This is a genomic window from Neobacillus sp. BF23-41 (assembly GCF_041106275.1).
The window spans coordinates 384,326-435,538 of the sequence record NZ_JBGBPR010000003.1; the positions used below are offsets into that span (position 1 = coordinate 384,326).

51 protein-coding genes, 1 pseudogene and 2 other annotated features are annotated in these 51,213 nt (G+C 40.1%); of the genes and pseudogenes, 7 read left to right on the plus strand and 45 right to left on the minus strand.

The features are described from left to right. Positions 1–1,026: 1,026 nt before the first annotated feature. The 4 genes and pseudogenes from safA to nadB form a co-directional block, all read right to left on the minus strand. A pseudogene (gene safA / locus AB7942_RS07785) lies at positions 1,027–1,161 on the minus strand (SafA/ExsA family spore coat assembly protein); the annotation flags it as partial. A gap of 163 nt (positions 1,162–1,324) precedes the next feature. Continuing rightward, the gene (gene nadA / locus AB7942_RS07790) at positions 1,325–2,422 is read right to left on the minus strand and encodes a quinolinate synthase NadA (RefSeq protein ID WP_369446393.1); all 1,098 of its coding nucleotides are present in this window, start codon (positions 2,420–2,422) and stop codon (positions 1,325–1,327) included. 1 nt (position 2,423) lies between these two features. After that, the gene (gene nadC, locus AB7942_RS07795; protein ID WP_369446394.1) at positions 2,424–3,272 is read right to left on the minus strand and encodes a carboxylating nicotinate-nucleotide diphosphorylase; all 849 of its coding nucleotides are present in this window, start codon (positions 3,270–3,272) and stop codon (positions 2,424–2,426) included. Beyond that, positions 3,241–4,824, minus strand: coding sequence for an L-aspartate oxidase (gene nadB / locus AB7942_RS07800; protein WP_369446395.1), 1,584 nt, complete (start codon positions 4,822–4,824; stop codon positions 3,241–3,243). Before nadB ends, nadC begins: the two co-directional genes overlap by 32 nt. A 205-nt stretch (positions 4,825–5,029) precedes the next feature. Between nadB and AB7942_RS07805 the strand changes: the two genes are divergently transcribed. Together AB7942_RS07805 and AB7942_RS07810 are read left to right on the plus strand one after the other, a co-directional pair. Beyond that, positions 5,030–6,181 carry an IscS subfamily cysteine desulfurase gene (locus tag AB7942_RS07805; RefSeq protein ID WP_369446396.1) on the plus strand — a complete coding sequence of 384 codons (1,152 nt, stop codon included), beginning with the start codon at positions 5,030–5,032 and terminating at the stop codon, positions 6,179–6,181. A 54-nt stretch (positions 6,182–6,235) separates the two neighbouring features. Next, positions 6,236–6,772 carry a transcription repressor NadR gene (locus tag AB7942_RS07810; RefSeq protein WP_369446397.1) on the plus strand — a complete coding sequence of 179 codons (537 nt, stop codon included), beginning with the start codon at positions 6,236–6,238 and terminating at the stop codon, positions 6,770–6,772. 53 nt (positions 6,773–6,825) lie between these two features. Here AB7942_RS07810 and pheA read toward each other — a convergent pair whose 3' ends face one another. From pheA to AB7942_RS07955, 29 genes are all read right to left on the minus strand, one after another. Next, on the minus strand, positions 6,826–7,683 hold the full coding sequence (gene pheA / locus AB7942_RS07815) for a prephenate dehydratase (RefSeq protein WP_088089135.1): 858 nt from the start codon (positions 7,681–7,683) through the stop codon (positions 6,826–6,828). A 61-nt stretch (positions 7,684–7,744) separates the two neighbouring features. Next, positions 7,745–8,194 (minus strand): ACT domain-containing protein, encoded by a 450-nt coding sequence (locus tag AB7942_RS07820; protein ID WP_168245215.1) that lies wholly within the window; start codon positions 8,192–8,194, stop codon positions 7,745–7,747. 39 nt (positions 8,195–8,233) lie between these two features. Then, positions 8,234–9,526 (minus strand): GTPase ObgE, encoded by a 1,293-nt coding sequence (gene obgE / locus AB7942_RS07825; protein ID WP_369446398.1) that lies wholly within the window; start codon positions 9,524–9,526, stop codon positions 8,234–8,236. Positions 9,527–9,587: 61 nt separating this feature from the next. Next, positions 9,588–10,130 carry a Spo0B C-terminal domain-containing protein gene (locus tag AB7942_RS07830; protein WP_369446399.1) on the minus strand — a complete coding sequence of 181 codons (543 nt, stop codon included), beginning with the start codon at positions 10,128–10,130 and terminating at the stop codon, positions 9,588–9,590. A gap of 210 nt (positions 10,131–10,340) precedes the next feature. Then, positions 10,341–10,634: a 50S ribosomal protein L27 gene (gene rpmA, locus AB7942_RS07835; RefSeq protein WP_066257887.1), complete on the minus strand. Its 294-nt coding sequence runs from the start codon at positions 10,632–10,634 to the stop codon at positions 10,341–10,343. A gap of 12 nt (positions 10,635–10,646) precedes the next feature. Further along, positions 10,647–10,976: a ribosomal-processing cysteine protease Prp gene (locus AB7942_RS07840; RefSeq protein WP_168245218.1), complete on the minus strand. Its 330-nt coding sequence runs from the start codon at positions 10,974–10,976 to the stop codon at positions 10,647–10,649. 15 nt (positions 10,977–10,991) lie between these two features. Next, on the minus strand, positions 10,992–11,300 hold the full coding sequence (rplU, locus tag AB7942_RS07845) for a 50S ribosomal protein L21 (RefSeq protein WP_088089139.1): 309 nt from the start codon (positions 11,298–11,300) through the stop codon (positions 10,992–10,994). 13 nt (positions 11,301–11,313) lie between these two features. Then, positions 11,314–11,397 (minus strand) — a sequence feature (ribosomal protein L21 leader region). 70 nt (positions 11,398–11,467) lie between these two features. Then, a complete protein-coding gene (locus AB7942_RS07850) occupies positions 11,468–12,928 on the minus strand; it encodes an Rne/Rng family ribonuclease (RefSeq protein WP_369446400.1) in 1,461 nt (486 codons plus the stop codon). A gap of 199 nt (positions 12,929–13,127) precedes the next feature. Next, the gene (locus AB7942_RS07855; RefSeq protein ID WP_369446401.1) at positions 13,128–13,994 is read right to left on the minus strand and encodes a M50 family metallopeptidase; all 867 of its coding nucleotides are present in this window, start codon (positions 13,992–13,994) and stop codon (positions 13,128–13,130) included. Then, entirely contained in the window at positions 13,987–14,775 is a 789-nt protein-coding gene (locus AB7942_RS07860; RefSeq protein ID WP_369446402.1) for a peptidoglycan DD-metalloendopeptidase family protein, read from the minus strand. Before AB7942_RS07860 ends, AB7942_RS07855 begins: the two co-directional genes overlap by 8 nt. Positions 14,776–14,912: 137 nt before the next feature. Beyond that, complete coding sequence (gene minD / locus AB7942_RS07865) at positions 14,913–15,716, minus strand: septum site-determining protein MinD (protein ID WP_088089143.1); 804 nt, start codon at positions 15,714–15,716, stop codon at positions 14,913–14,915. A 1-nt stretch (position 15,717) separates the two neighbouring features. Beyond that, positions 15,718–16,398, minus strand: a complete 681-nt coding sequence (minC, locus tag AB7942_RS07870) for a septum site-determining protein MinC (RefSeq protein WP_098934433.1) — start codon at positions 16,396–16,398, stop codon at positions 15,718–15,720. 162 nt (positions 16,399–16,560) lie between these two features. Next, positions 16,561–17,079, minus strand: coding sequence for a rod shape-determining protein MreD (gene mreD, locus AB7942_RS07875; protein ID WP_369446403.1), 519 nt, complete (start codon positions 17,077–17,079; stop codon positions 16,561–16,563). Beyond that, the gene (mreC, locus tag AB7942_RS07880) at positions 17,076–17,957 is read right to left on the minus strand and encodes a rod shape-determining protein MreC (RefSeq protein WP_369446404.1); all 882 of its coding nucleotides are present in this window, start codon (positions 17,955–17,957) and stop codon (positions 17,076–17,078) included. Before mreC ends, mreD begins: the two co-directional genes overlap by 4 nt. A 93-nt stretch (positions 17,958–18,050) precedes the next feature. Then, the gene (locus AB7942_RS07885; protein ID WP_369446405.1) at positions 18,051–19,073 is read right to left on the minus strand and encodes a rod shape-determining protein; all 1,023 of its coding nucleotides are present in this window, start codon (positions 19,071–19,073) and stop codon (positions 18,051–18,053) included. A 160-nt stretch (positions 19,074–19,233) separates the two neighbouring features. Beyond that, positions 19,234–19,923, minus strand: coding sequence for a RadC family protein (radC, locus tag AB7942_RS07890; protein ID WP_369446406.1), 690 nt, complete (start codon positions 19,921–19,923; stop codon positions 19,234–19,236). Between the two features lie 44 nt (positions 19,924–19,967). Then, the gene (locus AB7942_RS07895; RefSeq protein ID WP_088089149.1) at positions 19,968–20,540 is read right to left on the minus strand and encodes a Maf family protein; all 573 of its coding nucleotides are present in this window, start codon (positions 20,538–20,540) and stop codon (positions 19,968–19,970) included. Between the two features lie 205 nt (positions 20,541–20,745). Next, positions 20,746–21,819 (minus strand): SPOR domain-containing protein, encoded by a 1,074-nt coding sequence (locus tag AB7942_RS07900; RefSeq protein WP_369446407.1) that lies wholly within the window; start codon positions 21,817–21,819, stop codon positions 20,746–20,748. Between the two features lie 133 nt (positions 21,820–21,952). After that, positions 21,953–22,720 (minus strand): pilus assembly protein PilO, encoded by a 768-nt coding sequence (locus tag AB7942_RS07905; protein ID WP_369446408.1) that lies wholly within the window; start codon positions 22,718–22,720, stop codon positions 21,953–21,955. After that, positions 22,717–23,574, minus strand: a complete 858-nt coding sequence (locus AB7942_RS07910) for a PilN domain-containing protein (RefSeq protein ID WP_369446409.1) — start codon at positions 23,572–23,574, stop codon at positions 22,717–22,719. Before AB7942_RS07910 ends, AB7942_RS07905 begins: the two co-directional genes overlap by 4 nt. Further along, positions 23,574–24,569 carry a type IV pilus biogenesis protein PilM gene (gene pilM, locus AB7942_RS07915; protein ID WP_369446410.1) on the minus strand — a complete coding sequence of 332 codons (996 nt, stop codon included), beginning with the start codon at positions 24,567–24,569 and terminating at the stop codon, positions 23,574–23,576. Before pilM ends, AB7942_RS07910 begins: the two co-directional genes overlap by 1 nt. A 16-nt stretch (positions 24,570–24,585) precedes the next feature. Further along, complete coding sequence (locus AB7942_RS07920) at positions 24,586–25,347, minus strand: prepilin peptidase (protein WP_369446411.1); 762 nt, start codon at positions 25,345–25,347, stop codon at positions 24,586–24,588. Positions 25,348–25,375: 28 nt separating this feature from the next. Further along, positions 25,376–25,885, minus strand: coding sequence for a competence type IV pilus major pilin ComGC (locus tag AB7942_RS07925; protein WP_369446441.1), 510 nt, complete (start codon positions 25,883–25,885; stop codon positions 25,376–25,378). 141 nt (positions 25,886–26,026) lie between these two features. Then, positions 26,027–27,244, minus strand: coding sequence for a type II secretion system F family protein (locus tag AB7942_RS07930; protein ID WP_369446412.1), 1,218 nt, complete (start codon positions 27,242–27,244; stop codon positions 26,027–26,029). Further along, a complete protein-coding gene (locus AB7942_RS07935) occupies positions 27,237–28,286 on the minus strand; it encodes a type IV pilus twitching motility protein PilT (protein ID WP_369446413.1) in 1,050 nt (349 codons plus the stop codon). The genes AB7942_RS07930 and AB7942_RS07935 overlap by 8 nt, the downstream gene beginning before the upstream one ends. Positions 28,287–28,298: 12 nt before the next feature. Further along, positions 28,299–29,960 (minus strand): GspE/PulE family protein, encoded by a 1,662-nt coding sequence (locus AB7942_RS07940; protein WP_369446414.1) that lies wholly within the window; start codon positions 29,958–29,960, stop codon positions 28,299–28,301. Between the two features lie 15 nt (positions 29,961–29,975). Continuing rightward, complete coding sequence (locus AB7942_RS07945; RefSeq protein ID WP_369446415.1) at positions 29,976–30,410, minus strand: G5 domain-containing protein; 435 nt, start codon at positions 30,408–30,410, stop codon at positions 29,976–29,978. Between the two features lie 71 nt (positions 30,411–30,481). Then, positions 30,482–30,949, minus strand: a complete 468-nt coding sequence (locus tag AB7942_RS07950; RefSeq protein ID WP_369446416.1) for a hypothetical protein — start codon at positions 30,947–30,949, stop codon at positions 30,482–30,484. Positions 30,950–31,020: 71 nt separating this feature from the next. Continuing rightward, a complete protein-coding gene (locus tag AB7942_RS07955) occupies positions 31,021–31,812 on the minus strand; it encodes a hypothetical protein (RefSeq protein ID WP_369446417.1) in 792 nt (263 codons plus the stop codon). A 209-nt stretch (positions 31,813–32,021) separates the two neighbouring features. Between AB7942_RS07955 and AB7942_RS07960 the strand changes: the two genes are divergently transcribed. The 3 genes from AB7942_RS07960 to AB7942_RS07970 are packed head-to-tail and all read left to right on the plus strand — an operon-like array spanning position 32,022 to position 34,224. After that, positions 32,022–32,495, plus strand: coding sequence for a type IV pilus modification PilV family protein (locus AB7942_RS07960; protein WP_369446418.1), 474 nt, complete (start codon positions 32,022–32,024; stop codon positions 32,493–32,495). A gap of 16 nt (positions 32,496–32,511) precedes the next feature. Then, a complete protein-coding gene (locus AB7942_RS07965; RefSeq protein ID WP_369446419.1) occupies positions 32,512–32,988 on the plus strand; it encodes a type II secretion system protein in 477 nt (158 codons plus the stop codon). Between the two features lie 12 nt (positions 32,989–33,000). Continuing rightward, positions 33,001–34,224 (plus strand): hypothetical protein, encoded by a 1,224-nt coding sequence (locus AB7942_RS07970; RefSeq protein WP_369446420.1) that lies wholly within the window; start codon positions 33,001–33,003, stop codon positions 34,222–34,224. A gap of 62 nt (positions 34,225–34,286) precedes the next feature. Here the strand turns inward: AB7942_RS07970 and AB7942_RS07975 are convergent, their stop codons facing one another. The 4 genes from AB7942_RS07975 to AB7942_RS07990 all read right to left on the minus strand — a co-directional run bounded on the left by AB7942_RS07975 (position 34,287) and on the right by AB7942_RS07990 (position 40,300). After that, positions 34,287–35,534 (minus strand): sensor domain-containing diguanylate cyclase, encoded by a 1,248-nt coding sequence (locus tag AB7942_RS07975; protein WP_369446421.1) that lies wholly within the window; start codon positions 35,532–35,534, stop codon positions 34,287–34,289. A gap of 116 nt (positions 35,535–35,650) precedes the next feature. Then, positions 35,651–36,001, minus strand: coding sequence for a hypothetical protein (locus tag AB7942_RS07980; protein WP_369446422.1), 351 nt, complete (start codon positions 35,999–36,001; stop codon positions 35,651–35,653). Positions 36,002–36,061: 60 nt separating this feature from the next. Then, positions 36,062–37,384: a bifunctional folylpolyglutamate synthase/dihydrofolate synthase gene (locus AB7942_RS07985; RefSeq protein ID WP_369446423.1), complete on the minus strand. Its 1,323-nt coding sequence runs from the start codon at positions 37,382–37,384 to the stop codon at positions 36,062–36,064. A 273-nt stretch (positions 37,385–37,657) separates the two neighbouring features. After that, complete coding sequence (locus AB7942_RS07990) at positions 37,658–40,300, minus strand: valine--tRNA ligase (protein WP_369446424.1); 2,643 nt, start codon at positions 40,298–40,300, stop codon at positions 37,658–37,660. Positions 40,301–40,503: 203 nt separating this feature from the next. Then, positions 40,504–40,739 (minus strand) — a binding site (T-box leader). Positions 40,740–40,904: 165 nt separating this feature from the next. Here AB7942_RS07990 and AB7942_RS07995 point away from each other — a divergent pair. Further along, positions 40,905–41,096: a hypothetical protein gene (locus AB7942_RS07995; RefSeq protein WP_369446425.1), complete on the plus strand. Its 192-nt coding sequence runs from the start codon at positions 40,905–40,907 to the stop codon at positions 41,094–41,096. A 20-nt stretch (positions 41,097–41,116) separates the two neighbouring features. Here AB7942_RS07995 and ysxE read toward each other — a convergent pair whose 3' ends face one another. The 8 genes from ysxE to hemA all read right to left on the minus strand — a co-directional run bounded on the left by ysxE (position 41,117) and on the right by hemA (position 50,358). After that, a complete protein-coding gene (gene ysxE / locus AB7942_RS08000; protein ID WP_369446426.1) occupies positions 41,117–42,163 on the minus strand; it encodes a spore coat protein YsxE in 1,047 nt (348 codons plus the stop codon). A gap of 125 nt (positions 42,164–42,288) precedes the next feature. Next, entirely contained in the window at positions 42,289–43,440 is a 1,152-nt protein-coding gene (locus AB7942_RS08005; protein WP_483310847.1) for a LysM peptidoglycan-binding domain-containing protein, read from the minus strand. Between the two features lie 698 nt (positions 43,441–44,138). Then, complete coding sequence (gene hemL, locus AB7942_RS08010) at positions 44,139–45,425, minus strand: glutamate-1-semialdehyde 2,1-aminomutase (RefSeq protein ID WP_215020853.1); 1,287 nt, start codon at positions 45,423–45,425, stop codon at positions 44,139–44,141. Between the two features lie 19 nt (positions 45,426–45,444). Then, the gene (gene hemB, locus AB7942_RS08015; RefSeq protein ID WP_369446428.1) at positions 45,445–46,425 is read right to left on the minus strand and encodes a porphobilinogen synthase; all 981 of its coding nucleotides are present in this window, start codon (positions 46,423–46,425) and stop codon (positions 45,445–45,447) included. Between the two features lie 3 nt (positions 46,426–46,428). Next, complete coding sequence (locus tag AB7942_RS08020) at positions 46,429–47,211, minus strand: uroporphyrinogen-III synthase (RefSeq protein ID WP_369446429.1); 783 nt, start codon at positions 47,209–47,211, stop codon at positions 46,429–46,431. Next, a complete protein-coding gene (gene hemC, locus AB7942_RS08025; protein ID WP_369446430.1) occupies positions 47,208–48,143 on the minus strand; it encodes a hydroxymethylbilane synthase in 936 nt (311 codons plus the stop codon). Before hemC ends, AB7942_RS08020 begins: the two co-directional genes overlap by 4 nt. Positions 48,144–48,168: 25 nt before the next feature. Next, positions 48,169–49,002 carry a cytochrome C assembly family protein gene (locus AB7942_RS08030; protein ID WP_335439362.1) on the minus strand — a complete coding sequence of 278 codons (834 nt, stop codon included), beginning with the start codon at positions 49,000–49,002 and terminating at the stop codon, positions 48,169–48,171. A gap of 12 nt (positions 49,003–49,014) precedes the next feature. Further along, complete coding sequence (gene hemA / locus AB7942_RS08035; protein ID WP_369446431.1) at positions 49,015–50,358, minus strand: glutamyl-tRNA reductase; 1,344 nt, start codon at positions 50,356–50,358, stop codon at positions 49,015–49,017. 276 nt (positions 50,359–50,634) lie between these two features. Between hemA and AB7942_RS08040 the strand changes: the two genes are divergently transcribed. Continuing rightward, entirely contained in the window at positions 50,635–51,123 is a 489-nt protein-coding gene (locus tag AB7942_RS08040; RefSeq protein ID WP_369446432.1) for a LiaI-LiaF-like domain-containing protein, read from the plus strand. The last annotated feature ends 90 nt before the right edge of the window (positions 51,124–51,213 follow it).

A 51,213-nucleotide genomic window follows, 5' to 3' on the forward strand; every position in this document is an offset into this window, starting at 1 on the left:
ACCATATCCTCCTGGCATTTGTTGGCCGAAACCTGCTGGCATTTGTTGGCCAAAACCTTGTGGCATTTGACCATATCCTGCTGGGGCCATTGAAGGGTAACCCATTGGCTGCTGTGGTGATTGCGCACCCATTACTGCGCTCGGGTTATACGCTGGGTTCATAACAGGCAGCTGCGGCATAAAGGATGATGATTCATCATGGAACGGCGGCGCTACAAACGATGCACCTGCAACTGACGGAGCATTACCAGGATACCCACTTGGCTGCATTGGCATCGACATACCACCATCTTGCATTTGTTGATAAGGCATTGGCATCGACATACCACCATCTTGCATTTGCGAGTAAGGCATTGGCATCGGCATACCCCCACCTTGCATTTGCGGGTAAGGCATGAATGGGTTCATTTCCATCGGGAAACCAGCTCCAAATGGTGGACAGAATCCTGGGCCAGGCATGACTGGCGTAACTGGTACACAATAATCTTGTTGCGGTGCCACTTCTACAGGTGCTTCCATGACTGGTGGTGGAGCATAAACAATATTCTCTTTTATTGGAGTCTCTTTTATTGGTACTTCTTTGATTGGTACTTCTTTGATTGGCATTTCTTTTTTTGGTACTTCTTTGATTGGCACTTCTTTTTTTGGTACTTCTTTTATCTCAGGAAGTATATTGGCAGGTTTAGGCGGCTGTTGAACAGTCATATTTTGCATGTTCATCATGTAATAATTGTTGATATCTATTTCTGGGACTATTTGTAGAGGCATTTTTGGAGTATAAGGTACTTTTGGTACTTCTTTAATAATTGGTGCTTCCTTAATTGGTGCTGCTTTTATCGGTGCCTCCTTGATTGGAGCTTCTTTAATTGGCGCTGCCTTAATCGGTGCTTCTTTTACGGGTTTCTCTTTGACTAACGGTTGCTCAGCAAGCGGCTTTTCTTTCTTAACTCCTAAGTTGATTGTTGTACCTGGTTTTGTTCCCATCGGTGCTTCCTTTTTTATCGTTCCACCTGAAGTTGGGACCTTTAATTTCATACCGGGCATAATCATATCAGGGTTGCTGAGCTGTGAATTCATCTTTTTCAGCTCTTCAAAATTCACGCCGTACTTCTTGGCAATCTTCCAAAGAGTATCCCCTTTCTGTACGATATGGATCTTCACTCTGATTTCCCCTCCTATGGCATAAGTCCATATAGTCTATGTGAAAATGGGCAAAGTGCTATCCTTCTTCACAAAAACTTATGCTATTTTTCAAAAGAATATGAATCCCCCCTAAAATATAAAAAAGATGCAATCAGCTAAATTGCATCTTTTTTAACATTTATTATGAATTTTTTAACATCCGTTCAAGCGCTAATTTTGCATTTTCAGCAATCTCAGGACTTACTTTAATAATATTATTTGTCTCTTCTAGTGTATCTAGGCTCCAAACTAAATGTGGCAGATCAATTCGGTTCATGGTTAGACACGGACACATATGCGGATTTAACGAGATGATCTTTTTATCAGGGTGATTTTTTATTAAGCGATTGACAAGATTCATCTCCGTTCCAATCGCCCAAGCTGTTCCGGGCTCAGCACTTTCAATCGCTTTGATAATATAACTTGTTGATCCTGCCATATCCGCTAATTCCACTACCTCACGGCGGCATTCCGGATGAACGATAATTTTCATATCAGGATATTGACTGCGTGTATCGCTAACATTTTGGACAGTGAAATTCTCATGAACCGAGCAATGCCCTTTCCAAAGGATTACTTTAATTTTTGAAAAATCACCTTCGTATTCCAGGACATGATTAATTGGATTCCAAATCGCCATTTCGTCTAAACCTACGCCTAAATCAGCGGCAGTATTTCTTCCTAAATGCTGATCTGGTAAAAATAATATTCTTTCCTTCATTTCAAATGCCCACTTAACCATCGTCTCTGCATTGGATGAAGTGACCGTAGCCCCGCCATTTGCACCGACAAATGATTTAATTGCTGCGGTTGAATTGACATATGTTAATGGAAGAATCGTGTCCCCGAATATTTCCTGAAGCGTTTCCCATGCTCTTTCTGTTTGCTGGATATCCGCCATATCAGCCATCGAACAACCTGCGCGCATATCAGGCAAGATCACCCTTTGCTTTTCACTTGTTAATATATCTGCTGTTTCTGCCATGAAATGTACACCACAGAAAACAATAAATTCAGCTTCTGTATTTTCAGCTGATAATTGTGCAAGTTGCAGGGAATCTCCTGTCGCATCAGCAAACTGAACCACTTCGTCTTTTTGATAATGATGACCTGGAATAAACAGACGTGAACCGAGCTGTTTCTTTACCTCAATCACACGGTTTTCGAGTTCTTCTCTCGTCATTTGCTTGTATTTTTCAGGAATCATGATATTTTTTTGTAATGTAGCCAAAATATTCATTTTACTCATCTCCCTTATTCCAAAGTACTTTTACACTGATGTCGAGTGCTTTATATGAATGAGTTAAGTATCCAAGTGAGATATAATCTACACCTGTATCCCGAAAATCAGCAATATTGGCTAATTGGATTCCGCCTGAGGCTTCGGTAATGATGTTAGCTGGGACTAATTTTATCAATTCCTTAATTTCGTCAGGGGTCCGATTATCAAACATGATGACATCCGCCCCTGCGTTTACGGCTTCAATCACTTGTGCTTCCGTCTCCGTTTCAACTTCAACCTTCACCATATGACCGGCATTTTTGCGAATCGCTTCTACCGCCTTGGTAATCGAGCCGGCAAACGAAATGTGGTTGTCTTTAATCATGACCCCATCGTATAATCCAAAACGGTGATTAAAACCGCCCCCAGTGCGAACAGCGTATTTTTCAAGCATTCGGAGTCCCGGCGTAGTTTTCCGTGTATCACAAATTTTTGTATGTCCACTATCAAGGGTGGTAACTGTTTGACGAGTTAAGGTAGCAATTCCGCTCATCCGTTGAATAAGATTAAGGATGACTCTTTCCCCTTTTAATAAATCAGCTATTTTTCCAGAGACATGTGCTAACTTATCGCCGTATTTGATTGCTTGACCATCCTTCACAAACACTTGAGTTGAAATTTCGTTATTTAACAGCTGAAATCCGGTTTTGATAATTTCTTCTCCACAAAAAACACCATCATCTTTTGAAAGAAAAACAATTTCCCCATTTGTATCATCACCAAAGATTAGATCGGTCGTAATATCCTGTTCCCCGATATCTTCCATAAAAAATTTCTCAAGTTGCGAGCGCAGTTTCAATGTGTTCATTGGACTTCTCCATTCCCTGATTATAGTTATGAATAATTGATTTCCTTAACCAACTGTGATTTTCTTCTTTCGGAAAATCACTTCTAAAGTGACCGCCCCGACTCTCTGTCCGCTTCAATGCAGATTCTGTGATTAGATTGGCGATGATCAGCATAAAAACCTTGGTCATGTCTTGTGTTGAACAAGTATCTAAATGGATCTGTTCAGCCTTAAATTGAGATACCCAAGCTTGCTGCTTTTTCAGATTTGCTTTATTTCGGACAATTCCAACCCGTTCCATCATTAATGCTTTAATTTTTTCAAAGGTTGGCAAATTCATTTTTTCTTCCTTCGTTGGATAATAAAAATAATCCTGCACGAAAACTTGTGTTTCTTTACCCGCTTCATTGATCCATTTCGACAACTGTTCCCCTTGAAATAATCCCTCTAATAAGGAATTACTAGCTAAACGATTCGCACCGTGCAACCCCGTGCAGGAGGCCTCCCCAATCGCATAAAGCCCATCAATCGAAGATCGTCCAATTAAATCGGTTTTAATTCCTCCCATTAAAAAATGACTTCCGGGTGCGACAGGGATTTTCCCATCCGAGATACGGATTCCATTGCCCTCACAAATAGAAGTAATCGAAGGAAATCTTTTACTAAATTCTTCAATTTTGCTTATATCCAAATAAATTTGTTTGCCTTTTTTTATAAATTCATAGATCCGTTGCGAGACCACATGCCTCGGGCCAAGATCTTTTAAGGGGTGGACACCCTCCATAATAGGAGTACCATCCTCGGTAACAAGGGTCGCCCCTTCTCCCCTAACGGCTTCAGAAATTAACCCCTTTGTTTCACCGTTTATAGATAAAAGCGTAGGGTGAAATTGAATAAATTCCATATCAACGATATCAGCACCGGCTAAATAAGCCATCGCAATTCCATCGCCGCTGACTGTTTTAGCATTGGAAGTGTAGGTATATAGTTGTCCACAGCCGCCTGTCGCGATAATGACATGATTGCCGTAAAACCTTTGAATCGCACCTGTTGATGTTTTGGCTTTAACACCCACACAACGTTTCTGTTCGGAATTTAGCAGTAATTCATAGGCGAAAACATTCTCTTCGACCGTGATATTTTTCTTACGATTGAGCTGACTGATCAGAAACTCCATGACGTTTTTGCCAGTGGCATCGCCACCGCCATGTACAATTCTCTTTTCGCTGTGAGCCCCTTCCATCCCAAGAAACAATTCCCCCGCTGGATCTTTATCAAATATATCCCCTTGGCGAGCAATGTTGTTGATCAGATCCGGTGCGGCATTAATGACTTGCTGAACAGCCTCTTGATTGTTGTGAAATCTTCCCGCTTCCAGCGTATCGACAATATGTTTAGAAGGATGGTCATTTGCACCCAACGCTGCCGCAATCCCACCTTGGGCCAGATACGAATTTGCCGTTCGTAATTTCCCCTTTGTGAGAATTCTCACATTCAATTCATTATTTAATTGTACAGCCAGCTGTAAAGCGGCTATTCCACTTCCAATAATTAATACATCGTCATTTGTCATCAAATAATCCTCCTGACCTAACAGGTGTCTTGACATATATATTTACATAGATTTAAACTAAAAACAAGTATTTTTATAGAAAAGTAGAAATGCTCGGTGTTAAACTTGGCTGTTGATTGCAGCGAAGGGCGCTTCGATCAACGTGGACTTTAAAATCATCAATGATCTTTACCACAACCAAAAAAAATTCGAGTATTGGAGATGTATGATGAAATATTTTGATTTTGCAGCGACAACTCCATTAGACCCTGAAGCAGCAGAAGTGTATTTGAAAGTTGCCACTGAATACTTTGGCAATTCCAGCAGCCTCCATGATATCGGAGGGCAATCAGCTGCCTTACTTGAAAATTGCCGCGAAGAACTGGCTAATCTAGTTGGGGTTGATAAAAATGGGATATTCTTCACTAGTGGTGGATCTGAGGGGAATTTTTTAGCAATAGAAGCCTTGTTATCCTCCCCAAAAAAGAAAGGAAACCATATTATCGCAGGTGTGGCGGAACATTCATCCGTTCATGGTGCACTTAACAGACTAAAGGAAACTGGCTATGACATCACATTGCTTCCGTTACATTCAAATGGTTTGATCAATCTTGAACAACTTGAAAAGTCGATTACACCAGAAACCATACTAATGACACTGCAGCATGTTAATTCTGAGATTGGGACGATCCAGCCAATCGCTGAAATCGCTAAAATTTGCAAGGCCCACAATATTCATCTTCACAGCGATTTTGTTCAATCTTTTGGAAAAATGGATCTAAAATCAATTGCTCCGCATGTCAGCAGTTTTTCTTTTTCCGGGCATAAAATATATGGACCCAAAGGGATTGGGGGCGTCTATGTTGATCCCCGTATTAAATGGCAGTCGTTTTTTCCAGGGACCTCTCATGAAAAAGGATTCCGCCCAGGCACGGTCAATGTCCCTGCAATTGCCGCGATGACAGTCGCCGCACAGAAAATAACCGGAAACTTGCAAGCGGATCATAATAAATATCGATTGTTGCGGAAAGCTTTTATGGATTCGCTTGAGCCCATTAAGGAACAAGTGAATATTTATCAAGGTGACCAAGGTTCGCAGCTCGCTAGTATTATCGGGCTTCGGATTTCCGGAATGGAGGGCCAATGGATGATGCTGGAATGCAATCGATTAGGGTTTGCGATTTCAACGGGCAGCGCCTGTCAGATTGGCATGCAGTCCCCGGCCAAAGTCACGCAGGCACTAGGATTAACGACTGCAGAAGCAAAAGAGTTTATCCGCATCTCTTTTGGCCATTCCACTAGCTTGGAGGATGTTATTCAACTTGGGGAAAGTATGGTTAAAATCGTGAACGCATTCAAGTCCATTTCCGTTATATAAAAAATTTAAACTGTGCTAAAATAGGTAAACAGCAATAGAAATAGGAGGAATTATATGGTCGAGCAAAAAAAAATATTGGGAGAGGAAAGGAGGTCTTTAATTCTACAACAGTTAAAAGATAGCCCTGTCCCGCTGACAGGAAGTGAACTTGCCAATCGAACCAATGTAAGCAGACAGGTGATCGTCGGGGATATCACTCTTCTTAAGGCTAAAAATGAACCCATTATTGCAACCAGCCAAGGGTATATTTATTTAAAGCAAAACTCCAGCACTTATTCCTTTGAAAGAACAATCGCATGCAGACATTTACCGGAAGACACAGAAAGGGAGCTAAATCTGCTAGTTGACCATGGTGTGTTAGTGAAAGATGTAAAAATTGAACACACGGTTTACGGAGATTTGACCGCATCGATTATGGTTTCAAATCGCCAAGAAGTTAAACAATTCTTGGAAAACATGCAAAAAACCAAAGCCTCCTTATTATCTGAGTTAACGGAAGGAATCCACCTTCATACCATTTCAGCCTCAAGCACCCAAGTCTTAGATAAAGCCGAAGAAGCCCTTAAGGCAGAAGGTTTTATGATTGAATAGAGCCTTGATAGACAGAACAATAAAAGGACCCGAAATTCTCGGGTCCTTTAGTATTAATCCAATTTCACCATAACGGATGGATAGCTTCCTAATAATTTAACACTACAGCCTAATGCCTCTAACTCAGCCATTGCTCCAGGTATCAATACCTCATCAAATTCCATTTCGATATCAATAATGAAAAAATAATTGCCAATTCCAGTTTTCATCGGCCGAGATTCAATTTTTGATAAGTTTAACTTTCTCCAGGCGAACGCTGATAACACTTGATGAAGGGCTCCCGCTTGGTCGTCCTCAGGCAATGTAACCATTAGTGTCGTTTTGTAATGGGATGAACCACTCATGGCCTGAAAATCAAAATTCTCTTTTGTTAGGACCACAAACCGCGTGTGATTATGGTCAAAATCATGGATGTTTCTTTGGACTATCGCCAACCCATATTCTTTCGCCGCTAATTCATTCGCAATCGCGGCCGCTTTTAAGTCAGGCTGTTCCATTACCATTTGCGCCGCTGCTGCAGTGGAAGACACACTCTCAAACGGCACTCCTTTTAATTGATTATGTAAAAATTTATGGCACTGGGCAATCGCATGGGAGTGGCTGTATACCTTACTCACATCACGCCAATTGTCCATATTATCAGGATGAACCATCAAATGTTGCTTAATGGGTAACGTAATTTCACCAATAATTGGGATCTGAACAACATGTGTTAAATAATCAAGTGTAATATTTACAGAGCCTTCCAAAGCGTTCTCAATTGGAACGACAGCAAGATCCACTTCTTTATCTACGATGGCATCGACACTTGCAGGAATCGTCTGATAGGGCACAAGTTCAAATCCTTGAAAAACCTTTTTCACTGCTAACTCTGTGAATGTAGCCTTTGGTCCTAAATATCCAACCTTCACTATTTCCCCACTCCCCTTATTTTTTTAAAAAGAAAGCTGAGAGCCGGTTGTAGTTTTTCACCTACACACCTGTTCCCAGCACTTCTACCTTCTCTACAAATTCGAGTTTCCTTAGTTCTTTAAGTAACTCATCTATTTCCATCGTAATGTTTGAAGTGTTTAATGAGAGTGTCACATTCGCCCTGCTTTGCAACGGAATCGTTTGGTGAAGGGTAACAATATTGCAGCCTGAATTGGCCACAACACTGAGCAATTTTGATAGCGTGCCTGAACGATCTTCTAGGTGAAAGAAAAGCGAGATAATCTTTTCCTTTTTAATGGACGAGAAAGGAAAAACAGTATCTCTATATTTATAAAAGGCACTTCTGCTTAAATCCGCTTTATGAACTGCATCTGCAATTGATTCCGCCTTACCTCTTTCAAGCATTTCCTTTACATCAAGCGTTTTTTTCATCGCTTCTGGCAACACATCTTCACGCACTAAGTAAAATTTTTTATCAGCGTTTTCCATTTTTATCACCCTACCTTGATCTCTTCAGGGCCTTTCCTTCTACTCAATAAACTCGAATTCAAACTCCATTAATTTTACAATATCCCCGTCTTTTGCTCCTCTTTCCCTTAACGCTGCATCAACACCAAGTCCTCGAAGTTGACGTGCAAAACGGCGGACGGATTCTTCTCTTGAGAAGTCTGTCATCTTAAAGAGTTTATCTGTTTTTTCACCAGAGACGACAAATGACCCATCAGGTTCTCTCGTAATTCTAAATGCTTCCGGCTCTGCTTCGTGCTTATAAAGAACACGATGGACACCCGTTGTTTCCTCTTCTTCATGTTCAAGTGGAAATTCTGGTGTTTCCTCGATCTTATCAGCTACAGCAAACAATAGCTCACGCAGTCCTTTTCTTGTTACGGCTGAAATAGGGAAGACTGGATAATCCTCCTCCAGCTGCTCCTTAAACTTTTTCAAGTTTTCCTCAGCCTCAGGCATATCCATCTTATTAGCAACGATAACTTGTGGGCGTTCTGTCAAGCGCAGGTTGTACTCTTTTAATTCCTTGTTGATTGTAAGGTAGTCCTCATACGGGTCTCTGCCTTCCATCGCTGCCATATCAATGACATGGACAATAACCCTTGTCCGTTCTATATGACGTAAGAATTGATGGCCGAGGCCAACCCCTTCACTTGCCCCTTCAATCAAACCTGGAAGGTCTGCCATAACAAAGCTTCTGCTGTCTTCCGTTTCTACCATACCAAGATTCGGAACAATTGTGGTAAAATGGTACTCGGCGATTTTCGGTCTTGCCGATGATACAACCGATAATAACGTCGATTTACCAACACTTGGAAAACCAACTAATCCGACATCAGCAAGCAGCTTCAATTCAAGAATGACTTCACGCTCTTGGCCTGGTTCTCCATTTTCAGATAGCTCTGGTGCTGGATTGGCCGGGGTTGCAAATCGTGAATTTCCTCGCCCGCCACGGCCCCCGCGGGCAATAATCGCCTGCTGTCCATTCTCGACTAAATCAGCAAGGACTTCCTTTGTTTTTTCATCAATGACCACTGTTCCAGGCGGTACCTTAACAATCATATCCTTTGCACCGGCACCGTGCTGGTTTTTGGACATGCCATGCTCGCCGCGTGGTGCTTTAAAGTGACGCTGATAACGGAAATCCATTAAAGTCCGCAAGCCCTCATTTACTTCAAAAACAACATTGGCACCTTTACCGCCATCACCACCGGCTGGACCGCCTTTTGGTATATATTTTTCCTTACGAAACGCAACCATACCATTTCCGCCATCTCCGGCTTTTACATAAATCTTCGTTTGATCAACAAACATCTTATTCCTCCAGTCTGCATATCGAATTAACTTTTGTCACGAAAAATATCTCAGCTTTAGCCTATCTTTTTTGAATAGGGATAAAAACTTCTACTGCGAGTTCGCTTTCTGAGAATTCCTTGACCACTACATCCAGTAGAATTTTGGGGTCTGCAAGGAATGCTTCAATTAATTCACTTTTTATTATTATCCCGCTAAAATCAAAAAAGAAACGAACTCCCTCTGATTGCGGATCAATTGATATTGATAAATGATTTTCTTGGAATGCTTCAATTGCCCCATTTAAACACTGAAAAAAAAGGCAAGTCCACTTTGTGATCTGTTCTTCATTTATTTGAAAGGATTCCGAATCTTGAAGGACTTCATATTCAAGCTTAAAGGAAGGATTCTCCCAATTAGCTTTTAACAGCAGTGAGGCAAATAAAGGCATTTTTAAATTCGTTAGCCGTGATTCATGCTGTGCTTCAATGATAATTTCATCAATGACCGCTTTTGCCCGGTCGATTCGATTTAAATCCAAGTTCCCCTTAATAAGCTGAAGCCTATTTAACCAATCATGTCGAGAATGCCGGAGCACCTCAACTATATCCCATTCTTTCTCCATACGTACACTCCCACATTAAGTGTCACAACACTATTTTGCTGATAGTATATCAAAAAAATAACCCTGAGTAAGCAATTTTATGTGATGAAAGATCATTAGAGGCAAAAAGAAGCATCTACGAAGTCGTTTTCCTGAAGAATATATGGAAGGAAAAATTCGTTAGCAAAAAGAAAACTCTAACCAAACAGGTTAGAGTTTTCGCTAGTTACCTTAAGCTTCTTGAGCTACTGGATAAACGCTCACTTTTTTGCGATCACGTCCGAAACGTTCAAATTTCACAACGCCGTCAACTTTTGCAAAAAGAGTATCGTCTCCTCCACGGCCAACGTTTTCACCTGGGTAAATCTTTGTACCGCGTTGACGGTATAGGATTGAACCACCAGATACAAATTGTCCGTCTGCACGCTTAGCACCAAGACGCTTAGCGTGTGAGTCACGACCGTTCCTTGTAGAACCTACACCTTTTTTAGATGCAAACAACTGAAGATCTAATTTTAATAACATTTATTCCACCTCCTACTTTTTGAAGGTAATCTTTATGTGCTTTCCGTATTCTTCTTCAATCGTACGCAATGAAACAGTCATACCTTCTAGAAGAAGTTGTACTTTCTCATAAATGTCTTCCGAAAGATGTTCCGGTACAACACAGCGGAGAAAGCCGCCCTCATGCTCAATCTCGGGCGTGACACCTGTTAGGGCGTGCACAGCGTTGATTGCTCCAATGGATACTGCAGATACGCCTGCACAGACGATATCCTTGCCTCGATTGGCGAAAAATGCATGACCACTTATTTCGAATGATTGAATAAATCCGGACTCTGTACGATTAATCGTAATTTGAATCATCTATGATTCAACACCTTACGCGTTGATTTTTTCGATGATTACTTTAGTGTAAGGTTGACGATGACCTTGCTTCTTACGGTTGTTTTTCTTCGCCTTGTACTTGAAAACAATGATTTTCTTTTGACGGCCTTGTTTTTCAACTTTAGCTGTAACTGTAGCGCCTGCAACAACAGGGCTTCCTACTTTTACACTTTCACCGCCAACGAAAAGAACCTTGTCAAAAGTAACTGTTTCACCAGCTTCAACATCTAATTTTTCGATGTAGATAGCTTGGCCTTCTTCAACTTTCAATTGTTTACCGCCAGTTTCGATAATTGCGTACATGAACTGCACCTCCTTATAAACTCAGACTCGCCATACACAGGCGCTTATAGCAAAATACTAAAGGCTTACTACCTGTTCTGTGCGGTTGTAGCACGGGTGCTACAAACATAACATTAAAATCCTAACATAATATAGGCAAAAGTGTCAATAGAAATTTAGGAACTTGATTAGGAATCAAATACTTTTTGTGAGATCTCGCTCATATTGCCGAACTGCTTCAAAAGATAATAATGGCGGGCTGAAGGCTGAACTGAAAAATATAGTTTGATATGCATTAGCTCTTCTAATGCTTCTCGGTGGGCTTCATTCGGTCCTAACAGTTCCTCTTTCACCGCTTGAGTTGTTTCGACCAAGACTGCCTCAAATTCAGAATTTCGGTGCTCTAGCAGCTCCCGTTCAAGCCTAAAGCCAACCGTTTCAGGACTAAGGATTCGGCCCGTTCCATCACAAACAGGGCATTTCACCTCAAGTGCCTCAGAAAGTGTGACCTTTGTCTTTTTCCTCGTCAGTTGTAGAATACCCAGCGGTGTAAAGCCAATCATTTTTGCTCTTTTTTGATCCTTGGTTAATTCCGTTTCAATCAGCGTGAGAATCGATTGCTTGTCCTCAGCCCGTGTCATGTCAATGAAATCAATGAGAACAATTCCGCCAATATCGCGCAGACGCAGTTGCCTTACCACTTCTTTTGCGGCTAACTGGTTTGTTTTTAATACCGTGTCCTGATAATTGATCTTTCCGGAAAATTTCCCGGTATTCACATCAATAATCGTTAACGCTTCGGTTTCGTCAAAAATAAGGTAAGCACCATTATCAAGCCAGACAATACGCTTGAGGGCTTTATCAATTTCATGTTCCACTTTATGTACAGAAAAAATATTCTCTTTTCCATTGTAGTAAATAGGTTTGACCTGATCATTTTTTTCCTCGGCTAGCTTTTTTAGGGCTAAATCATCGACGATTACTTCCCCGCTAGTCATTCTAGCTACTTGGTCCAAAATCATTTCAATAAAGGTATCTTTTTGAAAAATGATTCCTGGTTTTTTCATCGTAGCCAATTTTTGCAACAGTTCTTGATGGTTCTCGCGCAGGTTCATTAGTTCTGCAAGTATTTCATCTTCTGTACTCGTTATCGATGAGGTACGGAAAATGATCCCCTCTTCCTCTGTTTTCAAACGACTGCCGCTCCGGCGAAGTTTTGCTTTTTGACCTTCGTCAGCGATTTTTTTAGAAACCGCCACATAGCGGCCTTTTGGCATGTAGATGAGATTGGGCCCTTGTATTTCAATAATTCCCGTCACGCGAGCACCTTTCGTCCCCGTTGCATCCTTATCGACCTGAACCAGCATTTTTTCACCTTGGTGGGCAAACGAGGTGACAGACTTTTGTTTTTCAGCAGATAAGAGATAGGAAGGAAGTACATCACGGTGTAAATACGCATTTTTCTCTTCGCCAATATCAATGAATACTGCATTCATCCCCGGCAATACTTTTGTCACAGTCCCAAAATAAATATTACCGACCAGTGATCGATGCTCTGGTCGGTCAAAAACGATATTTTCAACGCGGTTATCTTTCAGATAAGCAAATCGCTTTTCGCGTGAATTGTAATTAATAATTAGTGTTTCCAATCAAGCGACCTCACTTTTTTCTTTTTATTATACCTTTTTTAATAGGCTTGTTAAACTTGTCTGTTGATCTCCGCTCCAGGCGCTTCGCTTTCCGCGGGCGGTCCGGGGAGCCTCCTCGGCGCTTTACGCGCCTGAGGGGTCTCCCCTGCTCCGTCCTCCCGCAGGAGTCTCGCGCCTTCCGCTCCAATCAACAGAGTGTTTAATAAGAAAAAAGAAGGTCGCTGATTTTATCGGTTAGACGTTTTTCGGTAAAATAGGCGTGCAATAGTTCATTTTCATCTAACATCCCTTTTTCTTTTCCGTCTGCTTCGACGATGATTGGATGTTTACAGCCACGTTGGAATTTTTCTAAGACGTGAATAAGTAACTCCTGTTCATTGGCCTCAATTGGTTTCAAGGTCCGAAGACTGGATTTTTTCCCATAATAACGCTCCAGCAAGAATCTCATGAAAATATAGCGCCGCTGCTTCCATTCATGGTAAAGCGAGAAATAAAGGAAGGCAATGATGACCCAGACATTGATATGTGTCGGGGCAGCGATCACGATCACCAGTGAAAAGATGGATAGGCTGACCAACGAAAGGATGAGCGTTAGGCGATGGGCGATCGGGAAGGAACTTTTTAATGAGAAAAGTAAGAATACCAGTTTCCCGCCATCCAGCGGCCAAACCGGAAAAAAGTTAAAAACAAAAATCATGAGATTATAGCTTAAGAATAGCTGAAAAAGGTCTTCAGGCATTAAGTTTACGGTAACCAACCCATAGGCTAGGGCTACCATCCACACATGCTGCAGCGGCCCTGCAAGGACGACGATCGTCTCTTCTCTTAACGGCCGATTGCCATGCTCATCCATTTCGGCAACCCCGCCAAACGGGAGCAGGGTAATTTTTCGGATTCTCCATGAAAAAAAAGAAGCTGCAGCAGCATGCCCCATTTCATGAATAAAAATGATTCCAAGCAACAAGCAAACCTCAAGGAAATGAGCGGTCACAATTGAAAGTCCAATCACAATCCACAATAAGGGATGGATAGAGATAAGTTGGAATAAATTCATGGCTCTATTCAAATCGTATCACCTGAATTGGGTCGATGAAATCATCGCCTTTTTTTATGGCAAAGTAATATTTTCCTTTAGTTTTATCTTCTCCTGCCGACACTGAGACCGTGCCAACTACTTTTCTTTTATCGATATATTCATATAAGTTAACCTTGATTTGGTCCAAATTCCCGTACCAGGTTTCGGTCGCATCGGAATGCTGAATAATGACAGTTTTCCCTAATCCTTCCTTCACCCCTGCGAAGGTAACGATGCCATCATTAATGGTTTGGACGGACGCCCCTTTTCCTGTTTCAATCATGATACCTTGGCCATTTTTTTCAAAGTTTTCAAGGATTTTTCCCATTGCTGGTACGGAAAATTCCTTTTCAGCCACCTCTTTTTTCCCAGTTTGATCTTTTTCAGAAAATGGCAGTAGTGCCAGTGGTTTCCCAAACTTGCTTTCGTACCAGTTTGAAACGGTCGCAAATTTAAAATCCTTGTCCATCGTTTTCATGACCACATCTCTAGCTGGCTCAAAAGTAGCGGAATGGTTCCTAAATAGTATCGCTATCACTAAAAACAGGAGGACAGAGGACAATATTTTGAAAAAAAATACTTCCTTCTTAAACAATGGATGCCCATCATCGCCATTACTGCTTCCTGATGAAGTAAACTGATTGAATCCATATTTTTCATCCTCACTAGGCCAATCAATTTGGCGGTCGGGACTTTTTACAGATGTTGCTCCAGTATCATTTTTTCGCTTTGCGATTCGTCGCCTTATTTCTTCCGGTGTAGACCGCGCCATCCCCATCACCCCTTTTCCCACTAATTTGTACAAGTTTATGAGGGAAAAGGGAAGAGTATGTCTGAAAAATAAAAGCAGCCTGTCCACAAGTTAGTGGGCAGGCTGCTTGAAAAAAGTAGGCGCTTCCGCTTTTCTAATTAACGAACTCCAAAAAACTTTTTAATTTTTTTAAAGACACCTTTGTCTGCGTCTTCGAGTGACTGAAGCGGGATGGATTCACCGAGAATCCGTCTGGCAATATTTCGATAAGCAATCGATGCTTTGTTATTTGGATTCAGAGCAATCGGTTCACCGTGGTTAGAAGCTTTAATTACCTCGTCATCATCCGCTACAATTCCAATGAGCTCGATGGAAAGATGCTGGGTAACTTCGTCAATCTCAAGCATATCACCAGTCTTCACCATATGATTTCGAATCCGGTTAATCACTAATTTGGGCGACTCCATATCCGGTTGTTTTTCGAGCAGGCCTATAATTCGGTCTGCATCGCGTACAGCAGATGCCTCTGGCGTTGTAACAACAATCGCTTTATCTGCTCCAGCAATAGCGTTATGAAACCCCTGCTCAATTCCGGCAGGACAATCAATAATGATATAATCGTAGTCTTGCTTTAATTCTAAAATCAAATCTTTCATCTGTTCTGGCTTCACAGCGGATTTATCCACCGTTTGCGCCGCTGGCAGTAAGTATAATAACCCGTCAAATCGTTTGTCCTTCACAAGGGCTTGATGGATTTTGCATCTTTTTTCAACGACATCGACCAGATCATAAATGATTCTGTTTTCTAGTCCCATTACTACGTCCAAGTTCCGAAGACCGATGTCTGTATCTACTAAACATACTTTTTTTCCTTGAAGGGCTAATGATGTGCCGATATTAGCAGAAGTTGTTGTTTTTCCTACTCCACCCTTACCGGATGTAATTACTATTGCTTCTCCCACTTTAATGTCCCCCTTCTAATCTCGTTAAATTAGGTCTTAATTGGATTAAAACTTGCAATCTATCAACAATGATTTGACGTTCATCATCTATATATGCACATTCCATTTCCCGTTTTTCATTGCTTTGGACACTGTCTGGTGCTCTATTTAAACAATCACTAATTCTAAGCTGGGATGGTTTCATATTTGACGCAGCAATGACTGCTTGCTCATTGCCATAGCAGCCGGCGTGGGCCATACCTTTTAATGTCCCCATGATAAAAATGTTACCGCCGGCCATCACCGTTCCACCTGGATTGACATCACCAATTAATAGCAGGTCGCCAGGCACTTCGAGGACTTGTCCAGAACGAATGATTCTAGAAACCGTCATGACCTCTGTTTCGGCGATTAGACGCTCAGCTTCTTCCTTCGTGATTACGTTTGATTCAATCTCTTCAACCACAAAATTCTTCTTTTTGAGAATTAAGTTTTTTAGTTCCTCCCGCTGCGATTCCGTTATATAGCGGTTGCCGATTGCCACCTTGACAGAGGTTAATTGTCGCTCATCCTGTGTACTGGAGTTAGCTGAGAGCTTATGATCGAGTTCCCTTTTTAGTTCTTCGTAGGAACAGGTATCATCAAGATGAAGGACGAGACCTTCCTTCGTTCCTTTTATTGTAACATTTTGCCGTTTTTTCATGGAGAAATTTTCACCTCATAATAAGAAAGCAATTTCGAAACAAGCAAAATTCGTTGTTTCAATGGGATTTGCAAGCCCTCATGCTTATTCCGAATCAAAAGTACATACTATCTTAATAAAAATTCGACACGATGCGTCCATTCTCCTCTTTTTATAAAAAAATCATTCATCCCTTAATGCTTCCGAATGTTTTTCAAATAGCCACTTTAATGGATAGGCGATAATTAGAGTAATAGCTGCATTTAATAAAAGGGTAGGGTAAAAACGTAAATTAATAAAGCCGATAAAATCAAGGTCTGTTACATGGATTAAATAATTCATTTCATAAACACCCATCTCTAATAACGAGATCCCGAGAAGGGCAGCAAGAAATGCAGTGATAATATTTGATTGGAAAACCTGCAATAATTTATAAATGAGATAGGAGATAAATGGATATAGAAAAAAGTAAATACCGATAATTTCGACATAAACAATGTCAAATAAAAGCCCAAAAATGGCCGCATAAATAATTCCGTGTTTTCTTCCGACAAAAATCGTTAAAAACAAAAGGGCTGTAAACAGAAAGTGCGGGACAAATATTCGCTCAAAACCAAAAATCTTTGCCGGTAAAAACTCGACAAAAAGACTTTCTACGATAAAAAGGAAAAGAAATAAAAGAGGAAGAAGGAATTTCCTCACAACTCCCCCCCCTTTCCATTAGATAGTTCACTTTTAACTGGCTGTGTTATTAATCTTTTAATGACAATGACATTCTCTATATCATAAAAGTCTGCCCCTGGTTTCACTAGAGCCGTTTGATTTAAGCCATACTGATCGGGTTTAACATCAACCACTTTTCCAATCATCAGCCCTTTTGGAAAAACTCCGCCTAAACCGGAAGTAATCACGGTTTGGCCTTTTTCAATTTTTGAGCCAGATGGAATCGCCTTAATTAATAGTAATTTTTGTTTGTCATCAAAACCCTGTACAAATCCATAAACATCTTTTTTGCCTTGAACGACAGCAGAAATTCGATTCTTAGGATCCATTGCACTTAAAAGTTGTACAGTTGAACTGAATTGTGTCACATTTTTTACTTTTCCAATGAGACCGGTTGCCGTAACGACAGCCATATTTTTTTCGATGCCGTTTAGTTTGCCTTTGTCGATAATAATCATTTCATGCCAACGATCAGGGTTTCTGCCAATGACGGTAGCTGGTAATGGTTTGAAGTCTCTCAGGGTCTTTTTTTCACCGAGAATGTCACGCAATTCTTCATTGTCATTTTTCAACTCTTGGACTTGTGCTTCCAGATTGACAAGATTTTCGATCCGCGATTTTAATTCTTTATTCTCATCGTATGTATTTTGCAAATCCTGGAGATTTTCAAAAAAGCCTGCAACAAAATGGGTAGGCTTTGAAACCAGGGATTGAACCCAGCCGGTTGTATCTTTGACAAATTGCTCCGGCCAGGATAGTTTACTTCTCTCCCTTAAAGAAAACCCAATCAATGCCACGAGAACAATGATGCTGACAAGCAAAATAATCAGACGTTTATTCAGAAAGAACTGTGGCATGATTATACACCTCTATTTTCCTAGATAAAAAGTTTAGTTTTTAAGCTTTGATGGTTGTCTTGCTCCAGCGGCTAACTGGCGTTTCCGCTACTCTTAGCGTGAATCTCTCGTTTTGTTTTTAAATAAATGAATATGATCGAGAGCTTTTCCTGTTCCAATCGCTACGCAATCGAGCGGATTCTCGGCAATTAGTACAGGCATTTTTGTTTCTTCACTTATCACTTTGTCTAAATTGCGGAGCAGTGCTCCCCCACCTGTTAGGACAATCCCGCGATCCATAATATCGGCAGCGAGTTCCGGCGGTGTTTTTTCTAACGTATTCTTGACCGCTTCCACAATCGCAGTAACCGTATCGCGTAATGCTCCAGCAATTTCTTTTGCGGAGATTTCAATGGTCTTTGGCAGACCCGTTAATAAATCCCGGCCGCGAATCTCCATATTGTCGACACCTTCAGGATCCCCTGCCGAGCCAATTTCCATTTTAATCGCTTCCGAGGTCCGGTCCCCGATCATCAAGTTATAATTTTTTCGAATATAAGAAATAATCGAGTCATCCATTTCATCGCCAGCAACACGGATCGAAATGCTTGTAACAATTCCACCAAGTGAAATGATCGCTACTTCGGTCGTTCCCCCGCCAATATCGACGACCATGCTGCCAGTTGGTTCCCAAACAGGCAAATTGGCGCCAATCGCCGCTGCAAATGGCTCTTCAATGGTATAGGCATCCTTTGCCCCTGCTTGTCTAGTGGCATCGATCACCGCTCTTTCCTCGACCGCGGTAATCCCAGAAGGCACACAAACCATGACGTATGGATTACCCGTAAATACGTTCTTCCCTTTCTGTGCTTGACGAATATGGTACTTCATCATTGCCGCTGTGGTTTCAAAATCAGCGATGACTCCATCCTTCATCGGTCTAAGAGCAACTATATTCCCCGGCGTCCGTCCAATCATATTTTTCGCATCGTTACCAACTGCGACAATATTCTTCGTATCTGTCTGCATCGCCACAACGGATGGCTCGCGTAAGACAATTCCTTTTCCTTTTACATATACAAGGGTATTTGCAGTCCCCAAGTCAATCCCAAGATCTCTAGCTCTTATTCCAAACATAATTTTGTAGCTCCCTTTCTGATACGTAATACAAAAACTCCAATAAGTTGGTAATCACTTTAATATCATGTCTTTTTTCTCAATATTTATCTAGTTAGGTCTTAAGTAGTCCTAAAAAATCATAAGCAATATTATAACTTAACGTCAAATAAAATCATAGTTATAAATACCCTTTTTCCTTGAGACTCACAAACTTGTTCTCCCCGATGATTAAATGATCGAGTAAATCGATGCCAATTATTTTTCCGCATTCGACTAATCGCTTGGTCACCTCTATGTCCTCGCGGCTTGGCGCAGGGTCGCCACTGGGATGATTATGCGCCGCAATTACAGAAGCAGCTGACCGCTTTAACGCCTCGCGGAACACCTCCCTTGGATGTACAATCGAGGCGTTTAAGCTGCCAATAAAAATCGTTTGTTTATGGATTACTTGATTCTTAGTGTTTAAATACATACAAACAAAATGCTCTTGTGATAAAAAACGCATATCATTCATCAGGTATTTTGCACCGTCTTCCGGCGAGCGGATAACATATCGATCCTTATAGTCGAGGTTGGTAATCCTTCTGCCAATTTCGACAGCAGCAAGGATTTGAATCGCCTTCGCCGAACCAATTCCTTTTATCTCAGTCATTTCTTCTAACGTAGCTGCTTTTAACAGTCGTAACCCTTCAAAATGGGTCAACAGTCGATTCGCTAGTTGCAGAACCGATTCGTCCTTTGTTCCGGTTCGAAGTAAGATGGCAATCAATTCATGATTAGATAAGCTTTGTGGTCCATGCTGAATAAAGCGTTCTCTAGGCCTTTCATCTTGAGGGAAATCACGGATCATTAATGTATTGGTGGACACTTTTTTTCCTCCCTTTTTTAAGGGAGTTAATGAACTAAAAAAGTTTAATACGGCAACTGGTAGCCAGCCTTCTTCAATTCTCTTATTGTTCTTGAAACAGGCAGACCGACAACCGCAAAATAGTCTCCATTTATTTTTTTGACAAGCATACTTCCGAGCTGCTGAATGCCATATGCACCTGCTTTATCAAGCGGTTCACCACTTTTTACATACGCCCGTATTGAGTCGTCAGTTAACTCCCAAAACCAAACTTCTGTTCTTTCATAAAACGTTGTTGTACCTGTTGGAGACACAATCGAAACTCCAGTAAAGACATCATGCTGCTTTCCTGACAAGCTTTTTAACATCGTAAATGCTTCTGCTTCATCTGCAGGCTTTCCTAAAATTTGATTATCCGCCACAACAATTGTGTCCGAGCCAATCACAAAGGCGTTCTGGTTTTCTTTAAAAACCGCCTGGGCCTTTCGGTCGGCTAACTCCATCACTACTTCTTTAGGAGAGAGAGCTGGGTCAAAACTTTCATCAACTTCACTACTTGAAATCGCGAATGTTAAACGGAGAGTTTCTAGAAGTTCTTTTCGCCGTGGAGAAGAAGAGGCTAAAATGAGGTTCTGCATTTGATCACCTTACCTTTTGGTACGTATTAGGGAGATACAATTCAATCGTATCAGAAATTGTAGTTGCAAACAATTTTTATATAATTAAATTTTGATGGATTTTGTAAAATTATGCGGAATAATTCTTTTTATGACATATTAAAAAGCCTATCCAGATTCGATAGGCCTTATTTCCCGGAAAATATCGAGCTTTGTCAGATATTGATTACTTGGAAAAATATAACGACATGAAGTTTAGCAAGTGTTGTTGGGCATCACTAAGATTCTTTTCGGATTTTGATTCTTGAAATGCTTTTAGTTTCTCGTTCGCACTAACCAACTCTGCTTTTAGATCTTTTAATTTTTTGTTTTTAACACTACTCTTTAATTGTTCTTCAATCTCTAAGAGGGCTTTGCTGGAATCCTCAGAAAGCGACTTGGTCAGGAGCGCACTCGAAGATGTAAGAGATAGCGTTTGATAAATGGTCGGTACAGCTTTTAAAAAGGTCTTTTCTTTTGTAGTGACGTCAGTAAACTTCTTTTCATCTAATAACAGCGGCTTGGCAAACACTTCTTCAATTCCATTTTCTTTATATTGACCCCCAAGAGCTTTTGCGGCTTCGATGGAATCCGCAACACCTAGAAACAAATAGTACTTGCCATCCATTTCAACGGATTGGGATGGTATGCCTTTCGAGTCTAAACTTGATGATGTCTCCTTGGCACCAGCTTCCGATGAAAAAACTCCGCCCTGAATGACGTAAGCAGTTACTTGGGATATAGCTGCTGACGAGGTCTTGCCCTCCGTAGTTTTGCTTTCGGTGTTAGCAGGTTTTTCAGTGACTACTGTAGGTTCGGTTACAACAGTCTTGTTAGTTGGTGTAGTTATCACTAACTTTAGCATCACAACCCCGATCGTTGTTCCGATAAGGATGGCGAAGACGGCAGAAATTAAAATGGTTCCTAACGGCCGGCCATTTTTCTTTTTGGTATTAGATGAAAAGGTTGTTATTTTGGGAAGGGCAGATTTTTTGCCACTTTGACTTGGTACTTTTTTAAACTCCTCTATGTCATTTTCGGAGGATTCAGGAATAATCCAATCAAAACTTTCGTCGACAGACTCTTGTGCTGCCGCTGTCTCCATGAAGTTATCCGATTCTGAGAGATTCGAATTTATTTTTATCACTTTAGGAATGGGGTCGATGCTGGCTTCGACTTCATTTGGAGGAACATCCAGTTGGGGCGGGTTTTCTCCATTTAATTTGATCGTAATTGTATTGCCTTTATTAGGCTTGTCCACTAAACCGTACTCCTCTCTCTACCAAGGTAATTTGTTCCATCCTAACATAATGGCAAAAAAAAATAACAAGACTTTTGTCGTCTTGTTATCGTAGACTTTCGCCAAATTATTTACTAGTTTGCGATGGTGTTAATTATGGCTGCGTCCCCGTCGTAGCAGAAAACTGACTTAGTGGATTATCTTTACCAGCTGGTGCAGGTGCATCGATTTTTGGAAGCTCTGCGGCTAGGTCTGTTAAACTCGGCATGTAGAATGCAGAAATTGTCAGACTGTAAGATAATGGCTTATCTTCTTGGTCTAAACTGGTGATCTCTTGCCCGCCTGAATAACTAATCGATTCGACAACCACAATGCGGTTTAAAGATTCTAATGTATCAATAAACTTCTCTAAATCTTCATAGCTTGGTGATTCCACACTCAACGAGACAGTCAGCTTCTTCAATCCAGCGATTTGGGTCGAAGCGGTTTGTTGTGCCGCTGTGTCCTGATTGGCTGTGGCTTGATTCGTAGTAGTTTGTTGACCATTAGCATTTTCGGCAGTTGCTTGGTCAGCGCTAGTATTTACATCCGCATCTTTTGAAAAGCTCATCGAACTAATTTTACTTTTTGAAAGGTTTTCTGCCTTTTCTAAGTCTAAAATAAGTTGTTCCTGTAACGGCTTGACAGGTAATTTTTTCTGTAATTCCCGAGTATCCTCAGTTGTTTTTTTCGTATCTCCAGCCTTTTTTTGACTAACGATTTCCAAAAGCTTTTGTTCGGATTCAAGTGACTGCTGCTTGTTCGCTAAATCTGATTTTAAAGGTGAGAGTTTAAAGAACTGAGCATAAACAAGGAATAAGACCACTAAAAGAGTAACGATTCCAATTATTAGACTTTGTTTTTTTGAGAAACGGAGCTTCATGAACCAGTCACTCCTTCCTCATTTTTCTTGCTCTTTTGGATGTTCTTTTTAACAACTTCTTTATCGAGTTTTATTTCAAATTGACCTGTATAGCGAGGAAGGATATTATCACTCACTGACTTACTTTCGGTACCACTTGAAGTTATTGTTGTATTGTTGACAGTACTTGTAGTTGCTGTTGGGTTAACTGTATTAGCTTGATCAACAGTTGTTCCGGTAACCGAATTTGTTTGATTATTCGTATTTGAAGATGAACTTTGGTTGGTAACCGTTTGGTCCGAATTAGCTGTGTTAGTTTGGTTCGTTGTTTGAGTCGTTGAATTTGTTTGGTTGGTCGATGTTGTTGTACTAGCATTATTAACTGCCGATTCTGCGGTTGAGGCTGCTGCTAATGAGCTCAAACTTGCTTCCTTGATCCATTTTGATTCATTTAAATTATCTAAAAAGTAGGCAGCTTCTCTAGCACTATCAAATTGAACGGTTAACGAGATAGTCCCGGCTTCTGTATAGGCAAAGCTTTGGATAAAACCACGCTCAGGAAGTAATGAGGTCAGATGGCGCATGACAGGTATCGTCTGAATCGGATAATCATTTGCCCATTCTATTGCAGTTTTTAACTGACTAACAGAGCTAGTAGCTTCAACTGTTTCTGTACTTATATTTTCTTTTTCAGCAATCTTCTTCGTCATCGTGATTTGTCTATCTAATGAGGCGATCACGCTTTTAGTGGAATCCGTCTGCCAGAAGTAATATGCACCCGTAAGGACCAATAGGCCAACTAAACATATCAAAGTAATGATAAAGCCGATTTTCTTCGGTTCCTTTTGGGGAAGCAGGTTAATTTCTACTAACATTATTGCACCCCTTTTAATGCGAGACCTAAAGGTAGTAATAAACTAGGAGGTACTCTTTCTATTTTTCCTTTTGAATTGGATTCAAGCGAAATCATATCAACTGGGACATCGAATCTCTCTTTCATTTCATCAAAGATTGCTTGAAGCATTGGATGATCACCGTTCAGTAAAAACTTGGTGATATCACTTCTATCATTACTTAGTGAATAGCGGTAAAAGTCACTTAATTTATTAATCTCTCTGAAAATATCCTCAAATTGAATCACTAACTCTTCTGTATCACCTGTATACTTAAAAGCCAATTGACCATCAATTTCAACCTTAACATCCCATAGATCAACATTAAACGGAAGAGCGAATTGACGCATCACAAGCGGCACATTTTGTTCAAAGATTGATAAATTAACGCTCGTCAAGTCAAATTGAACGGAAAATATTACTTCATTTGGACTTGGCTGCTCAAGTTGATGATACAACCGGTACAGTGCAAGCGGGGAAATATCTGCCGCAATCGGATCAAGTTTGAGCTTAGACAATAAGCCCGAGTACTCCATCACCTGCTGCTCAGGTGCTACAAATAAAAGTAAATCCCTTGTTTTTCCATCACTTTTTAATGAATAAAAATCAAAGACTGGTTCTTCAAACGGTAAATGGATACTAGAACCAAGCTCTAAATATAGGTATCCCTGTATTTCATCCTCCTGAATTTCAGCAGGAACGGAAACTTTCCGAATGATGACCAGCGGATCTGGTACTAGAAAACGCACTTGACGTCTTTGAATCTTCCATTCACCGATACACTCTTCTAGAATGTTTGCCAAAGAGTCGACATCAATAATTTTCCCGTCACTAATAATACCAGGCGGGAGAAAGCGTTCGCACCATCTTTGAGCAACGGGTGGATTCGCCTGCTTTAATTCAAGCAGACGAATCGAATGATCATTCAAAACGAGATTTATTATTCGGTTTTTGGATGTAAACAGGGAAAAAGCCATATAAAAAACCCCTTAGTTAAAATCCTTGATTAAGGAAATGTATATACAAATTAATTAAATCCGATCCCCAATAATACGCTGTTAATGTTCCAGCACCAATAAATGGTCCAAATGGAATTGGCTGTCGCCTTTTGACAATTTTAAATAGGAGGGCTAAGCCGCCTATTACTGCACCGAACAATGTTGAAAGAAAGAAGGACAAAAGTACTAGTTTAAATCCTAATACCACTCCAAGTAAGGCATAGAGTTTAACGTCCCCCCCACCCATCCCACCTTTGCTAACGACAGCAATAAGTAAAAGGAGAATGAAACCAGACACTGCACCAAGGAGGCTGTCCCACCATGGGTTTAGCGGCCAAATTATCCGTTCCAATAAAAAAATCCCTGCAAACCAGATCAGAATTTTATCAGGGATAAGCATATAGTGAATATCTGAAACAATGATAATCATAAACATTGAGATTAGAGTTAGTGCAACTACTAGTTCACCGGACCAGCCAATAACTAATGGTGCGGTTATAAATAGTATCCCAGTGAGTAGTTCAAAAGTTGGATAGATAGGAGAAATCCGCGACTTACAGCCGCGGCATTTCCCCCCTTGAATTATGTAAGAAATCACTGGGATGAGTTCATATGGTTTTAATTGATGCCCGCATTTTGGACATGCTGAACCTGGAGTAGCAATAGATTTCTTCATTGGCACCCGAAGACCGATAACATTGAAGAAGGAGCCAAGAATACAACCATATAATAATAGTATTAAATATGCTATCTTCATTATCTATACTCTCCTAAAGTTAGCCTAATTATTGAGGTGTTACAGAAGAACGTGTTATATCTTTTGTGGTAATAACAGCAGCACCTGTAGTGTCAGCAGTAATGTTAGCATCAGTTACAATTATTGAAATTTTCCTTGGATTGGTTGCTTTATCTGTAATTAAGGTGATCCCGTAGATCTTACCATTAGAGATTTTAACATTTGAAACTGTTGGACTATCTGCAGTAAGGGCAGCTTCTCCCTCTGTAACGTAAGCTTCTTCTGGACTTTCAACTTTATCAAGGTATTTCTTATCCACTAATTCTTTTAAAGTAACATATTTCGTACCAGTTTGATATGCGGCTTCTGAAGCAACTAACATTTTTGCGGAACTAATCATTTGTTGTGCATTTGCTACGTGTGCATCTTTTTTAGTATTGTCTATTAATCCTAAAATAGAAGGAACAGCAATTGCAGCAATAATACCTAAAATAACGATTACAGCAAGTAATTCAATTAATGTAAATCCTTTTTGATCTTTAAGCTTATTCTTTAACATTTGAATCATAATTTCATCTCCCTATATAGTTCTATGAACCTAGTAATATTGTCTCTTGTAGTATACATTAATTGACAATGAAAAGAAAAGAATTTTTTGGTATTTTGTCCAATATCCTCAATATTTTTGTTTTCTTGTCTTTTATTGATTCATCTGTTGAAATTGGTCGAACATGCTAAACATTGGAACCATGATAGATGTGACTATAGTCCCGACTAAACCTGCCAAGAAAACAATCATTATTGGTTCTATTAACGATTTTAATCGATCTGTTCCGTTTTCTACTTCTTTTTCATAGAATTCAGCGATTTTCGATAGCATCGCATCCAGTGCTCCCGTTTCCTCACCGATGGCAATCATTTGAGTAACTAATGGCGGAAAGGCCCAATGTCTTTGCATCGGATCAGTCATGGAACGACCTTTCTCTAGTGAATCCCGTGACTCTCGAATTACCTTTGCTAGAACCTCATTTTCGACGACTTTCTCTACAATGGACATTGCTTGTAGAATTGGAACTGAACTCGAGAACAACGAACTGAGTGTTCTCATCATCCGTGCAAGGGCTGCTTTTTGTAGTAAATTACCGAAGATCGGCATTTTTAACAAAATATAATCAAAATAATATTTTGTTTGGTTATTTTTTTTAAGATACGTAATTAAAAAGACGATGGCAAAAATCATCAATACAACAATCCACCAAAACGACTGCATAAAGCCACTTGCTGAAAGGACAAATTTTGTAATAGCGGGTAACTCTCCCCCCATATCGTCAAACATCGAAACAAATGTTGGTACAACGGCAACAAGTAAAAAGATAACAACAATAATAGCAATAATTCCAACAGCAATCGGATAGGACAGGGCGGAAACGATCTTTTGCCGTGTATAGTGTTGTTTTTCAAAATGCTCCGCCAAACGATCAAGGGTCTCATCTAAATTCCCGCTGATTTCCCCGGCTTTTACTAGGTTAATAAACATCTGATTAAATATTTTTTTGTGTTTAGCCGCAGCTTCTGAAAGTGGATTACCTTCCCTCATCTCCTGTTCGACATCTAGTAAAGCCTTCTTTAGGGCTTTGCTCTCGGTCTGCAAAGCTAAGATGGCAGTTGCTTCGACAACGGTTACTCCTGCTTTAATTAAAGTCGAGAATTGTCTTAAGTATATAACAAAATCCTGCAGTTTTACCGGAGCCCCGAGTGTTATATCTTTTGTCATTAGGGTCTCAGGTACTTGGGTTATTTCAATAACCCTAATGCCTTCTTCTTTTAGTTTTTCCATTGCTTCTCGCTTGGAACCTGCGTTAACGGTACCCTGCCGTTTTCCTTTCCTATCCCGTCCAGCATATTTATATCTAGCCATTCATCATCATTCTTTCATGTAAGTATTGTGATGCGGCTTCCTTTTGGATCAGATTGCGATCAAGGAGGTCTCTAATACTCATTTCAAGTGTATGCATTCCTTGGGCCCGGGAAGTTTGCATCGTACTTTGAATTTGATGGATTTTTTCATTTCTAATTAGGTTCGCAATTGCCGCATTATTTACCAAAATTTCAGTTGCTGCTTTACGGCCTTTTTTATCGGCTGTCGGAAATAACCGTTGTGAAATAACGCCAACTAATACCGAAGCTAACTGTACACGTATTTGTGGCTGCTGTCCCGATGGAAATACATCAATGATTCGGTTAATGGTCGTCGGTGCACTCGATGTATGAAGCGTACCTAATACAAGGTGACCTGTTTCTGCGGCGGTTATCGCGATTGACATTGTCTCTATGTCCCGCATCTCACCAACCAAAATAACGTCAGGATCTTGACGGAGGGCCGCTTTTAAGCCACTTGCATAATTATTTGTATCGAAACCAACTTCCCGCTGGTCAATAATTGAACTTCCATGTCGATGAAGATATTCGATCGGATCTTCTAAGGTAATGATATGCTTACGCATCGTTCGGTTCATATAATCAATCATTGAAGCTAGCGTTGTTGATTTCCCACTTCCTGTAGGTCCCGTTACGAGAATAAGTCCCTGCGGCTTCTCCACCAACTTGGAAACAATATCAGGTAGATCTAGCTCTTCTAATGTCGGCGTTTTTGATGCTACAGTTCTTAGGGCAATCGACACACTTTTACGCTGATGATAGGCATTGACACGAAATCGCGATATACCTGGAACACCATAAGAGAAATCAAGTTCCCCTTTTTCCTTAAATAAATCCCACAATCCTTCAGGTATGATCGCTTTGGCCATTCCCTCGGTGTCATCTGGCATTATTTTATCTGTTCCGTATCTTCTTAGGTCACCATTTATTCGCATGACTGGGGGAACACCGACAGTTAAATGAACATCTGAAGCTTTATATTCAATTGCTGCTCGTAATATTGCGTCAATTTTTTCTTTCATTGTAACGTTCTCCTACTCCAGAATTGCTACTTTTAATACTTCTTCGGTTGTTGTTAACCCTTGTCTTATTTTTAATAAACCATCATCTAGTAAAAAGATCGTTTTACTTTTATTAGCCAATTCCTTCAATCTTTGAAAAGATTCACCGTTCATCATTGCCCTGCTCATCTCGTCATTTATGACCAGCACCTCATGAAGGGCAAGCCTACCTTTATAGCCTGTCATGCTGCAGGATGAACACCCTTTTCCCCGAGTAATTTTTTCAATCTTCATACCGCGCTTTGCAAAAATCTCTATTTCACGCTTTGATGGTTCTTGAATTTCCGCACAATCACGACACACCTTTCGGACTAGGCGTTGAGCGACGATGCCGCTTAGTGAAGAGGCTAGTAAAAATGGTTCTACCCCCATATCAATCAGCCTTGTTACAGTCCCAATTGAATCATTTGTATGGAGGGTACTTAAAACTAAATGCCCAGTTAACGAAGCACGGATTGCCACCTCTGCAGTTTCTTTATCACGGATTTCCCCGACCATGATAATGTTCGGGTCTTGACGAAGTATCGATCTAAGTCCAGCAGCAAAGGTCATTCCAACATTCGTGTTGACCTGAATTTGGTTAATCCCTTCCAATTGATATTCAACGGGATCCTCAACTGTAATGATATTAACAGCTTCACTGTTAAGCTTATTAAGGGTCGCATAGAGGGTCGAAGATTTTCCTGATCCTGTTGGTCCCGTAATGAGGACTATGCCTGTCGGCTTTTCAATCATTTCAGTGAATCTCTTCATATTTAAGGAATTAAACCCAAGTTTGTTTAAATCATTTAAGGTTGATCCCATGTCAAGGAGACGCATAACAATCTTTTCACCGTAAACAGTTGGCAGTGTTGAGACACGAAGATCGACGGGATGAAAGTCGAGATTTAGCTTGATTCGGCCATCCTGTGGGACCCGATGCTCAGTTATATCGAGATTAGACATGATTTTAATTCTAGCGGTTAAGACACTTTGCATGTTACGTGGGAGGATTCGTTCATTCCGTAATACACCATCAACTCGGTATCGGACAACTACCTTTGTCTCCTGCGGATCGATATGAATATCACTAGCTCTCTGAATCACAGCATTCGATAAAATTTGATTCACCAAACGAACAATCGGTGAATTTTGATCGGTAACATCATCATTTCTGCCCCGATCATTTTGTGGGAGTTCGTCAAGTAATTCATCGAACCCATCATCGACATCATAATATTTATTTATGGTACGAAGAATATCGTCCTTGGTCGAAATGGCAGGCTCAATATGAAATCCTGTTGACAAACGTAAATCGTCGATCACGATAAAATCTGTCGGATTCGCCATCGCTACGAAAAGCTTATTCCCATCCCTTTTTAACGGGATGATTAAATTCCTTTTAGCTGCTTCTTTTGTGATCAATGAAAAAAGATTTGTATCAAATGGATAATGAAACAGGCTGACATGTGGAATTCCTAGTTGATATTCTAGCACTTCAACTAATTGCTGTTCTGTCAAATACCCCCTCTGTAAAAGGGCATCTCCAAGTTTTTGAGCAGCATCTTTTTCATCCATAGTGGATTGAAGTTGTTCAGGTGTAATCAATCCTTCTTCAATTAACAAATCACCCAGTCTTTTTCTCGCTTGCCTCATTTTACATCCCTGCTTTTATTTTGGTTGTTCATTTGGCTTTCCCCATAATTCATTATCAGTAGATTCCTGCTGGGGACTATCAGAAGTTGTCGTCGATTGATTTCCATCAGGACTCGTTGTATCTATAGTCTGGCTACTGTAATCAACCTGATTGCCAGATGTATCCGTGGTAGTTTGGGTAGTTGTTTGTCCACTTCCAGCAAGCCCGTGAATTTCAATCCGATAGGATGGTGGATAATAATCTTCAGAAATCAATTCGCTCTTAAGGAATTGATCTCCTTGATAGACTTCCCGATAAACCTTTACGATTTGACCCTGTTCACCTTTTGTTTGTACCTTTGTCTTTCCAGGCAGAAGCAAAGGGCTATATTGAATGATTGTTTTAGGTGCTAACTTTTGTTCGTCTTTTGTAGTTATTTGATATTTATATACAAACTTTTCACCCGTCATAGTAACCTTCAATTGCTTGTTTTCTAAGGTAAGTTTAAAAATATACTTTGCTTTATTTGGATTTGCTATTATTAGATCGGCCTTTTTACTTGAATTAACTTTAGCTTCGAATCCCAAACTCGAATAACATCACTTGTTATTAATTGAGGAAATAAAATATGTAATTGTTCTTCAACTTGTTTTTTATCGACAGTAATAAAAGCAGGATTTTTTTCCCCATCCTTAATTGAATCTACTGTTTGCTCGGATTCTAGAGAGAATTGATTTAAATCAAAAGGTGCTGTTTTTTCCCTATATTGCAGTTCAATGGATGTATCTTTAAGCCATGCGACATACTTTTCCTCTAACAGACTTTTTGCTTCATCTTTAGTCTTACCTGAAACATCTAACGCGCCGATAGTAGTACCATCAGAGAATTTCCCGTCTACATTTGTTATTTTCTCAAATGCTTTAGCGCCATAATGGGAGAAACTAAATATAAATGCCGTACAAAAAAGTAAAACAACAAACAATTTGATCAATTGCTGGTTCTTGCCCAAAATATCTGCCTCCCTTCAAACACTCACATTATACTTCAACAAGTAATCTATTATATAACAATTATTGTTAGTTACTTTTGTAGGATAACCTTTTCCTTCGGTTCAATTTCGTCTAAAATATCATCCCGATTAGCAGCTACTTCTTTTTGAGCAAGAAGGAAATCAAAAAGTGAGTCATCTTCTTCCTCTTCTAGATATGTAGGTAATTTCTTTTCTACTTTGATTGGTGAAAGTTCATGAATTTCTTCCAGCAAATGCTCTTGCACCATTTTTTCTTCAATCTCTAGAAAACTCTCAATATCTAATACATAGCCATTTTCCATGTTTTTATCTTCCATTTGTTCGTATACATCTACTTCTGTATTTCTTTCTAAGAAAAATGAAATATCCTCATCGATTGTTTCAGCTTCATTATCTGTTTTTTCTACACTATCAGACATGACTGGATAAGAACTTAATTCAGTCACAGTATCTTTTTCTAGATTTGTATTTGATGAAATAGGTGACGCTAAGTCTTCGTCAATTTTCACCAAATTAACATCTTTTACACTTTCTTTTTCGTAAACAGATTCGTGACTCTCAAATTCGTCATCAAAATCATCGCCAAAGACATTATTTTCTTTGGATAGTAAAGTTCCCAAACGGCTATTCATAAAATATGCTACAAAAAAGATAAGCGCAAAAAGCATTAAGGCAGTCTCCAACAATGGAAAGATTGAAACCGCAGCAAGTCCACCAAGAGACAAAATAAAGCTAGTTAAAACTAAAAAGAACTTCCCCTTTAAGGTGTACCCTAATGGTAAAAAGGATATTATTAACATCAAAATCACCATAGAACTAATGGCCCATATAATCATTTGCACTTATGCATTCCCCTTTATATAGTCTATTTATACTATTAATCTACATTTTTCATCAAGAAAGTAAATTTTTTATTGATATCCATAAAAATCAGACAAAATCAGTCTACTAAATATTGTATAATACTAATAAGCATTTTAAAAGACAGCGAAAAATTTTTTTATCTAGGTAATTTTACCCTAGACATTAGTTAGATATGGCGGGTGATTCTATGTTTAATTTAATCAATAATGAAAAAGGGGTTACTTTAGTAGAGCTTTTAGCCTCAATTGTGATACTATCTATTATTTTGCTAAGCTTCTTGACGTTTTTCACAAACTCATTTCAATATAATGCGATCTCCTCAGACAAAATGAAGGCTACTAATATTGCTAGGGAAGTACAGGAGGAATTTAAAGTAAACCCTGAAAAAAATCAGGAACTTAAAAATCTGATCCTATTTTCCAGGTCCTCAACAGAGACAACCATTCCAAAATCTAGTTATCCAAAGTTAGACTTAACCAATGACATTAAGAAAAATAGCGGAATTCTTAAATTATTCCTAACTAAGCAAAACTTTATTGTCGAAGTCGAGGTTGATACAAATATTGATCCTAAAGTGGATATTTCTTTATCAAAAATACATGTTCAAGTGAAAAAGGGAACAAAACTGGTGTCTGAGACTTATACCTACTTAAAAAACTAAAAAGGAGGATAAATAAATGATTAAACACCTCCAGAACGAAGATGGAATTACACTTATTGAATTACTTGCAACACTGGCGATTCTTTCCATAATCGGCAGTTTGCTTTATGGCGTTTTATTAAATGGAATTGATTATTCAAAGAAATCCAAGGCTACGGTTTCATTACAGCAAGAAATGAATATTATCATCACAAATATTAACAAAGTACATGAATCCTATGGATCGTATAATATTGTCGTTAATCGGAATCCTGATGCGAGTAAGATACAACTCCTTGTTAAAGATTCAACCGGTACGGTTATTAGAACGATCGAATTATCGAATACAGACTATGAATACTCATTATTCGATTATCATGGAACTACCGAAGTTCCCTTTTTAAATACAACTTCTGTCAATACTTCAGAACCTTTATACCTTAAAATCATCATAAAAGACAAAAAGAATCCAAGCCAAACATATGAGGTTAAAACCATTATTTCTAGGCTATAAGGAGGAATTTATGTGAAGACTCTAAAAAATGAGCGAGGAATGACCCTTGTAGTTGTTCTGTTAACAATCGTAGTGTTTTCAGTATTAGGTTTAGCAGTAATCAGTACTTCAGTTAGCAACGTGAAGCAAGTTTCGAAAGCCGAAAGTAACATTAAAACAACAGATATTGCTGAAATGGGAATTCAATACTATGAAACTCAATTAAAAGCTTACCTAAATGGACAATTATACAATATAGAAAAACAAAATGAACTCATGAATAGTTTATATAATGGTACTATTTCAAAAGATAATTTAATTACTAACTTTAAAGATAGATACCCTATCGAGTTAAACAATGCATATAAATCAAATACTTCCCTTTTTACTACCTCTTCTGATTACTTTCTTGAAGAAAAAACTGTTGATGCTAATAGTTTTTTTAAGATTAAAATTAATCCAAACGGGATAATAAAAACTAGTTGTGTGGTTGGTATGCCAAGTAATTCAGAATGTTTCAGTATTAGTTTCGAAAGTTATGGTTATTATAACCATGAACCAGAAAAGAAGATTAGTGCAACCTATAACTTTTCCTATACAATCAACCCGGAAAGTATTGAAATTGTACCAAGTGTTCCTATTCTTGTACCTTTGCACGAAAACCTTATTAATCTAATAGAAGAAAAAAATTTAAGACAATGTACAACCGCTGATTTTGGTAAAAATTATACTACGGTTGATTGTAGTACAAACTTGGCCCCTGAAAATATTCCTGAAACTAATGGAATCTCTAATTCTTTTATAGTTTTTAATAATGGTGTAAATTTTGATCATCTGTCTCACGCCATTTCTGGTTCTACAATATTTATATACAGTTTAGACAAGACCACCCCCTCCGAAATAGGTAAGTTTAATCCTAATGGATTTATCGGGTCACAAATTGTAATAGTTGGTGATGCAAAATTATATGATGAAATTATGAAACCTGTGAACTCAAGCATACATATAACCGGGGATGCCGATCTAACGGGTTTTACATTTAAAAACTCTGATGGCCTCACTAAAGTATGCGTAAAGGGAACAATTACACCCTTAGAAAAAAGAAGTATTCCTGGAGTATATTCATACACTTATAACCCCACAACATATAGGGATAATTGTATGGAAAGCGAAAAAACAGTTGGAATTAAATCACTTACTATTAAAAGTCAAATTATTAGTCCTAGAATATCCGATAAATCAAAAGTCACTTATTAAGTTCATCTTTAATACATTAATAAAAGAAGGAAGCTCCAAAATATGGAACTTCCTTCTTTTATTTAGCACGACGAATACTCCGCCACCCGATTCCTACCAGCCCGCTTCGCCCCAACATATAGCGCACGATCAGCATGTCGTATCAACACAAGTGCATCTTCCGCATCTTCAGGCGCAGTAGCCACCCCAATCGAGGCAGTAATCATTACCTTTTGTTGGGTATTATCTATATCTAAAGACTGTTTTAGTGTAAATGGCCAATCGGAAATCATTTGCCTAATTTGTTCAGCCATTTGGTAGGCCTCTTCTTTTGCTGAATCTGCTAAAAGAACTACAAATTCCTCCCCGCCATAACGTGCCACCGTGCCACAAGCACCTACCAATTTACTTAGCCTGTTGGCAAGCTCAAAGAGGATTTCATTTCCGCTCTGATGACCGTAGGTGTCGTTTACTATTTTAAAGTGGTCAATATCGAGAAGGATTAACGAGAGCATTCGGCGCTCGAACCGCATCAGTTTTTCAAATTCTTCGGTTAACATATTTTCAAAATAGCGGTAATTGTAAAGTTTGGTTAATGAACAGTGTTCCCTTTGCATTTTGGTTAGTTCATAATGCTTTGCATTTTCAATTGCAACGGCGAAGTGGGAACAAAGGATATCGATAATCATCAGCTGGAAATTTTCAAAAGCACGTTTTCGCTTTGAAGCTAGTAATAACACCCCAATTACTTTTTTGCTTCTTACGATTGGAACGCCGAGGATACTTTCCGCGTCCTCAGGAATGTGACCGTTTGCATATTGCCGCCACTCTTTCCTCGCTGAATAGATCAAGGTCTTTTGCTCGCCCCATACCATCCCGCTAATTCCTTGGTTTTTTTTCACAGGTGGCAATTCATTGGGTACGTCCCCTTCAATCCCACGAACCAATATAAGCTCATCCCCTGTTACTTCAAGGATATAAGCATAATCAACCGGCAGCATTTCACTCAGCTTCTGAATTAACAACTCAACGACATCATCCACTTTCAAGCGCTCGGCCATCTGGTGTCCAATCTCTGAGGCTTTTTGCAAATATTCATTTATTTTTTCACTTGAATAATAGAGTCTGAAAATCATTGATAAACTAACAAACGGAACGCCAACAAACAGGAGGGCTAAGATTCCGTCCTGTTCATAGAGAATATACAACACTAAACCAATTGGGAAGGTGATGAATGTTGTAATGGTCTCAACAATGAAATCCTTTCCAAAATAGGATACCTTGCTTTTATAGATAAAATAAAGATTGAATGAAACTATGATTTGGTTCATCGAATAACTTACCACTGCATATAAGATGGCAAGCCATAACGACTTGGAGTCGATAGTAATATTAGGGCCTGTCTGTCCACCAAGTAAGTAGTAGACAATCCCGCTGGTACAGGAAACTAGAAAAACATATTTAGGTTAACTGGCAGCCGGTATAATTCACCTTTTCGGAGGATCCTTAATTTTAGCAGTAAAACAATCACAGCTATTTGTGCAAAAATAATCTCAACAAATAAACCAAACCTTAAAAAGGTAGCAAGCGCCACCCATTGGATTAAAAAAATAAACATTTCATTAATGACAATTGGCATGGTTGCAACCACACAGGTTAACAGCAAAAATGCAAAAATATCTAACCAATGCCCAGTGAAATTGGGAGGATAAGCCTTATAGATCAACCAGGTTCCTGCGGGGACCAGCAAAATCCAGACAAGAAAAATAGCATTCTTGACGTAAGGTTTTACTTTCATGCTTATCCTCCCCTCTGTTTTATTTAGATAAAATTATTTTACCTTTATAAAAATAACTTGTCATAAAGAAATTATCTTATTTTTCAAATAGTTAGCCAAAATTGGTTTTACTTCTGAAATAAAATAGAGGGAACCCGTTATGACTAACATGCTGTTGTTATCTAAATTTTGGATCTCTTCTATAAGAAAAGGACCCCAGTCATCGACTGCCAATTTGTTTGGTGATTGGCTAATTTTGAGTAATTCTTCCGCTTTAGCTGCACGTGGAAAATCAAAGCTGACAAAGGCAATTTGGGAAGCCGTTTGGTCCAGCTTGGCAATCATTTGATCAAGCTTTTTATCCGATAACGCAGCAAACACGATCTGAATACTGCGATGTTGATATCTAGTACTTAATTCATGGGTTAGAGCAGATATTCCCTCTTCATTATGGGCCCCATCAATAATCACAAGTGGACTTTCAGAAAGGATTTCAAATCTCCCTGGCCAGTAAGCCCTTTTTAAGCCCGTACGAATAGCTTGCTCTGTAATAAGGAATGAATCTTTTTGATTTAAAAATTGGGCGGCCATGACAGCAAGTGCGGCATTTTCCGTTTGATGCTGACCGATCATCCTGATTTCTAATTGGTCGATGGTTTGAAGTTGAGTGATGACATCAAACACTTCACCCTTTGATAGGGATTTATGAGCACTAATCGAAAATTCCTGATTCAAGCGGTAAAGTGGTGCTTTTTTCTTATCTGCTTGGTCCTCAATTACCTTGATCGCCCCTGGATGTTTGACTGCCGTAAAAATGGCGGTGTTTTCTTTGATAATCCCTGCTTTTTCAAACGCAATTTCCTCATAGGTGTTTCCGAGGATGTTCGTATGATCAAGACCAATATTGGTAATAATCGAGGCTAATGGCTGGATGATATTTGTTGAATCAAATCTTCCGCCTAATCCGACTTCAAAAATGACAACGTCAACCTTGTTCATGGTTGCGAAATAATGGAACGCCATCGCGGTGATGACTTCAAACTCAGTCGGCCCGCCAAGCTCTGTTTCTTCTAATTCGTCGGCCAATGGGCGAATGATATTGGCTAGTTGGAGCAGCTCCGCATCTGATATGGCCTTCCCATTCACACTGATCCGCTCATTGAATTGTTCAATATAGGGCGAGGTAAAGGTACCCACTGAATACCCTCCTGCTTCAAGAATCGAACGGAGAAAAGTAACGGTGGAGCCTTTACCATTGGTACCGCCAATATGAACCGTCTTCATTTTTGTTTCTGGATTGCCAAGCTTGTCCATCATCCATTCCATCCGCTTTAACCCTGGCTTGATTCCCAGTCTTAACCGCGCATGAATCCATTCTAGGGCTTCTTTATATGTAGCAAACATTCGTGACACCCCATCTATATTTTAATGTTTGATTAATATTTACTTCTAAAGTGCAATCTATTTTTTGATTCGCTGATAAAAGTGGAATTTCCGCTGATAAAATCCAATTTTCGCTGATATATTAGACGTTTTCGCTGATATATTCCTGAAAACCGCTGATAAATTGTAATCTCTGGCATATTTGCATCAATCATGTTGATTATGATCGTTTTTTTTAGGGTAAGTAATAAGGCGAGACGAATCCTCAGAGAATTCGCCTCGCCAAACTAATTATTACCCTCTTAATTCTTTAATGCGTGCTTCGACAATCGCTCTTTTTTCACGATAATCATCTTCCTTGGCACGCTCTTCGGCTACAACACTCTCAGGTGCTTTTTTCATGAAGCCTTCATTGCTTAGTTTCTTCTGAACTCTTTCCACTTCTTTATTTAAGCGGTCAAATTCTTTTTCGAGACGAGCAATTTCTTCATCGATGTTAATCAAGCCTTCAAGCGGCAGGATGATTTCTAATCCAGTAATCACGGCTGTCATTGCTTTTTCAGGCGTTTCAAGGTCAACGCCCATTTGTAATTCTTCTGGATTACAGAAGCGTTCAATATAGCCGCGGTTATTCTCAATTGCTTTGAGTACCGTTTCATCCTTTGCTTTGACTAGCATTTTGATTTTCTTACTCATTGGAGTATTTACTTCAGCACGAATATTCCGAACCGCGCGAATCATCTCGACGAGCAGTTTCATTTCTTGTGCTGCTTGGTCATCAGAATAAGCTGGATTTACTTCAGGCCATGCTGCTGTTGTAATTGATTCTCCTTGGTGAGGAAGGTTCTGCCAAATTTCCTCAGTGATAAATGGCATGAATGGATGCAATAAACGCATCGTTTGATCTAATACATGTGCCAGAATCGAACGAGTTGTTTTCTTGGCTGCTTCATCTTCACCATATAGCGGCAATTTCGCCATTTCAATATACCAATCACAGAAGTCATCCCAGATAAAGTTGTATAGTGCACGGCCCACTTCACCAAATTCATAGCGGTCTGAAAGTCTTGTTACATGTTCAATCGTTTCATTTAAGCGTGTTAAAATCCACTTGTCGGCAACCGATTTTTCTCCGCTAAAATCAATCTCTTCGTAGGTCATACCGTCCATATTCATTAACGCGAAACGGGAGGCATTCCAAATTTTATTGGCAAAGTTCCATGTTGACTCTACTTTTTCAAAGCTAAAACGTAAATCTTGACCTGGAGAGCTTCCTGTAGACAGGAAGTATCGTAGGGCATCGGCACCGTATTTTTCGATGACATCCATTGGATTGACGCCGTTACCAAGCGACTTACTCATTTTCCGTCCCTGTTCATCACGAACGAGACCGTGGATAAGAACATCTTTAAATGGACGCTCGCCTGTAAACTCAATGCTTTGGAAAATCATTCTCGATACCCAGAAGAAAATAATATCATAGCCTGTTACTAACACGTCGGTTGGGAAGTAACGCTTGAAATCAGACGCTTCTGTATCAGGCCAGCCCATGGTTGAGAAAGGCCATAGCGCGGAGCTGAACCATGTATCGAGTACGTCTTTATCCTGCTCCCAGTTCTCAGCATCTGCCGGTGCTTCTGTACCAACATATACTTCACCTGTTTGCTTGTGATACCAAGCTGGGATTCGGTGCCCCCACCAAAGCTGTCTCGAAATACACCAGTCGCGGATGTTCTCCATCCAGCGGAGGTAGGTTTTTTCAAAGCGGTCTGGGACAAAGTTTACTTTTTCTTCTTTGCTTTGCAGGGCAATCGCTTCATCTGCGAGCGGCTGCATTTTAACAAACCACTGGGTGGAAAGATACGGTTCAACAACAGCACCGCTTCGTTCGGAATGGCCTACGGAATGCGGATGCTCTTCAATTTTGAAAAGAACACCTTGTTCCTGCAAGTCCTTAACGATTTGCTTACGGCATTCAAAACGGTCGAGTCCTTTATACTTGCCAGCTCTATCATTCATCGAGCCGTCTTCGTTCATTACGAGAACCCGCTCTAAATTATGACGATTACCCACTTCAAAATCATTCGGGTCGTGTGCTGGCGTAATTTTTACTGCACCAGATCCGAATTCCATATCCACATAGTCGTCACCAACGATTGGAATTTCACGGCCAACGATTGGGAGGATAACAGTTTTGCCAATCAGGTGCTTGTAGCGGTCATCTTCTGGGTGTACGGCAACCGCGGTATCTCCCAGCATCGTTTCTGGACGGGTCGTAGCAACCTCGATATTTCCAGAACCATCGGCAAGCGGATAACTCATATGATAAAAAGCACCTTGAACATCTTTATAAATGACTTCAATGTCGGAAAGAGCTGTTTTGGTGGACGGATCCCAGTTAATAATATATTCCCCGCGGTAAATGAGACCTTTTTTATAAAGGGTAACAAAAACCTCTTTAACGGCATCAGATAAGCCTGCATCCAGCGTGAAACGCTCGCGGCTGTAATCTAGGCCTAGGCCCAGTTTCGACCACTGCTGGCGGATATGGGACGCATATTCTTCCTTCCACTTCCATGTTTCCTCGACGAACTTTTCTCTTCCTAGATCGTAGCGGCTTTTGCCTTCATTGCGAAGTTTTTCTTCTACTTTAGCTTGGGTAGCAATCCCAGCATGGTCCATTCCAGGCAACCAGAGAACGTCAAATCCTTGCATCCGCTTCATCCGGGTCACGATGTCTTGAAGCGTTGTATCCCAAGCATGACCTAAATGAAGTTTCCCAGTAACGTTCGGCGGCGGGATAACCACTGTGTACGGCTCTTTGCCCTCATCGTTTTTTGCTTCGAAAAATTTACCTTTTAACCACCATTCATAACGCCCTTTTTCAATCGTTTGTGGGTCGTATTTCGTAGGCATTGTTAGTTCCTTTGTTTCCATTGTAAAATTCCTCCTTAAAATAAACTAATCGTGAAAAGTGATACCAGATGAGCAGCACACCAACCAACATAACAAAGGCGGTGTGAGCAGAGCCAGTGTTCACTTAATTCGTGTGTAAAATGTATTTTTCCACAAAGTTTGGATGTCCTTATTCGTTTTTGCGCCGCTCCGCCCCTTTTCCACATAAAAAACCCCATTCGTCATAAAAGGACGAATGGAGTTTGCTTCGCGGTACCACCTTTTTTCCAATCCAAAAAACGGATTGGCACTTATGTAGATAACGGATTTAGTCCGTCTTCAACTAATAGGATGTTTAGATCCGTTCGCAGAAGAAGCTCGTGGGCGACCTTCCGATATGCTGCTTAGGAAATCTTCCAGCTAATGATTTCCCTCTCTTGAAGCAGGTTTGTATCGTACTCTTCCCTGTCTTTGCTTATGTAATTAAATTATATAGTTATACTACCGAAAAAAAGGGTTTGACGTCAATAATGATAACCACTTTTTTTATTTTTTATACTATATGCCGTTTTTTTGGAGAGTTCTCCGCACTTGTGGAATATACATAAAGAAAATATATGCCAGATTTGTAAAGGGGGGGTTGTCGGTGAAAAGAAATTTCCAAAAATTTAAATACCAACCCTGGTTTAGAACCTGCCGGAGAGTTTGCGCACAGTTAATTATTCCGTTTGTGATCTTCCAATTTATTCGAACACTCATCATTCCAACGTTTTTAGATATCTTATTATTAATGGTTTTTGTTGCCATAGCCGTGTCACTATATTTTGAAATCGTTTAAGGAGCCCATTTTGCAGAGGATTACTGCGGCTGGGCTCCTTCTTTTGCTGCTGCGGCGGCGGCTGCCTGCGCATCCATTTCGGTCATTCTCATGACGACATATTCGGAATTTTTCAAATGCCAGTAGCGGTGCTGCAGCTGACGGACATATTTTAATTCATTCTTTGGACGCGACTTTCGATAGTAGCTTTCTGCCACTTGGATGATTGGAATCGGAAGCGCTAAATAGCTGTAGAATAATAGTTTTTCATCTGCTTTAAATGGAAAGTATTTAAAGTAGTGGTATACCCAGTCAATGGCTGTGTCGCTGCGCTTCGGGTTGGTATTTAAGGCACGTGATAAATAGGGAAGGAGATCGTGAATCGGTGAGCCGTAGTGAGCATTCTCAAAATTAATAAAAAAGCCGTACCCTTTATCATCATACAAGAAATGCTCGGGTGACAATTTTCCGTGCGTTATAACCATGCGGGCCTTTTCATCGTCTTTCGTTTTTTCATACCATTCTTCAAATTTCGTTTTCGAAAATCGGAGCGCCTGGCTGATTTCATTGTAATAAAGGCAATATAATAATTCAAACGGCGACATATAGGTCTTTTTTTCACATTCGTCGATGAAGCCATCGAGAAATGCCTGTTGTTTTTCATGCTGTTGAATCGTCTTTTCATAGTGCTCAGTCCGCTCTTCTTTGTTCAAGGTAATTTCTTTGGCGGACAGGGTATGAAGACGAGCGAGTTCACGAAAAAGTTGTTGATCTTTTTGCTGCCGGTCTTCCTTTTGTTCATTCGACATCCACGGCATTAAGTAATAAAGATTGTTCTCGTGTAAGACCGCATATCTGCCGTCCATCGTAGGGTAAATGGGAACGATGCGATTATACCCTTTTTGGTAGAGGAGATGAACATGGCGAATGAAGTCGGTCCCGGTCGCAGGGTCGATTTTTTTTAAGGCAAACGTTCCTTTGTTTGAATAAATCTTATGAACACTGCCGAAATCCTCTACAAAATGAGGCTCAACAAGGTAATTTCTTAAGATGGGAGCAAATGTGTTTAGTAGATTCGGGTTATTCATGAGTACTCAACTCACTTTCATTTTAAAAGCGGAAGCGCCCGTTTAGCGGCGTATGGACTGGAGCAGTTTGACTGTGTATGAAAAGAAGGTGAGCAGGTCAAAGGAACCCGCTCATCTTTTAAAAATTATTTTTTTGTAAGGCTGCCGGGAATATATAATACTTGACCTTCAAATATATCTTGGCTGAGTTCAAGATTGTTGATGCGCATGAGGTTTTGTACCGACACATCGTAACGATCTGCCACGCTGTTAACGGTATCCCCCTTTTGGACGATACAAACTTTTACTTTCGCCTGGGCCGAACTTTCATCCTTCCGAGCAAAAAATTCAGTTAATGTCATGCTTTTCTTTTTTGCCGGTTTTTTCTTTTTAATATTCTTTGGTGGTGCTTCTTCATGTGCGGAAGAGCTTTCCTCTGCTGGATGAACTTCTTCTTCAAACTGGACAGTTGGAGATGGCGCTGGCTTTACTTCAACCACTTCTGGCTGGATGGTCTCAGCTGGCTGGCTAGCTTCACTTCTTGCTTCTTGGAAATTCCATGAAGGTTGGCTGGATTCACTTCTTGTTTCTTCGAATTCCCAGGCTGGTTGGCTGGCTTCATTCCTTGCCTCTACGAAATCCAAGGATGGTTGGTTAGCTTCTTCCTCAACGTCTTCCTGTGGTTGATAATTGAAGGTCGGAAACTTCGTTAAAATTTCCACACTCTCGTCTTCTTCTTGTGGTTTTCTTGCCTCAGCTTGAAACAAGAAGTTATCTTGGTAACTGCTCTGAACTGATGCAAGTTCGACTTCAATATCTTCAGAATCTTCCTCAAAGAACTCAATTTCAGAGCGAGGGATAAGCTCAAGTTCAACTAATTCTTCCTGCGGTTGTTGCTGTTGCTTCTGTTTTTGCTCAGTTCCGTATAAGCCGCTAATGGTCAGTTCAGCTGCTAGCTTGAGGCAGCTGCGCTCAGGGATCGAATAATCAAATGATTCGACGAGGACATCGATATCATAGATACTTTGAATTCGATTATTGGGGATCGTGATATCGACAGGGAATCGATGTGAAAACTCACAGGTTCCTCCCTCTTGTGCATCGACCCTCTCCACAAACTTTTGCGATGTTACATCTTCATCTTCGTTTTCATTGGTAGGTTCGTAACTTTTATATTCGCCTGTGAGTTCTAGCGAACCTCTTATGGTTACGTACTGATCGTTTTCTTGGATGGTAATGTCTGGGTCTAGAGAAATGGAAACAAGCTCTTCGACTTCCTGTCCTTTTCTAAACCACAATGACTCCTCCAAAGAAAATCGTAGGCACGATTGATTCTCCTGAGACAAAGCGACTCCTCCTTTCGTTTCCTTCACTCAAAATCACTATGTCACTTACACTCTATGAACCAAGGCTTTTATTTATGATAAAAAAGAGAGTTTAGTCTGGAAAAGAATCGTAATATTTGGGAATGGGGGGTGGATTGAAGTTTTTTTGAGGGTTGGGAGCTGGTTTGAGATTGGTTTTGTTTTAGGTTTGGGCTGGTGGGCGGATGGATAGGGTGGATTCCGCCAAGTTGAGTGGGATTTCCGCCGAATTTCTGAATGATTCCGCCAAACTTGGACTTTTTCCGCCAACTTTAATATTTATTCCGCCAAAACCCGGATGGATTCCGCCAAACTGCTTTTTAGTTACCTATTTTTAGATTACTCAGGCCTTGATCTCTTTGATTTCCAGAGGGTTGCTCTTCTTATGGTGAGGGCGGATTCCGCTAAGTTGACTGGGATTCCCACTGAATTTCATGTTTATTCCGCCAAACTCGGACTAATTCCGCGAACCCTTACATTTATTCCGCCAAACTCAGACTGATTCCGCCAAACCCCATTTTTGAACTACCCTCGAATGCTATAAAAGCCAGTCCCCGGACTGGCTCAACTTATTAAGTTTCTAACCACACAAAAAAACACCCACCAAAAAAAGGTGGGTGCCGAGAACATTGTTATTTAAGCTTCGAAAAAGCAATCTCTGCTGCACGGATTGTCTTTTCAATATCCTCATCGGAATGCTCCGTAGATAAGAACAACCCTTCAAATTGTGAAGGCGGCAAGAAGATTCCTTGAAGAGCCATTTCGCGATAATACGCTGCGAAGAATTCCAAATTGGATGATCTTGCTACCTCATAATTAATGACAGCTTCATTGGTAAAGAAGAAGCCAATCATCGAACCTGCACGGTTAAATGTTATTGGAATATCATATTTTTCAGCTGCAGCCTTAAAGCCTTTTTCCAGTAAGTCGCCCTTACGAATAAATTCTTCATAATGAGCTGGTGTTAATTGGCTTAACGTTTCATAGCCGGCGGTCATTGCCAGTGGGTTACCAGACAGGGTACCTGCTTGATAAATCGGACCGCTTGGAGCAATTTGCTGCATGATTTCCGCCTTACCGCCGTAAGCACCAACAGGAAGACCGCCGCCGATTACTTTACCAAGACATGTAATATCAGGAGTGATATTGAAATAGCCTTGTGCACAATTGTAGCCTACACGGAAGCCAGTCATTACTTCATCAAAAATAAGCAATGCGCCGTTAGCTGAAGTAACTTCACGCAGACCTTCTAAGAATCCTGGCAGTGGTGGTACTAGTCCCATATTACCGGCCACAGGTTCAACGATAATACACGCGATATCGTCGCCAAATTGTTCGAACGCAAACTTCACGCTCTCAAGGTCATTGTAAGGCACTGTGATCGTATTTTTCGCTACGCCTTCTGGAACTCCAGGGCTGTCAGGTAAACCGAGTGTGGCCACGCCTGAGCCCGCCTTAATCAAAAGGGAGTCCCCATGACCATGGTAACAGCCTTCAAATTTCAAAATCTTGTTACGGCCCGTATAGCCTCTGGCTAAACGAAGGGCACTCATCGTTGCTTCTGTTCCTGAAGATACCATCCGAATGACTTCGATCGATGGTACCCGTTCAATGACAAGATTAGCTAGTTTATTTTCCATTAAAGTAGGTGCACCGAAACTTGTCCCAAGTTCAGCAACCTTTTTTAAGCCTTCTACCACGCGGTCATTCGTATGGCCGAGGATAAGCGGCCCCCATGAAAGAACGTAGTCAATGTACTCATTGCCATCTATATCATAGATTTTAGAGCCCTTTCCTCTTTCCATAAAAATCGGGTCCATATTCACGGATTTAAAGGCACGAACCGGGCTATTCACTCCGCCTGGCATGATGGTTTGGGCTTCTTTAAATGCTTCAATCGACTTCGTATAAGAACGCATTCCATTCCCTCTTTTCAAATTATTGGTCTTCTTTTAACCAGCGAACTGCATCTTTGGCAGCATAAGTAATAATAAGGTCAGCGCCTGCACGTTTCATACCCATTAACATTTCAAGAACCGTGTTTTTCTCATCAATCCAGCCGTTTTGGGCAGCGGCTTTAACCATTGCATATTCTCCGCTTACGTTGTAAATAACAATCGGTAAATTAAAGGTATTTTTCATATCACGAACAATGTCAAGGTATGGCATACCCGGCTTCACGATTAAGAAGTCGGCACCTTCCTCCACATCGGATTCTGCTTCTCTAAAGGCTTCCATCCGGTTAGCAGGGTCCATTTGATAGGTCTTGCGATCGCCAAATTGCGGCGCGCCTTCAGCAGCTTCACGGAAAGGTCCGTAGAATGCTGATGCATATTTTACGGCATAAGACATGATCGGAATCTCTGTAAAGCCAGCTTCGTCCAGTCCCGCACGGATCGCTGCAACAAAGCCGTCCATCATGTTAGATGGCGCAATAATGTCTGCACCTGCTTTCGCTTGAGCCACGGCAGTTTTTACAAGCAATTCAAGTGATTGATCGTTTAGAACCTTCTCCCCTTCAACTACTCCGCAGTGCCCATGGCTTGTATACTCACAAAGACATGTATCCGCAACGATAATGATCTCTGGGAATTTTTCTTTGATAAAACGGGTCGCAACCTGGACAATCCCATGGTCATGAAATGCTTGCTCACCACATGCATCTTTCGTTTTTGGAATCCCAAATAGGAGAACGGATTTAATTCCATGTGCAACTATATCTTCCATTTCTGCTTCCAAATAATCCATCGATACTTGGTATACACCAGGCATTGATGAGACCTCATTTCGAATATTCTCACCTTCATAAATAAATAACGGATAAATAAAGTCCTCCGCTTTTAAGTGATTTTCTCTAACAAGTGAGCGCATGCTCGCACTTGAGCGTAAGCGGCGATGACGTTTAAATTGAAGATCCATTTATTATTCCTCCATATCTAAATAGGCAATCGTACTGTTAATCATTTCTTTTACGGTGTACTCTTTTGGTGAGGCATGGACCATTAATCCATAAGCACGTAATTTCTTCTCGGTAACCGGACCGATACAGCCAATGATGCAATTTTTCAGCTGCTCATCCAATCGATACTCCTTCACTACATCCATTAGATGGTCAACCGTTGAAGGGCTCGTAAACGTGAGGATATCCAGTTGATTATCTGCGAGCATATTAGCCAGCCTCAGGCGGCTTTCATCGGGCATATAGGTTTCGTAGATCACAACCTCATCGACCACGGCACCGGCCCCTGTTAAGGATCTGGCGATATATTCTCGGGCAAGGTTTCCTTTTGGAACCAGCACCCGTGAATCCTTATCAATCAATGGGATAAATTCCTCTACAAACGTTTCCGCAACATAAGCTGACGGGACGAACTCTGGAGATAGCCCTCTTTCCATCAAAACCTCTGCTGTCTTTTTCCCAATAACAGCGATTTTCGGAAACGCTTTGCTAACCACTTCCTTTTTTAAAAAAGAAAAGAAGGTTTCAACGGTTACGTTACTCGTAAAAATAATCCAGTCATATGTATTTAGAACCAGCAAAGCTTCGTGAAGGCGCTGATTTTTTTCTATCGGACGAAAGGCAATAAGAGGGATTTCGATTGGAATCCCTCCAAACCTTTCTACAAGTTTTGAAAAGGATTTTGCTTGATTTTCTCCTCTGGGAATAAGAACTGTTTTATCAAGCAAAGGTAACGATTGGATCATTGACCTTCGAGCTCCCGCTTTACCTTATCAATTAGGTCTTTCCCGCCTTTTTGAATTAATAAGTCAGCTGCCTGAACACCAAGCTCTTCTGGATTTTGTCCTCTAACTTCTTCTTTAATGATTTCATGTCCTTCTGGTGAAGCAACTAAAACATTTAGGACAATTTCATCATTTTCAGCTACATAGGCGAAGCCGGCAATTGGTACCTGACACCCGCCTTCCATTTTTTGAAGGAAGGCACGCTCTGCACGAACTGCTCTTTCCGTTTTCTTGCAAGTGAATTTTTCAAAGAGTTCGAGAAGTTCTTTATCATCTTCACGGCATTCGATTGACAATGCCCCTTGACCGACAGCAGGAATGCATAGATCGGCATCGAGGAATTCGGTGACTACGTCAGAAGCCCAGCCAAGACGGTAAAGGCCAGCTGCGGCTAAAATAATCGCATCGTATTCTTCTGTTTCTAATTTTGCTAATCTTGTATCCACATTCCCTCGGATCCATTTAATCTCTAAATCTGGACGGGCTGCTAATAGCTGTGCACTACGGCGAAGACTGCTTGTCCCGATAATAGCACCTGGTTTTAAATCTTTTAATTTTACATGACCTCTTGAAATGAGCGCATCACGGTGGTCCTCACGAAAAGGAATGCAGCCAATTGTAAGTCCTTCTGGTAAGACAGCTGGCATGTCTTTCATACTATGAACGGCCATATCAATCTCTTTATCAAGCATTGCTTGCTCAATTTCTTTTACAAAAAGTCCTTTGCCGCCAACTTTCGAAAGTGTAACGTCAAGGATTTGATCCCCTTTTGTGACGATTTCTTTTACTTCAAAATCAAAGCGAGGGTCCAACTTTTTTAGCTGGTCCATCACCCAATTGGTTTGTGTTAATGCCAATTTGCTTCGTCTAGAACCTACAATTATTTTTCTCATGATTGCGACCTCCTGAGGTTATGCGCTACGCATACCATAAATGAAAAGATGATAATTGACCAAATAAGAAAAAGTTAATTAAAACAATTAAAAAGGCAGCTGTATTCCAAATCGCTAATTTTCTTCCCGATAGATTTTTCACAATACGAAGATATAAAAGAATACTATAGACGGTTAATAACAGAAATGAGCCGATGATTTTCATATCATACCATGGCATCCCGGGTACCTTAAGAAAGGCCCACTGCAATCCTAATATGAGACTGAGCAGAAGCATCGGAACACCGATTACGGCCAATATGTAGGATGATTTTTCAAGCTTATCTAAGTCAGCCAGTCGTATGAGTCTAGTTCCCCATTTTTTCCTTTTTAATAAATCATATTGAAGCAGATATAATGTTGAAAAAACGAATGATAATGAAAAGGCCCCATATGAGAGGATCGCCATCGTAATATGAATCAAAAGCAGTTCAGAAACAAGCTGCTTCGCCATGATATGCGAACCATATTGCATCGGGGCAAATGTATGAATCGCCATGACCGTAAAGCCAAGTATATTCGTGAAAAAGACGATAAAATCGACTCGTAATAAATGATTTATACCAATCGACAATGTGACTAATATCCAGGCATAAAAATAGAGTCCCTCGAAAATAGTTAACACAGGGAATCTGCCTGTTTTATACATATAGATTCCGAGAAAGACGGTTTGCAAAACCCATACAAATGCAAGTAACCAGAAAGCAATACGGTTTGCCTTCCGGTTATGATGTAGAAAATCGAAAAAGTATAACAATACACTGAAGGCATATAGAACAACGGTTAATTCATGAAGCCTTGTCATAAAGACATTAAACATAGAACGTACCCCTTATGACTGAAAGGAAGCCTGCGGTATTGTAACCGGTATTTGATTGGTTTCGGCTGCTTTCGAATGTTGTTCCTCAACAAGCTCTTCAATATTAAAGATCTTCATGAAAAGATCCATTGCTTGATTTGCATCAGGTCGCGCAGCCAATTCTTTCGCTTGTAATATAGGGTCTTTTAAGAGCTGGTTGATGATACTTTTTGTATGTTTATTTAACACTTTTAGATCACGCTCTGATAAATTTGGCAGCTTTCTCTCCAAACTAACCATGGTTTCCGATTGGATTACATGTGCTTTTTCTCTAAGCGCCGAGATAACCGGGATAACCCCTAGCATTCCTAGCCATTGCTTGAACTCTACGATTTCTTTTTCAATCATGAGCATGATTTTTTCAGCCGCCTTCTTACGTTCTTGCAGGTTAGCCTCAACAATCCCCTCTAAATCGTCGATATCGTATAAAAAGACATTTTCAAGTTCAGATATTCTAGGATCCAAGTCGCGTGGTACAGCAATGTCCACCATAAATAGCGGCTTACCCTTGCGTTTTTTCTCGACCTTGACCATCATTTCTTTTGAAATAACAAAGTCTTTTGCACCTGTTGAACTGATCAGAATATCAGCTTCCGCCAATGATTTCTCTAATTCAGCTAAGGTTCTTGCTTTGCCGCTGAAACGATTAGCTAAGTCTTGTGCTTTTTCATAGGTCCGATTTATAACTGTAACTTTCTTCACACCATTACCGTGCAGGTTTTGGGCAGCTAATTCACCCATTTTTCCTGCGCCAAAAATTAACACATGTTTATTGGCAAGTGAACCAAAAATCTTCTTCGCCAATTCCACTGCAGCATAGCTGACAGATACAGCATTAGCACCAATATCCGTTTCTGAATGTGCGCGTTTGGCAACGGTAATTGCTTGTTTAAATAAGTGGTTAAATACGGTCCCAGTAGTTCCAACTTCCTGCGCTAGCATAAAGCTCGTACGAACCTGGCCAAGGATTTGTGTTTCTCCTAAAACCATGGAATTAAGTCCACAGGTAACGTTAAATAAATGATCCACTGCGCCATCGTCTTCATACACAAATAAAAACGGAGAAAATTCTTTTTGTTCTATCCCGAACCATTCTGACAGAAATTCTTTAATATAATAGCGGCCTGTATGTAATTGATCCACAACCGCATAAATTTCCGTACGATTACATGTAGACAAGATAATATTTTCTAGGATGCTTTTTTTTGTATTTAATTTTTTTATGGCCTCCGCAAGATCGGCTTCATTAAATGACAACCGCTCACGAATTTCCACAGGGGCAGTTTTATAGTTAATACCGATCACTAATGTATGCATTTGTAAGGACACCCCCAATAGATATTGCAACTTAACTAGTATGATTATATCATGAGCAATTTCGACTTTTGCTCGAAAAATGTGAACAGAAAACGAAACTATATGGTAATATATTTAAGTAAAGTCGAGTAAAGATCTTCCCGATAGGGCCATATTAGCAAAGTTTCCTTTAGACTTTCTTAATACCTATAAATATTTTATTAAAATACTTCCTTATGTACAGTACCAAAAAAATGGACGAGATTCAAGTGAACCTTACTGGAAGCGGTGTTTTTAATGAAGAATCAACGAATTTTTCCTGGGATCATTCTTATAGGCTTTGGAGCTTACTTCTTATTGCAGCAATCAGGAATCACTATTTTCCAACAATTTTTCACATGGCCGACCTTACTTATGATTGTTGGAATTGCCTTTTTAGGTCAAGGGTATTCTGCTAAAGAGTTTGAGGCAATACTTCCTGGGGTCATTATGGCTGGATTTGGACTTCACTTCCATCTTGTCGATAAGGTGTCCTTTTGGCCTAGCAACAATATTGGTATGTTAATTTTAATCATTTCAATCGGATTTTTTCTACGATTTCAAAAGACGAATTCTGGATTATTCCAAGCATTTCTCTTTCTTATTTTAGCTATCCTTCTGTTATTTTATGATAAAATTACTACCTATTTCGATTTACTTCAAAATGGAATGAGTTTTGTATGGAAATTTTGGCCTGCTCTTCTAATTGTGGTTGGTATTTATTTTCTCCTAAAGAAGAAAAAATAACGCCTGGCGCTTATAAAGTGTACCCGTTGTAAAGGACATTTTTAAAAAAGACCTAGGCAGTTTCAAGAAGATGATCTCTGTATTGAACAG

Excerpts from the sequence above, each read along its gene's own strand:
- hemA (WP_369446431.1), bottom strand. The coding sequence starts at position 50,358 with ATGCATACATTAGTGATCGGTATTAACTATAAAACTGCCCCTGTGGAA.
- mreC (WP_369446404.1), bottom strand. The coding sequence starts at position 17,957 with ATGCCACAGTTCTTTCTGAATAAACGTCTGATTATTTTGCTTGTCAGC.
- AB7942_RS07810 (WP_369446397.1), top strand. The coding sequence starts at position 6,236 with ATGGTCGAGCAAAAAAAAATATTGGGAGAGGAAAGGAGGTCTTTAATT.
- AB7942_RS07960 (WP_369446418.1), top strand. The coding sequence starts at position 32,022 with ATGTTTAATTTAATCAATAATGAAAAAGGGGTTACTTTAGTAGAGCTT.
- AB7942_RS07945 (WP_369446415.1), bottom strand. The coding sequence starts at position 30,410 with ATGACGGGTGAAAAGTTTGTATATAAATATCAAATAACTACAAAAGAC.
- AB7942_RS07820 (WP_168245215.1), bottom strand. The coding sequence starts at position 8,194 with ATGGAAAACGCTGATAAAAAATTTTACTTAGTGCGTGAAGATGTGTTG.
- AB7942_RS07985 (WP_369446423.1), bottom strand. The coding sequence starts at position 37,384 with ATGTTTGCTACATATAAAGAAGCCCTAGAATGGATTCATGCGCGGTTA.
- AB7942_RS07965 (WP_369446419.1), top strand. The coding sequence starts at position 32,512 with ATGATTAAACACCTCCAGAACGAAGATGGAATTACACTTATTGAATTA.
- AB7942_RS07860 (WP_369446402.1), bottom strand. The coding sequence starts at position 14,775 with ATGGCGCGGTCTACACCGGAAGAAATAAGGCGACGAATCGCAAAGCGA.
- AB7942_RS07910 (WP_369446409.1), bottom strand. The coding sequence starts at position 23,574 with ATGTTAGTAGAAATTAACCTGCTTCCCCAAAAGGAACCGAAGAAAATC.
- AB7942_RS07935 (WP_369446413.1), bottom strand. The coding sequence starts at position 28,286 with ATGAAAGAAAAAATTGACGCAATATTACGAGCAGCAATTGAATATAAA.
- AB7942_RS07980 (WP_369446422.1), bottom strand. The coding sequence starts at position 36,001 with ATGAAAGTAAAACCTTACGTCAAGAATGCTATTTTTCTTGTCTGGATT.
- AB7942_RS07940 (WP_369446414.1), bottom strand. The coding sequence starts at position 29,960 with ATGAGGCAAGCGAGAAAAAGACTGGGTGATTTGTTAATTGAAGAAGGA.
- AB7942_RS07930 (WP_369446412.1), bottom strand. The coding sequence starts at position 27,244 with ATGGCTAGATATAAATATGCTGGACGGGATAGGAAAGGAAAACGGCAG.
- AB7942_RS07990 (WP_369446424.1), bottom strand. The coding sequence starts at position 40,300 with ATGGAAACAAAGGAACTAACAATGCCTACGAAATACGACCCACAAACG.
- nadB (WP_369446395.1), bottom strand. The coding sequence starts at position 4,824 with ATGACAAATGACGATGTATTAATTATTGGAAGTGGAATAGCCGCTTTA.
- ysxE (WP_369446426.1), bottom strand. The coding sequence starts at position 42,163 with ATGAATAACCCGAATCTACTAAACACATTTGCTCCCATCTTAAGAAAT.
- minC (WP_098934433.1), bottom strand. The coding sequence starts at position 16,398 with ATGAAAAAACGGCAAAATGTTACAATAAAAGGAACGAAGGAAGGTCTC.
- AB7942_RS07830 (WP_369446399.1), bottom strand. The coding sequence starts at position 10,130 with ATGGAGAAAGAATGGGATATAGTTGAGGTGCTCCGGCATTCTCGACAT.
- AB7942_RS07925 (WP_369446441.1), bottom strand. The coding sequence starts at position 25,885 with ATGTTAAAGAATAAGCTTAAAGATCAAAAAGGATTTACATTAATTGAA.
- obgE (WP_369446398.1), bottom strand. The coding sequence starts at position 9,526 with ATGTTTGTTGATCAAACGAAGATTTATGTAAAAGCCGGAGATGGCGGA.
- rpmA (WP_066257887.1), bottom strand. The coding sequence starts at position 10,634 with ATGTTATTAAAATTAGATCTTCAGTTGTTTGCATCTAAAAAAGGTGTA.
- AB7942_RS08020 (WP_369446429.1), bottom strand. The coding sequence starts at position 47,211 with ATGATCCAATCGTTACCTTTGCTTGATAAAACAGTTCTTATTCCCAGA.
- AB7942_RS07805 (WP_369446396.1), top strand. The coding sequence starts at position 5,030 with ATGATGAAATATTTTGATTTTGCAGCGACAACTCCATTAGACCCTGAA.
- hemC (WP_369446430.1), bottom strand. The coding sequence starts at position 48,143 with ATGAGAAAAATAATTGTAGGTTCTAGACGAAGCAAATTGGCATTAACA.
- pilM (WP_369446410.1), bottom strand. The coding sequence starts at position 24,569 with ATGGCTTTTTCCCTGTTTACATCCAAAAACCGAATAATAAATCTCGTT.
- AB7942_RS07975 (WP_369446421.1), bottom strand. The coding sequence starts at position 35,534 with ATGAACCAAATCATAGTTTCATTCAATCTTTATTTTATCTATAAAAGC.
- AB7942_RS08040 (WP_369446432.1), top strand. The coding sequence starts at position 50,635 with ATGAAGAATCAACGAATTTTTCCTGGGATCATTCTTATAGGCTTTGGA.
- AB7942_RS07840 (WP_168245218.1), bottom strand. The coding sequence starts at position 10,976 with ATGATTCAAATTACGATTAATCGTACAGAGTCCGGATTTATTCAATCA.
- AB7942_RS07920 (WP_369446411.1), bottom strand. The coding sequence starts at position 25,347 with ATGAAGATAGCATATTTAATACTATTATTATATGGTTGTATTCTTGGC.
- AB7942_RS07885 (WP_369446405.1), bottom strand. The coding sequence starts at position 19,073 with ATGTTTGGAATAAGAGCTAGAGATCTTGGGATTGACTTGGGGACTGCA.
- nadA (WP_369446393.1), bottom strand. The coding sequence starts at position 2,422 with ATGAATATTTTGGCTACATTACAAAAAAATATCATGATTCCTGAAAAA.
- rplU (WP_088089139.1), bottom strand. The coding sequence starts at position 11,300 with ATGTACGCAATTATCGAAACTGGCGGTAAACAATTGAAAGTTGAAGAA.
- AB7942_RS07895 (WP_088089149.1), bottom strand. The coding sequence starts at position 20,540 with ATGCAGAACCTCATTTTAGCCTCTTCTTCTCCACGGCGAAAAGAACTT.
- hemL (WP_215020853.1), bottom strand. The coding sequence starts at position 45,425 with ATGCGTTCTTATACGAAGTCGATTGAAGCATTTAAAGAAGCCCAAACC.
- AB7942_RS08030 (WP_335439362.1), bottom strand. The coding sequence starts at position 49,002 with ATGTTTAATGTCTTTATGACAAGGCTTCATGAATTAACCGTTGTTCTA.
- AB7942_RS07905 (WP_369446408.1), bottom strand. The coding sequence starts at position 22,720 with ATGAAGCTCCGTTTCTCAAAAAAACAAAGTCTAATAATTGGAATCGTT.
- nadC (WP_369446394.1), bottom strand. The coding sequence starts at position 3,272 with ATGAACACATTGAAACTGCGCTCGCAACTTGAGAAATTTTTTATGGAA.
- hemB (WP_369446428.1), bottom strand. The coding sequence starts at position 46,425 with ATGGATCTTCAATTTAAACGTCATCGCCGCTTACGCTCAAGTGCGAGC.